The organism is Acetobacter malorum, from assembly GCF_002153605.1.
Taxonomy (GTDB): domain Bacteria; phylum Pseudomonadota; class Alphaproteobacteria; order Acetobacterales; family Acetobacteraceae; genus Acetobacter; species Acetobacter malorum_A.
The window spans coordinates 57,672-115,342 of the sequence record NZ_JOPG01000007.1 but is presented as its reverse complement, the minus strand read 5'-3'; the positions used below and the strand labels follow the sequence as shown (position 1 = coordinate 115,342).

Annotated in this window: 51 protein-coding genes and 2 tRNA genes (2 of these 53 cut by a window edge); 28 read left to right on the top strand and 25 right to left on the bottom strand. The window is 56.2% G+C overall.

All coding sequences use genetic code 11. From position 1 onward, the window contains the following. Positions 1 to 1,369 carry the 3' portion of a sensor histidine kinase gene (locus HK23_RS03650; RefSeq protein ID WP_086652903.1) on the top strand. Its footprint begins 116 nt before the window's first position, so only the last 1,369 of its 1,485 coding nucleotides appear in the window; its start codon lies beyond the left edge, outside the window; its stop codon occupies positions 1,367 to 1,369. Positions 1,370 to 1,380: 11 nt separating this feature from the next. Here HK23_RS03650 and serS read toward each other — a convergent pair whose 3' ends face one another. The 8 genes from serS to HK23_RS03610 form a co-directional block, all read right to left on the bottom strand. Beyond that, the gene (serS, locus tag HK23_RS03645) at positions 1,381 to 2,649 is read right to left on the bottom strand and encodes a serine--tRNA ligase (RefSeq protein ID WP_086652902.1); all 1,269 of its coding nucleotides are present in this window, start codon (positions 2,647 to 2,649) and stop codon (positions 1,381 to 1,383) included. A gap of 3 nt (positions 2,650 to 2,652) precedes the next feature. Continuing rightward, positions 2,653 to 3,480 (bottom strand): twin-arginine translocase subunit TatC, encoded by an 828-nt coding sequence (tatC, locus tag HK23_RS03640; RefSeq protein ID WP_063907237.1) that lies wholly within the window; start codon positions 3,478 to 3,480, stop codon positions 2,653 to 2,655. Continuing rightward, positions 3,477 to 4,154, bottom strand: coding sequence for a Sec-independent protein translocase protein TatB (tatB, locus tag HK23_RS03635; RefSeq protein WP_086652901.1), 678 nt, complete (start codon positions 4,152 to 4,154; stop codon positions 3,477 to 3,479). Before tatB ends, tatC begins: the two co-directional genes overlap by 4 nt. Before the next feature lie 92 nt (positions 4,155 to 4,246). Then, on the bottom strand, positions 4,247 to 5,194 hold the full coding sequence (gene scpB, locus HK23_RS03630) for an SMC-Scp complex subunit ScpB (protein ID WP_086652900.1): 948 nt from the start codon (positions 5,192 to 5,194) through the stop codon (positions 4,247 to 4,249). Next, the gene (locus tag HK23_RS03625) at positions 5,191 to 6,228 is read right to left on the bottom strand and encodes a segregation and condensation protein A (RefSeq protein WP_086652899.1); all 1,038 of its coding nucleotides are present in this window, start codon (positions 6,226 to 6,228) and stop codon (positions 5,191 to 5,193) included. The genes scpB and HK23_RS03625 overlap by 4 nt, the downstream gene beginning before the upstream one ends. An 11-nt stretch (positions 6,229 to 6,239) precedes the next feature. After that, complete coding sequence (locus HK23_RS03620; protein ID WP_086652898.1) at positions 6,240 to 7,277, bottom strand: SPOR domain-containing protein; 1,038 nt, start codon at positions 7,275 to 7,277, stop codon at positions 6,240 to 6,242. Continuing rightward, positions 7,277 to 9,064 (bottom strand): arginine--tRNA ligase, encoded by a 1,788-nt coding sequence (argS, locus tag HK23_RS03615; protein WP_086652897.1) that lies wholly within the window; start codon positions 9,062 to 9,064, stop codon positions 7,277 to 7,279. Before argS ends, HK23_RS03620 begins: the two co-directional genes overlap by 1 nt. Before the next feature lie 39 nt (positions 9,065 to 9,103). After that, entirely contained in the window at positions 9,104 to 10,273 is a 1,170-nt protein-coding gene (locus HK23_RS03610; protein WP_086652977.1) for a deoxyguanosinetriphosphate triphosphohydrolase, read from the bottom strand. A gap of 170 nt (positions 10,274 to 10,443) precedes the next feature. Between HK23_RS03610 and HK23_RS03605 the strand changes: the two genes are divergently transcribed. The 4 genes from HK23_RS03605 (at position 10,444) to HK23_RS03590 (ending at position 13,594) form a co-directional block, all read left to right on the top strand. Continuing rightward, the gene (locus HK23_RS03605) at positions 10,444 to 10,815 is read left to right on the top strand and encodes a HesB/IscA family protein (RefSeq protein ID WP_063907244.1); all 372 of its coding nucleotides are present in this window, start codon (positions 10,444 to 10,446) and stop codon (positions 10,813 to 10,815) included. Then, positions 10,812 to 11,594 carry an exodeoxyribonuclease III gene (locus HK23_RS03600; RefSeq protein WP_086652896.1) on the top strand — a complete coding sequence of 261 codons (783 nt, stop codon included), beginning with the start codon at positions 10,812 to 10,814 and terminating at the stop codon, positions 11,592 to 11,594. The genes HK23_RS03605 and HK23_RS03600 overlap by 4 nt, the downstream gene beginning before the upstream one ends. Before the next feature lie 59 nt (positions 11,595 to 11,653). Beyond that, entirely contained in the window at positions 11,654 to 13,057 is a 1,404-nt protein-coding gene (locus tag HK23_RS03595) for an amidase (RefSeq protein ID WP_086652895.1), read from the top strand. 183 nt (positions 13,058 to 13,240) lie between these two features. Beyond that, a complete protein-coding gene (locus HK23_RS03590; RefSeq protein WP_086652894.1) occupies positions 13,241 to 13,594 on the top strand; it encodes an energy transducer TonB in 354 nt (117 codons plus the stop codon). A 48-nt stretch (positions 13,595 to 13,642) separates the two neighbouring features. Here HK23_RS03590 and HK23_RS03585 read toward each other — a convergent pair whose 3' ends face one another. Next, a complete protein-coding gene (locus HK23_RS03585; protein WP_086652893.1) occupies positions 13,643 to 14,338 on the bottom strand; it encodes a glutathione S-transferase in 696 nt (231 codons plus the stop codon). Between the two features lie 545 nt (positions 14,339 to 14,883). Here HK23_RS03585 and HK23_RS03580 point away from each other — a divergent pair. From HK23_RS03580 to HK23_RS03550, 7 genes are all read left to right on the top strand, one after another. Continuing rightward, the gene (locus HK23_RS03580) at positions 14,884 to 15,744 is read left to right on the top strand and encodes a LysR family transcriptional regulator (protein WP_063908425.1); all 861 of its coding nucleotides are present in this window, start codon (positions 14,884 to 14,886) and stop codon (positions 15,742 to 15,744) included. Between the two features lie 197 nt (positions 15,745 to 15,941). Beyond that, entirely contained in the window at positions 15,942 to 17,339 is a 1,398-nt protein-coding gene (locus HK23_RS03575) for a carbohydrate porin (protein WP_256940050.1), read from the top strand. Between the two features lie 47 nt (positions 17,340 to 17,386). After that, positions 17,387 to 18,601: an oxalate/formate MFS antiporter gene (gene oxlT / locus HK23_RS03570; RefSeq protein ID WP_086652890.1), complete on the top strand. Its 1,215-nt coding sequence runs from the start codon at positions 17,387 to 17,389 to the stop codon at positions 18,599 to 18,601. Continuing rightward, on the top strand, positions 18,601 to 19,557 hold the full coding sequence (locus HK23_RS03565) for a bile acid:sodium symporter family protein (RefSeq protein WP_179193779.1): 957 nt from the start codon (positions 18,601 to 18,603) through the stop codon (positions 19,555 to 19,557). Before oxlT ends, HK23_RS03565 begins: the two co-directional genes overlap by 1 nt. Continuing rightward, the gene (locus HK23_RS03560) at positions 19,557 to 21,149 is read left to right on the top strand and encodes a gamma-glutamyltransferase family protein (protein ID WP_086652889.1); all 1,593 of its coding nucleotides are present in this window, start codon (positions 19,557 to 19,559) and stop codon (positions 21,147 to 21,149) included. Before HK23_RS03565 ends, HK23_RS03560 begins: the two co-directional genes overlap by 1 nt. 107 nt (positions 21,150 to 21,256) lie before the next feature. Continuing rightward, positions 21,257 to 22,417, top strand: a complete 1,161-nt coding sequence (locus HK23_RS03555) for an OprO/OprP family phosphate-selective porin (protein WP_086652975.1) — start codon at positions 21,257 to 21,259, stop codon at positions 22,415 to 22,417. Positions 22,418 to 23,865: 1,448 nt separating this feature from the next. Then, on the top strand, positions 23,866 to 25,836 hold the full coding sequence (locus HK23_RS03550) for an endonuclease NucS domain-containing protein (RefSeq protein WP_086652888.1): 1,971 nt from the start codon (positions 23,866 to 23,868) through the stop codon (positions 25,834 to 25,836). 166 nt (positions 25,837 to 26,002) lie between these two features. Here the strand turns inward: HK23_RS03550 and HK23_RS03545 are convergent, their stop codons facing one another. The 12 genes from HK23_RS03545 to HK23_RS03490 all read right to left on the bottom strand — a co-directional run bounded on the left by HK23_RS03545 (position 26,003) and on the right by HK23_RS03490 (position 37,393). Next, complete coding sequence (locus HK23_RS03545; RefSeq protein ID WP_086652887.1) at positions 26,003 to 26,821, bottom strand: HNH endonuclease; 819 nt, start codon at positions 26,819 to 26,821, stop codon at positions 26,003 to 26,005. Positions 26,822 to 26,866: 45 nt separating this feature from the next. Then, positions 26,867 to 29,650 (bottom strand): MobF family relaxase, encoded by a 2,784-nt coding sequence (mobF, locus tag HK23_RS03540; protein WP_086652886.1) that lies wholly within the window; start codon positions 29,648 to 29,650, stop codon positions 26,867 to 26,869. Further along, positions 29,650 to 31,545, bottom strand: coding sequence for a type IV secretion system DNA-binding domain-containing protein (locus tag HK23_RS03535; RefSeq protein ID WP_256940049.1), 1,896 nt, complete (start codon positions 31,543 to 31,545; stop codon positions 29,650 to 29,652). The genes mobF and HK23_RS03535 overlap by 1 nt, the downstream gene beginning before the upstream one ends. Next, positions 31,542 to 31,907 carry a hypothetical protein gene (locus tag HK23_RS03530; protein WP_256940048.1) on the bottom strand — a complete coding sequence of 122 codons (366 nt, stop codon included), beginning with the start codon at positions 31,905 to 31,907 and terminating at the stop codon, positions 31,542 to 31,544. Before HK23_RS03530 ends, HK23_RS03535 begins: the two co-directional genes overlap by 4 nt. Before the next feature lie 207 nt (positions 31,908 to 32,114). Next, positions 32,115 to 32,696, bottom strand: coding sequence for a hypothetical protein (locus HK23_RS03525; protein ID WP_086652885.1), 582 nt, complete (start codon positions 32,694 to 32,696; stop codon positions 32,115 to 32,117). Positions 32,697 to 32,803: 107 nt separating this feature from the next. Then, positions 32,804 to 33,010, bottom strand: coding sequence for a helix-turn-helix transcriptional regulator (locus tag HK23_RS03520; protein ID WP_086652972.1), 207 nt, complete (start codon positions 33,008 to 33,010; stop codon positions 32,804 to 32,806). Positions 33,011 to 33,128: 118 nt separating this feature from the next. Then, entirely contained in the window at positions 33,129 to 34,181 is a 1,053-nt protein-coding gene (locus tag HK23_RS14195) for a hypothetical protein (RefSeq protein ID WP_143217468.1), read from the bottom strand. Positions 34,182 to 34,228: 47 nt separating this feature from the next. Next, a complete protein-coding gene (locus tag HK23_RS03510; RefSeq protein ID WP_086652883.1) occupies positions 34,229 to 35,380 on the bottom strand; it encodes a tyrosine-type recombinase/integrase in 1,152 nt (383 codons plus the stop codon). A 136-nt stretch (positions 35,381 to 35,516) separates the two neighbouring features. Beyond that, positions 35,517 to 35,607, bottom strand: a tRNA-Ser gene (locus HK23_RS03505). A 65-nt stretch (positions 35,608 to 35,672) separates the two neighbouring features. Next, on the bottom strand, positions 35,673 to 36,335 hold the full coding sequence (locus HK23_RS03500) for a phosphoribosylanthranilate isomerase (RefSeq protein WP_086652882.1): 663 nt from the start codon (positions 36,333 to 36,335) through the stop codon (positions 35,673 to 35,675). A gap of 1 nt (position 36,336) precedes the next feature. Further along, entirely contained in the window at positions 36,337 to 37,041 is a 705-nt protein-coding gene (gene pyrF, locus HK23_RS03495) for an orotidine-5'-phosphate decarboxylase (RefSeq protein WP_086652881.1), read from the bottom strand. A gap of 1 nt (position 37,042) precedes the next feature. Further along, entirely contained in the window at positions 37,043 to 37,393 is a 351-nt protein-coding gene (locus tag HK23_RS03490; RefSeq protein ID WP_086652880.1) for a lipopolysaccharide assembly protein LapA domain-containing protein, read from the bottom strand. A gap of 248 nt (positions 37,394 to 37,641) precedes the next feature. On the opposite strand from HK23_RS03490, the gene HK23_RS03485 reads away from it, so the two are divergent. The 12 genes from HK23_RS03485 to HK23_RS03430 all read left to right on the top strand — a co-directional run bounded on the left by HK23_RS03485 (position 37,642) and on the right by HK23_RS03430 (position 48,174). Then, positions 37,642 to 38,145: a protein-export chaperone SecB gene (locus tag HK23_RS03485; protein WP_086652879.1), complete on the top strand. Its 504-nt coding sequence runs from the start codon at positions 37,642 to 37,644 to the stop codon at positions 38,143 to 38,145. A gap of 50 nt (positions 38,146 to 38,195) precedes the next feature. Continuing rightward, the gene (locus HK23_RS03480; RefSeq protein ID WP_086652878.1) at positions 38,196 to 38,858 is read left to right on the top strand and encodes a glycosyl transferase; all 663 of its coding nucleotides are present in this window, start codon (positions 38,196 to 38,198) and stop codon (positions 38,856 to 38,858) included. Between the two features lie 93 nt (positions 38,859 to 38,951). Then, entirely contained in the window at positions 38,952 to 40,349 is a 1,398-nt protein-coding gene (locus HK23_RS03475; RefSeq protein WP_086652877.1) for a dipeptidase, read from the top strand. 25 nt (positions 40,350 to 40,374) lie between these two features. Then, positions 40,375 to 41,346 (top strand): 4-hydroxythreonine-4-phosphate dehydrogenase PdxA, encoded by a 972-nt coding sequence (gene pdxA, locus HK23_RS03470; RefSeq protein ID WP_086652876.1) that lies wholly within the window; start codon positions 40,375 to 40,377, stop codon positions 41,344 to 41,346. Further along, positions 41,343 to 42,077: a pyridoxine 5'-phosphate synthase gene (locus tag HK23_RS03465; protein WP_086652875.1), complete on the top strand. Its 735-nt coding sequence runs from the start codon at positions 41,343 to 41,345 to the stop codon at positions 42,075 to 42,077. The genes pdxA and HK23_RS03465 overlap by 4 nt, the downstream gene beginning before the upstream one ends. Positions 42,078 to 42,098: 21 nt before the next feature. Then, a complete protein-coding gene (locus tag HK23_RS03460; protein WP_086652874.1) occupies positions 42,099 to 42,455 on the top strand; it encodes a hypothetical protein in 357 nt (118 codons plus the stop codon). Beyond that, complete coding sequence (locus HK23_RS03455) at positions 42,452 to 43,612, top strand: anhydro-N-acetylmuramic acid kinase (RefSeq protein ID WP_086652873.1); 1,161 nt, start codon at positions 42,452 to 42,454, stop codon at positions 43,610 to 43,612. Before HK23_RS03460 ends, HK23_RS03455 begins: the two co-directional genes overlap by 4 nt. 92 nt (positions 43,613 to 43,704) lie before the next feature. Further along, entirely contained in the window at positions 43,705 to 44,184 is a 480-nt protein-coding gene (locus HK23_RS03450) for a hypothetical protein (RefSeq protein ID WP_256940047.1), read from the top strand. A gap of 239 nt (positions 44,185 to 44,423) precedes the next feature. Continuing rightward, positions 44,424 to 44,603: a DUF3311 domain-containing protein gene (locus HK23_RS03445; RefSeq protein ID WP_086652872.1), complete on the top strand. Its 180-nt coding sequence runs from the start codon at positions 44,424 to 44,426 to the stop codon at positions 44,601 to 44,603. After that, a complete protein-coding gene (locus tag HK23_RS03440) occupies positions 44,600 to 46,096 on the top strand; it encodes a sodium:solute symporter family protein (RefSeq protein WP_086652871.1) in 1,497 nt (498 codons plus the stop codon). The genes HK23_RS03445 and HK23_RS03440 overlap by 4 nt, the downstream gene beginning before the upstream one ends. Before the next feature lie 158 nt (positions 46,097 to 46,254). Continuing rightward, positions 46,255 to 46,908, top strand: a complete 654-nt coding sequence (alkB, locus tag HK23_RS03435; protein WP_086652970.1) for a DNA oxidative demethylase AlkB — start codon at positions 46,255 to 46,257, stop codon at positions 46,906 to 46,908. 90 nt (positions 46,909 to 46,998) lie between these two features. Next, entirely contained in the window at positions 46,999 to 48,174 is a 1,176-nt protein-coding gene (locus tag HK23_RS03430; RefSeq protein WP_086652870.1) for a serine hydrolase domain-containing protein, read from the top strand. Positions 48,175 to 48,190: 16 nt separating this feature from the next. Here HK23_RS03430 and HK23_RS03425 read toward each other — a convergent pair whose 3' ends face one another. The 3 genes from HK23_RS03425 to HK23_RS03415 form a co-directional block, all read right to left on the bottom strand. Further along, the gene (locus HK23_RS03425; RefSeq protein WP_256940045.1) at positions 48,191 to 48,838 is read right to left on the bottom strand and encodes a YceI family protein; all 648 of its coding nucleotides are present in this window, start codon (positions 48,836 to 48,838) and stop codon (positions 48,191 to 48,193) included. Positions 48,839 to 48,986: 148 nt separating this feature from the next. After that, complete coding sequence (locus HK23_RS03420) at positions 48,987 to 49,394, bottom strand: helix-turn-helix domain-containing protein (protein ID WP_082881871.1); 408 nt, start codon at positions 49,392 to 49,394, stop codon at positions 48,987 to 48,989. 349 nt (positions 49,395 to 49,743) lie between these two features. Further along, the gene (locus tag HK23_RS03415; RefSeq protein ID WP_373270304.1) at positions 49,744 to 52,092 is read right to left on the bottom strand and encodes a TonB-dependent receptor; all 2,349 of its coding nucleotides are present in this window, start codon (positions 52,090 to 52,092) and stop codon (positions 49,744 to 49,746) included. Between the two features lie 201 nt (positions 52,093 to 52,293). Here HK23_RS03415 and HK23_RS03410 point away from each other — a divergent pair. The 3 genes from HK23_RS03410 (at position 52,294) to HK23_RS03405 (ending at position 53,079) form a co-directional block, all read left to right on the top strand. Continuing rightward, a tRNA-Glu gene (locus HK23_RS03410) sits at positions 52,294 to 52,369 on the top strand. Between the two features lie 82 nt (positions 52,370 to 52,451). Beyond that, positions 52,452 to 52,628, top strand: a complete 177-nt coding sequence (locus HK23_RS14490) for a hypothetical protein (RefSeq protein ID WP_179193778.1) — start codon at positions 52,452 to 52,454, stop codon at positions 52,626 to 52,628. Positions 52,629 to 52,860: 232 nt separating this feature from the next. Next, positions 52,861 to 53,079, top strand: a complete 219-nt coding sequence (locus HK23_RS03405) for a hypothetical protein (RefSeq protein WP_086652868.1) — start codon at positions 52,861 to 52,863, stop codon at positions 53,077 to 53,079. 115 nt (positions 53,080 to 53,194) lie between these two features. Here the strand turns inward: HK23_RS03405 and HK23_RS03400 are convergent, their stop codons facing one another. After that, positions 53,195 to 55,906: a Hint domain-containing protein gene (locus HK23_RS03400; protein WP_086652867.1), complete on the bottom strand. Its 2,712-nt coding sequence runs from the start codon at positions 55,904 to 55,906 to the stop codon at positions 53,195 to 53,197. Positions 55,907 to 56,623: 717 nt separating this feature from the next. Here HK23_RS03400 and HK23_RS03390 point away from each other — a divergent pair. Then, a protein-coding gene (locus HK23_RS03390) for a sugar porter family MFS transporter (protein ID WP_086652865.1) crosses the window boundary here: on the top strand, positions 56,624 to 57,671 show its 5' portion. Its footprint extends 347 nt past the window's final position; only the first 1,048 of its 1,395 coding nucleotides appear in the window; its start codon is at positions 56,624 to 56,626; its stop codon lies off the right edge, out of view.

Here is a 57,671-nt window from a genome sequence, read left to right as displayed (position 1 = left end):
TTTTACAAAATACGAGATCACAGAACGGCTGGATGACTCCTTGCAGGAAGTCGGAGAACGGCTGCAATTTGCCGTGCTGGCCCTGAACCAGCAGGGGCCGGGACATGATGTCGCGCATCTGTCCGATATCAAACCCACATCTCTGGCTTATCAGATTACCGATGCCGCAGGCCATGTTCTGCTGCGCTCTTCCAACGCCCCCGCTGTCCGTTTTACCGTGCCGCTGGCCAGCGGGTTTTACATGCTGCCGCAATTTCGGGTTTATGTGGCACCCGCCGCACAAGCGGACCGGTTTATTCTGGTAGGTGAGCCCCGTCTGCACCGCACGCAGGCCACAAACAAAGCTATCCTGATTGCCGTGCTCCCCATTATCGGCTCGGTGCCCTGCATCTGGCTCCTGGTGATCTGGATTGTACGCCGGGGGCTGCGGCCGCTGGTCCGCCTGCAGGATGAAATCCGGGAACGCGGCAGCGGCAATCTCAAGCCTGTGCCGGAACTGGCCCTGCCTGTGGAACTCTCCACCATTCAGGTTGCCGTTAATTCTCTGCTGGAGCGTTTGCAAAAAGCACTCTCTGCAGAACGTGCTTTTGCCGCCAATGCGGCGCATGAACTCCGCAATCCTATAGCCGCCCTGCTGGCACAGGCTCAGATGCTCCGTGCTGCCTCCCTGCAAAAAACTGCTGGGAGTTCCGCGGCAAAACCAGAAAGCCCCTCTGCTCAGCCCCCGGCAGACACCACACAGCGGCTGGACGCGCTGATCAGCCAGATCCATCGCCTGAGCCGGACTGTTGAAAAACTGCTGCAACTGTCACGCGCCGTCGCAGGGACGGCCTTGCGGCGAGATCGGTTTGACCTGCTGCCCGTGCTGCATGTGGTGGCGGATGAACTGGACCGGCCCGACCATGCCTGCCCACGCATTGTGATTGAAACGGACGACCTGGCACATCTGGATGTTCTGGGAGATCTGGATGCAGCGGGCATCCTGTTCCGCAATCTTCTGGAAAATGCGTTACGCCACAGCCCGCAAAAGTCCACCGTGCAGGTGCATGTCACCGCCAGTTCCGCCATTCCGGCATGCTGCGTAACAGACGCGCCGGCTGCCACGGGGCAGGCTCCGACCATTGAACACAGCGCCTGTGTCACGATTAAAAATAGCTGCCCGCCCCTTGCCCCGGAGCTGCTCAACCGCCTGACAGATCCATTTGTACGCGGCAATGCCAGCACGGAAGGCAGCGGGCTGGGGCTGGCCATTGCACGAACTATCGCCCGGCAAATGGCCATCCGGATGGACTTATTCTCCCCTATCCCCGGCCAGAAAGACGGGTTTATGGTGCAACTGACGTTTCAGAAAGCCCCTCCCCGCGGCTGAGGAAAAGGCCGTTAGCCGATCCGTTCGAGACCGCCCATGTAGGGCCGCAGAACTTCCGGCACCGTGATGGAGCCATCTTCATTCTGGCCGTTTTCCATCACCGCAATCAGCGTACGGCCTACGGCCAGACCGGAGCCGTTCAGCGTATGCACAAACACCGGAGAGCCACCCCCCTGCGGGCGGAAGCGGGCATTCATGCGGCGGGCCTGAAAGTCCCGTGTGTTGGAGCAGGAAGAAATTTCACGCCATGCGGCCTGCCCCGGCAGCCAGGCTTCCAGATCAAACGTCTTGGCGGCCCCGAACCCGGTATCACCCGCACACAGCAGAACCCGACGATAGGGCACTTCCAGCTTTTCCAGAATTTTTTCAGCACAGCGCGTCATGCGCTCATGCTCTGCTTCACTCTCTTCCGGCGTGGTGACGGACACCATTTCCACTTTTTCAAACTGATGCTGGCGCAGCATGCCGCGCACATCCCGCCCGGCAGACCCGGCTTCACTACGGAAGCACTGGCTCAGCGCCGTCATACGGCGGGGCAGCGTGTGGGCATCCAGAATGTCCCCGGCAACAGAAGCCGTCAGCGGGACTTCTGCCGTGGGGATCAGCCAGCGGCCATCTTCCGTGCGGAAGGACTGATCGGCAAATTTAGGCAGCTTGTCCGTGCCGTACATGGCGGCGTCATTCACAAGCACCGGCACCTGCGTTTCTTCGTAGCCGTTCTCATCCGTGTGCTGGTCCAGCATGAACTGGCCGAGTGCGCGAGCCATACGGGCCAGCGCACCACGCAGCACCACAAACCGCGCACCGGAGAGTTTGGAAGCCGTGCCAAAATCCATCAGGCCCAGCGCTTCCCCCAGTTCAAAATGCTGGCGGGCCGTAAAGCTGAACTCACGCGGCGTGCCCCAGACATGCTGGACCACATTAGCCGTTTCATCCGGGCCTTCAGGCACGGAGGCATCAAGACGGTTGGGCAGGCTGGCCAGAATTTCGGCCGTCTGGCCTTCCAGATCAGCCACGCGCCGTTCCAGGATTTCCATCTCGGCGCGGATCTCAATGCCCTCGGCCTCCAGCACGCTGCTGTCTTCCCCGGTGCGTTTCAGAGCGCCAATTTCACGCGCCAGCGCCTTCCGACGGGCCTGTTTTTCCTGCAGAGCGGTTTGTGCCTGACGCCGTTCTTCATCCCATGAGACAAGCTTCTGCGCGACAGGGTCGATCCCGCGGCGAGCGAGATCGGCATCAAAAGCGGCAGGGTCTGCGCGCAGCGCGCGGATATCATGCATGGATCAGGAAGCCTCTTCCTCTGGAGTGGTCTCTTCAGACAGCGGGTCCAGCTTGGTCTTGGGTTCAACAAGCCGGGCTGCCAGAATGGAAATTTCGTAAAGAAGGACAAGCGGCACCGCCAGCCCTATCTGGGTAATGACATCCGGCGGCATCAGAATGGCGGCGATTACAAACGCCCCCACAATGGCATACCGACGGAAGCGTTTGAGCATATCGGCAGTAACAATCCCCACCCGTGCCAGCAACGTCAGCACCACCGGCAGTTCAAACGCCACCCCAAACGCCATAATCAGCTTCATGACCAGCGAGAGATATTCAGACACCTTGGCCTGAAGCTCAATCTGCACGCCGCCGGAACTGCCCGGTGTCTGGAAGGACAGGAAAAACCGCCAGGCGATGGGGAAAATGAAGTAATATGCCAGCGCAGCCCCCAGCAGGAACAGGATGGGCGTTGCAATCAGAAAAGGCGCAAAGGCCCGCTTTTCTGACCGGTACAAACCGGGGGCAATAAAAATCCACGCCTGAATGGCAATAATGGGGAAGGACAAAAACGCCGCCCCGAAAAATGCCACGCGGATATAGGTAAAAAAGGCCTCATACAGCGCCGTATAGATCAGATGCGGCTGCTCACCCTGCTGCCGCATGATCTCGCCCAGAGGACGCGCCAGAAAGAGATAGATGTCACCCGCAAAATGGTAACACAGCGCAAAACACACCAGAAAGGCCGCACCGGACCATAAAAGCCGGCGACGCAGTTCAAGCAGATGGTCAATCAGCGGCATGGGCTGATCGTGAATGGGATCATCCTGCAGGGGTTCGTTCTCCTTCATAGCCCGCGCCCGGCCTCCATGCCGTCAGCCGCCTGCGCAGGATGTTCGCCACCCGTCGCGCCCGGCACGGCTGGCCCCGGAGCAACCCGGCGCTGCCCGTGCATCAGCCGCACCGGGGGCAGAATGGCAGGCGGGAAGAGCCTAGCGCGTTCCTTGACGATCCGCCTTACATGATTGGGCGGCAGTTCCGCCGGGGCATCCACCACTTCATCTTCAACCAGCGGATTGAGGTCATCCAGCGCATTCCCACTGACGGCAGAAGGCGGCAGGCTAGGTAGGCCAACGCTGCGCTCTTCCAGCATGGCGGTGGAACCCTCTGTCGTGCCGGCAACAGCCGTCGGACGCGGTGGCGTATCCAGTCCGCGCGGGCCGACGGGGCGAACACCGGGCGGTTCATCAAAAGATCGCGCCAGCGTGCCATCCCCATCAATGGCTTTCATGATGCGGCCACGCACGTTCAGGTTGCGCAGATCCCGCACATGGTCGCGCACTTCCGTCAGATCCGCCTCGCGCACCATTTCATCCACGTGCGACTGAAACTCGCCCGCCAGCTTGCGTGCTTTTTTGACAAACCCGGCTAACCCCCGGATGGCCACAGGCAGATCCTTCGGGCCAATGACGACCAGCGCCACCGCCCCTATCAGCGCAATTTCCGACCAGGCAAAATCAAACATCCGCAGGACCACCCATCAGCATAAAGTGGGAGCTGGACAACAGACCTCCCCATCCATGCGTCTCTCTTGCACGCGCAGACGCCGCAGATCTATCACGACCGCCCCGGCTCGGAAACAGTTCCTGCTCCGGCATCTGCTTCCGGCTCAGCGGATACGTCATCAGGCTGAGCTTCCGCGTCCGGTTCCAGTTCAGCCTGAGGAAGGACGATCTCTCCTTCAGCCGGGGTTAGATCAGGGTCCGTTTCAACCCGATCACTCTCTGTACTGCCACCGGGGAGAACAGACTCATCCGCACTTACCGAATGCTTTTCAGTCGCGTCCTGCTCTGAAGAGGTATGCTCAGCGGCATCCTGCGCGGGCTTTCTGCCGGAGGTCAGCGTATCCGGCACATCCACCAGAAGTTCTTCCCGGCGGGGCAGGTCAGACAAAGCACGCAGGCCGAAATGCCGCAGGAAATCAGGCGTTGTGCCCCACAGCACCGGGCGGCCCGGCACTTCCTTGCGTCCACGCGGAGCAATCAGGGACGCCTCAATCAACGTATCCAGCACGTTCTGCCCGAGGCTAACGCCGCGAATTTCTTCAATTTCCACGCGGGTGCAAGGCTGGTGATAGGCAATAATCGCCAGCGTCTCCATGACCGCACGCGGCAGGCGACGCGGTTTTTCAAGCACGCGAGTCAGAGCAGGAGCCAAATCTGGAGCGGTGCGGAACTGCCAACCACCTGCCACTTCCACCGGCATGACACCCCGTCCCTCATACCGTGCGACCAGCGCCACCATCACCGCTGCAACAAACGCCCCCAGATCTTCAACACCCTCTGGCACCAGCTGCCGTAACTCCAGCAATTCCGCCAGACGCCGGAGACTGACCGGCTCGGTGCCTGCAAAAATCAGCGCTTCCGCCAAACGCACGGCGTCATCTGGCACAGTAAGCGCTGCCTCTCTCTCTTGCAGGTCTACCCCAGACAGAGCGGCTATAATCTCCGGGGTATCAACTACCCCTTGTGAGGCTTGCGGGATCGTCTCAGATTCTTCGCTCATGGGGTCTCCCTGCCTGTGCGCCGCGTCCTGCTTCCGGCCTTGTCATCATGCGCGGCGGACGTAGCACTTCCCTGCACGGCCTCACCGTCCTTTGGCTGCGAGCTGGCCGCTACGTCGCCCTCTGAATGAACGGCCTCTTCGTCCGGCAAAACGTCCTGTTCCTCATGCGGGCGCAGGAGAATTTTGCCGAAGGTTTCATCCTGCCGCAGTTCCAGCCGACCGCTTTTTGCCAGCTCCAATCCGGCAATCAGAGTGCCGGCCACAGCGGCTCGTCGCTGGCGCATGGCTTCTTCCCCCACGCCTTCTTCAGGCAACTGCTCCGGCAAAAAGGCGTCCAGACTGTTCCAGCCCGGCGGGGTTTTGCCCAGCAGGCGCGTCAGGCGGGAAAGCGCATCCTGCACCGTCCAGAACCGGATGGTGCGCGGCGCATAAATCCGCTTGCGGGCGGTACGCCGCATGGCCGCCATATAGGCCCGCATGAGTTGCGGCATATCCAGCGCCAGACCGGAGCGGTCAATTTCAATCAGGGTTTCACTCTCACCGCGGGCAAACACATCGCGCCCCAGCCGAGGCCGGGCATCCAGCCAGCGGGCCAGTTCCGTCATGCAGGCCAGCTCAATCAGCCGTTCCTGCAAAAGCTCGGCGGCGTCTTCTCCCTCTGCCGCCAACTCATCTTCCGCTGGTAACAGCAGGCGGGATTTCAGCCAGGCCAGCCATGCGGCCATAACCAGCCAGTCCGCCGCCAGCTCCAGCCGGACTTTGCGGGCGGATTCCACAACGGCCAGATACTGTTCCACCAGTTGCAGGATGGAAATGCGGGACAGATCAACCTTTTGCGCCCGCGCCAGATCAAGCAGCAGATCAAGCGGACCTTCAAACCCATCCAGACACAGCAAGGGTACACGCGGCACCCTGCCCTCCGCGTTCGCATCCGCGGTGGCCGGAACAGACGCACCGGAAGCCTCTGCCGGTTCAGGCAGAGGTTCCGATGTTTCCAGCTCTGGCACGCTGGCAGGCGGCTGCGCGGCATCCATGGTGTTTGCCCTTAATGGACCTGTGTGCAGCCCAGCCCGCGTTCCCGCACGGCGCTACAAAAACTGCGTGTTTCCGCAACGGAGGCAAATCCGCCAACCCGCAAACGATAGAACACGGCGTTATCCCGCTGCACTTTCTCAATAACCGGTGTGCGGTCTGCAAACAGGGTCGGATAGCGCGTTTTCAAACGGCTCCATTCCTGCTGTGCCTGTGCTTCATTCTGGAGCGCTGCCAGCTGCACACGGAACTTCCCACCTGTACCAGCACTCGCCACCGGGGGTGCTGCGTCCGTTTTACGGGCGGGTTCAGCATCTTCCGCAGGCGCAGCCTTTTTCGGTGCGGGTTTGGGAGTCACCTTGCCGGGCACGGAAGCCGCGGGCGTTCCGGCCGGTGCGGTGGCAGCGGCATCGCCGGAAGCGGAATCATCCGCAACGCCAGTGCCGGATTCAGGCAGACTTTCCGGCTGCTGAGGAGCCTCGGTTTGCGCAGAGGAACCCGCCGTTGCAGGAGCAGAAGCGTCACCTTCCGGCGCAGCCCCTTCCGCCCCGGCGGGCGGTGCTTTAGCCTGATCGGCAGATGCAACATCACCGGGGACGGAACCTTCCGTGGCTGCCGTTTTGGCTGCCTGCTGGCCATATTGTGCGGCCAGCGCCCCCGGATTAGGCTTTTCCGGCGCGGGTACCGGATGCGCCTGCCCATCATCAGCCTCGGGCGCGCTCAGCCCGTCCAACTGCATCCCGCCCGGATCAACCGGCTTGGTCTTCATGGCAACCGGCGGCGGGCCGAGAACGGGCACACCGCTCTGATGGTGGCCCATCAGCGCCCAGCCACCAATGCCCAACACCAGCAGGCCACCCAGCCCGGCAGCCCCGTAAACCAGTCTGCGGGTTCCGGTATCGCTGCTCAAAAACTGAGAAATCACGCCACTCCCTACGCCGCCCGCAGGGGCAGCCGGGCGGCGCGGCGGCGGCGCATCATAATCCGTGCTCATGCGTTCCCGCGCACGGTTGATCCGCTCGTCAAAAGACCCTTTGTCGTCTTCACTCATTAACGCATCTCCTCCACAGGCTCCACGCCCATGACAGCCAGCCCGGACCGAATCACGGTTGCGGTTGCCGCAACCAGTGCCAGCCGCGCCCGGGTGGCATCAGGCGCATCGGGCTGGAGAAAGCGCAGAGACGCATCATCCCGCCCCCGGTTCCACAGCGCGTGGAAATCACCCGCCAGATCCGCCAGATAGAAGGCCACGCGATGCGGCTCCCGCGCAAGGGCAGCAGCTTCAACCAGACGTGGCCATTCTGCCATACGGCGTACCAGCGCCATTTCTGCATCGGAATTCAGGCAATCCAGCGGCACCGTCGCCAATGCATCCGGCGTTACAGCACCATAGCTGCCTTCTTCCTGCGCGGCCCGCAGCACGGAGCGGCAGCGGGCGTGAGCGTACTGCACGTAAAAGACCGGGTTATCACGCTTCTGCGCCACAACCAGATCCAGATCGAACTCCATCTGCGCATCGCTTTTGCGGGTCAGCATGGTGAAGCGCACGGCATCCTTGCCCACTTCATCAATCAGGTCGCGCAACGTGACAAACGTGCCTGCCCGCTTGGACATCTTCACCGGCTGGCCATCACGCAGGATATGCACAATCTGGCACAGCACCACTTCCAGCGGCACGGTGTCGTTCGTCACAGCGCGCACAGCGGCCTTCATGCGTTTGACGTAACCGCCATGATCCGCACCCCACACATCCACCATAACCTGCGCACCACGGGCGACTTTGTCCGCATGGTAGCCAATGTCATTAGCGAAGTAGGTATTGGTGCCGTCCGATTTGCGCATCGGACGATCCACGTCATCGCCAAACTGCGTGGAACGGAACAGGAGCTGTTCGCGCTCTTCCCAGTCATCCGGCAGCTTGCCTTTGGGGGGCTCCAGCACGCCCTCATACAGCAGACCCTGCTTTTCCAGCTTGTCGATGGCGGCATCTGTCACACCATCACGCAGCACTTGCGCTTCGGACGTAAAGACATTCTGGTGCACACCCAGCGCCGCCAGATCGTCTTTGATCGCCAGCAGCATCTGCGCCACGGCAAAGTCCCGCACCGTGTCCAGCCATGTCAGTTCCGGGGCCGGATTTGCGCCGGGTTCCGCCAGATTGTCCCCATACTGAGCGACCAGTGCTTCACCCACCGGGATCAGATATTCGCCACGATATTGCAGGCCGGTCGGGGTCAGGGCGTCAAACGCCTCTTCCGTCACGGTGGTGCCCAGCGCCTGCAGGTAGCGCCAGTAAACGGCCCAAGCCAGCGCCTTAACCTGCGCGCCGGCATCGTTGATGTAGAATTCTTTGGTGACGTCAAAGCCTGCCTTGGCCATCAGGTTGGCCAGCGCATCCCCCACCACGGCGCCACGGCAATGGCCCACATGCATCGGGCCGGTGGGGTTGGCGGAGACATATTCCACATTCACCCGCACACCCGCGCCAGACTGCGACTCGCCATAGGCTTCCCCTGCCTTCAACACGGAAGGCAGGGTGGCGCGCAGCACGTCCGGAGTAAGCGTGATGTTTACAAAGCCCGGTCCGGCAGCGGCCACACGGGCAACGCCTTCAACTTTCTCCAGTGCAGCGACGAGGTCCGTTGCAATGTCGGCAGGCTTGCGGCGGGCCGGTTTGGCCAGCAACAGGGCCGCATTGGTTGCCATATCCCCATGCGAGGGGTCACGCGCCGGGGTGACTTCCACACGGGCCAGCGTTTCTTCCGACACATCAGGCAGCATCGCCCGTACGGCGGCCAGAACGTGGTGACGATAACGCTGGAACAAACAGTCTGACATTACACTCAAGATCCCAAAGAAAGCGGTAGAACCGCGTTTTCAGCCTGCTATGGACAGATCAGTCAACCGGCGATGTTCTTCCATCGCGTAGCGATCCGTCATGGAGGCGACATAATCGGCCACTGTACGCCGCAATCCGGCCTCGTCTCCCGCCAGAGCGGGCTCACGCCAGCCATCGGGCAGCAACTTGGGCGACTCCACCAGAATGGTAAACAGTTCGGACGTCACATGCTTGGCCTTGTAGGTCATGCGGTTGACGCGCCAGTGGCGGTAAAGCTTTGCAAACAGGAACTTCCTGATGCTCTTGTTGGCCTCTGCCATCTCCGGGCTGAAGGCCACGACGGGTTCCGATGCCGCCCGAATCTCTTCCACACTCTGCGGGGCCAGATCGGCCAGCCGCCTGCGTGTGCAAACCAGTACATCGGTTGTCAAAGCATGGATCACACGCCGGACCATCTCATGCCGGATGCGCTGCTTTATGTGCGGTGTGTCCTTTGGCAAATCGGCCGCCAGCTTGCGGGCATCGCGCAGGGCCTCGCCCACCAGAGGCACATCCACCAGATCATCCAGTGAGAGCAGGCCGGATTTCACGCCGTCATCCAGATCATGTCCGTGATAGGCAATATCATCCGCGAGCGCTGCCACCTGCGCCTCTGCCGAGGCATACGTCCCCAGATCCAGTGGCCACTGCGCATCAATCTCCCGCAAACGTGCCGAGGGGTTCCGCACCGGGCCATTATGTTTGGCCAGCCCTTCCAGCGTTTCCCATGTCAGGTTCAGGCCATCAAACGCCAGATAGCGCCGCTCCAGCAGCGTCACCTGCCGCAAAGCCTGCGTATTATGGTCAAACCCACCCCAGGGCTGCATCTGGGCGGCAAGGGCTTCTTCCCCCGCATGGCCAAACGGCGTGTGCCCCAGATCATGCGCCAGAGCTACGGCTTCCGTCAGATCCTCATCCAGCCGCAGATACCGCGCCATGGAGCGCGCCACCTGTGCAACTTCCAGAGAATGGGTCAGCCGGGTGCGAAAAAAATCGCCTTCATGATTGATGAAGACCTGCGTTTTATATTGCAGGCGACGGAAACCGGAGGAATGCACCACGCGGTCCCGGTCCCGCTGCCAGGGGGAACGGGTGAGTGATTCCTCTTCCGCATGCAAGCGGCGCCCCCGCTCCGGTGCCATGTGCACGGCGTAGGGTGCGAGAGACATCTGTGCGGCAGCCTGTAATCCCATAAGTCTTCCGGTCCTGCTTGCTCTGGTGTGGGCGGTTTTACCCCCGCGTCCACAGAACAGGCACACTAGGCCATTGCGTGAAAATTGACCATGCACGCCCTCACAGCCCCTTCAAACCAGAGCCTGCGCACGCTATCTACAAAGGCATGACCCAGCCCCAGCCCTTTTCCGTCTCCGATGCCGCAGCCGCGCGCATTGCCCGCGTGATAGCCTCGCGCACCGCTTCTGCCTCCGCAGAGGGGAAAGCCCCGCCCGCCGCCTTGCGTGTGGCAGTGGAAGCCGGGGGCTGTAATGGCTTCCAGTATCAGTTCAAACTGATTGGCCCGGACGATATCGCCCCGGATGACATCAGACTGGACAAAGGCGAGGCTCTGGTGGTGGTGGACCCCGTCAGCCTTGACCTGCTGGCTGGTGCTCAGCTGGACTTTGCAGACAAACTGATGGGCGCGCACTTCACGGTCATCAACCCGAATGCAGCGTCCTCCTGCGGGTGCGGCACGAGTTTTTCCGTCGCATGAAAATCGCAAGCTGGAACGTCAATTCTGTCCGTCAGCGACAAGACCTGATTCTGGACTGGCTGAAACGCCACGAACCAGACGTGCTGATGATGCAGGAAATCAAATGTGAAACAGCGCAGTTTCCGGCCGAAATTTTTCGGGACGCCGGGTATGAATGCGCTGTTGTGGGCCAGAAATCCTATAACGGCGTAGCAACACTGGTGCGGGGTAAGTTTGAAACCACGACCGACCACCTGCCGGGCTTTGAAAACCCCGCTGCCCGCTATGTGGAAGTGCGCACCCAAGGCGTGACACTGGGCAACCTCTACCTGCCCAACGGCAACTCTGGCGGAGAAGAGGGCTATGCAACCAAGCTGGCGTTTTTCGATGCCCTCGCCCACCGCGCTCAAGGCTTCCTGAACGCTGAAACCGATTTCGTGCTGGCCGGGGATTATAACGTCTGCCCCACCACAGAAGATTGCGCTCCCGGTGCACTGGGACCGGACGATGCCCTTGTTCGGCCGGAAAGCCGTGCCGCATGGCGCAGACTGGTCTGGCTGGGGCTGACCGATGCTCTGCGCGCTGTCCACCCCACCGGCACCGCATACACATTCTGGGATTATCAGGCCGGAGCATGGCAGCGCGACTGCGGCCTGCGTATTGACCACGCCCTGCTCTCCCCCCGGGTTGCGGAACGGTTAATTGACGCCCAGCCCGATAAAGAAGAGCGTGCCATGGAACGTCCGTCTGACCATGTGCCGCTCATTGTAACGCTGAAAGACCCGGCTCCCGCAGCCTGATTGCCTATCCAGGATTAAGTCGCCCGCCTGACACGGGACACAAGACGGAGTTTGTCTGTATGAGCACTGCCCCTCAGTCCCTTCTCTCTATGGCAGAAGCTCTGGCAGGTGGCAGGCTCCGCAGTCGGGATCTGGTGGAACAGGCGCTGGACCGCATTGCGAACCCTCAGGGTGAGGGAGCGCGCACATTTGTGGCTGTGCATGCTGAGGCCGCCCGCGCCGCTGCGGATGAAAGTGACCGCCGGCGCAAACAGGGGCGCACCCTTCCCGCTCTTTCGGGCCTGCCTGTCTCAGTCAAAGATCTGTTTGATGAAGCCGGGTCTGTTACCAAAGCAGGCTCTCGTGTTCTGGAACATGCCACCCCAGCCACACAGGATGCTCCGGCTCTTGCCAACCTGCGCAAAGCCGGACTGATTTCTGTGGGTCGCACCAGCATGACCGAGTTTGCGTTCTCGGGCGTGGGCATCAATCCGCACACCGGCACACCGGCCAACCCGTGGGACAGAGCAAACCGTCGTATTCCGGGCGGCTCGTCCTCCGGGGCAGCCATTTCTGTCACAGATGGCATGGCGGCCGTCGGCATTGGCAGTGACACAGGCGGTTCCTGCCGTATCCCCGCCGCCCTGATCGGGCTTGTCGGTTACAAACCCACCGCTTCCCGCATTTCGACAGCAGGCACGGTTCCGCTGTCTTTTACTCTGGATTCCGTTGGTAGTCTGGGGCGCACTGTGTCCTGCTGCTGGGCAGCGGATCGTGCCTTATCCGGGCAGAGCATCATCCCGACCGAAGCCCCTGCGGCAGACACCGTCAGCGCTCCGCGTCTGGGGGTGCTGCGCAACTACGTGACCGCCGGCATGGATCATACTGTGGCCCGCACCTATGAGCAGGCCCTCCAAAAGCTTGAGCAGGCGGGCGCCGTCCTGGCAGACGTGACCTTCCCGGAACTGGGCACGCTGCCGGAAATTAACGGGCTGGGCGGCTTTCCTGCGCCGGAATCCCTCACATGGCATGCAAAACTGATTGAAAACCACGCAGACCTTTATGATCCGTTTGTTTTAAAGCGGATTTTGCGTGGCAAAGAACAGACTGCCGTCGACTACATCACACTCAGGCTTCGTCGCAATGCCTTGATAGCCAAAGCGGCTGACGCACTGGATTCGTATGACGCCATCCTGATGCCCACCGTGCCCGTTATTGCCCCGCGCATTGATGACCTGCACGATGACGCCGTATACGCCACCACGAACCTCCTGCTCCTGCGCAACCCGACAATCACCAATTTTCTGGACCGCTGCGCCATCAGCCTGCCCTGCCATGAGGAAGGCTCCGCCCCGGTTGGCGTCATGGCAATGGGTGCGCATATGGGAGATGACCGCCTGTTTGCAATCGCAGCATGGATGGAGGAGGCTCTCTCAACAAAGAGCATCAACAGTTCCCGTAGAAAGGCAAAAGCCAACTCATGAGATGGTTCAGGTCACGCTTCATCTGTCACATTCTTGGACATCAGTGGTCCCCGTGGGTGCTCCAGCGTTCATGGGACGGGAAGCACGATTTTTTCCATCGCCACTGCACACGGCGGGGCTGCCTGACGACCGAGAAAAAAGTGCCCTGATACATCTGTCTTCCTAATTCCGCAGGAGGCGAATTTGAAAAAAGTTATAACAGCGACACTCACACTCCTTCTGACTGCTTACGCAACGCAGGCTCATACTCCAGCCCTTGCGGACGATCTGGACCCGTCTCAGCCCACCCAGAATGCACCGGCTGATTCCGAACAGAGAGAAAAGAACAACGCGGAAGCCACTGTTGTGATGAAGGCCGACATCGACAAAGCGGGTCACAACGTAAAGTGTCGGATTGTTTCAAGCGAAAAGCCGGAACTGGACGACATCTCACTGGATTATTGCCGCAATGAAAAACATCGGCCTGTAACCAAAAACGGTGTTCCTGTGATTGTGCATGACCACCCGGTTATCGTTAAATATCATGTAGATAACTGACTAAGGGAAACACCCCGCGCACAAACTGCATGCGACGAGTGTCTCCACTCAGGATGAGGAACTGTTGTCCGCGTTGGCGTAAGCATATGCTCCACCGCGATGCAGGGCGCGCTGATAGGCCGGGCGGTTATGAATACGGCTTAGGAATGCTTTCACATGCGCCCGACTGTCCGTTGCTCCGGCACGGGCGGCGGCGGCTTCAAGTGGGAAGCTCATCTGGATATCCGCAGCGGTAAAACTGTTTCCCGCAAACCATTCACTTTCGGACAAACTGCGTTCCCAATAATCCATATGCAGTTTGACCTGCGGATTAATGAATTGTGCCTGTGCCCCTTTTGCAATCAGGAAAGCAAACGGACGGAAAAACAAAGGGGCTTTTTCCGGCAGCATTCCAAATATCAGCTTGAGCAAAAGCGGCGGCATCGCCGAACCTTCTGCGTAATGCAGCCAGTAGATGAAGCGGATATAGTCGGGCGTATCACGCGCAGGCGCCAACCGCCCCTGACCGTATTTATCAACAAGGTATTCGATAATCGCCCCGCTTTCGGCCAGCGTCACGTTCCCTTCCGTATCCGTGATGATCGGAGCTTTACCCAAAGGATGAATGGCCTTCAGAGAGGGCGGAGCCATCATGGTTTTAGGGTCACGTTTATAAAACTTGATGTCATACGGAAGTTCCAGTTCCTCCAGCAACCAGAGGACCCGCTGTGACCGTGAATTATCCAGATGATGTACGGTAATCATGATACGCGCTCCTTCCTGTTGGTATGAAACCCCGACTAACTACTCACTCTTCTTTCCGAAATAGGGTGTGGAGTAACATCGGTCGTCATTTCAGACAGTGTCTAAAGGAACGATCATGGCTTTGGTTCCGTGCCCCACGTGCTGCGTGCGCATATATCTCACCTAAGCCATCCTCATTGACGGGATATCTGTCGACCTTAGCGACAATCCCGACAGATCAGACTTCCTGCGTACGCGACATCACTCCACGAGCTTCGGTGCGCCAAGAAGACCGTGCGGCATTGCAGTGACTATTTTCGTTAACAGGCCAGCCACCCAACCCTTACTCACCAGGCTTCAGGCTTGTATACAAATAATAAATTCTCATTCCATAGATAGAATTTGATCAAAGCAATATTAAATCTCCGCTTTTGCGTCATAACAGCAAAATCACATTAAGTATTTTTTACACCATTCCCATTTCTTCATCGCATCGTTTTCCTTGACGATTTCATATCTATATCGCATCAATCGGATATAGCGATTCCGTTTGGATGTTTATCTATATGCTCGATAAATCTAATCTAGATCTGCAACATCTTCGTTCTTTTCTGGCAGTTGCAGAGACGCTTCACTTTACATCCGCGGCTCATCGTCGGGGCGTGAGTCAATCGACCATAAGCCTTCACATCCACCGCCTGGAAGAAGCGCTGGGCATCTCCCTTCTCTCGCGTTCAACCAAAGTGGTCGAACTCACCAGTTCGGGTCATGCGCTTATCCGTCTGGCACAAGACGCCCTGCAATCTCATGACAGAATTTTCCAACTTTCAGAAAAACTCGAAACACAGACACAAATAAGACTTGGCTTAACGGAAGATCTTATTCTTTCAGACCTCCCGTTACTGCTTAGAAATTTCAGAAAACAGAATAACAAAACTCAGGTCAGTCTCATCACAGGATTAAGCCACCAATTACGCGACCGGCTTGCCACTGGGGATATTGACCTGATGTTTGGAATGCAGGCCCCTCATGAAACACATGGTACCTTGCTCTGGCAGGAATCTCTGAGATGGTACATGCATCCTGAAGAAATCCTCAATAAAGAAAAATCCATACCCCTTGTGGTCTTTCCAGAAGGGAGTGTGACCCGACGCATAGCGCTCGAAACCCTTAATCGACACAAAATCCGTTGGCATATTGCATTTTGTAGCGACAGCCTCAGTGCTCTGCTTGGAGCCGTCAAAGCAGGTTATGGCTGCACGTTGCAACCCGGCTTCCTCCAGCGGAGCGCCCTTGCTTCTCCCATCGTTATGCCAGACTTACCAGAATCACTGCCTGTTGGTTTTGTCGCACTGAACAACAAACAAGAGTTCAGTTCCCTTGAAAACATGCTGATCCAGGCAACGAAGGATGCCTTTCCCCGCTGAGATCAGCACATAAAAACAGGCCCGCTATGATCTTGCTCAAGAAAATCCCCAGCCCGCTTTGTTTTGGCTTGTTCCTTTTTGGCGCGGCTCTTCAAATGGCAACCGCTTTTTCTCCTGCTCTTGCTGAAAGTGACGCCAAAAAAGCCCCGAATATCGTGGTACACGGGAAAAATTCAGATTACGGACAGGCACGCAGCATGACGGATCCTTCCGTGCCAGCGTACGTACCATCCATTAATACCCCGGGTGGCGTTCCATCTGCTCCGACTGCCAATAGCGCACACTCAATCGAGCCTCAGCCCTACCTCTTTTCCATGCACACTCAGCCGGTAATGTCTGCCGGAAAATATCTCTCCAAAAATGGTGTTTATATTACTGGCTGGAATGTTTCAGAATATTCCGGTGTGCCTGCCGGGGGCATAAAGCACGGTTCATTCTTCAATAACTTTGCGGGTATTGGGCTGGATCTGGATATGCAGCGCATTGCGCATATCCCGGGTGCAAAAATCCATTTTTTGGCAGATGACGTTGCCGGTCAGGGCCGTGCAGGGGGTGCCACAGGTTCCAGTTGGGGTTTCGTTTCCTACTACGGAAATCATAATGGTTTTCAGGTTAGAGAATTTACGTGGGATCAGGCACTTTTTAATAATCGACTCTTCATTCTGGCGGGCCGGTCTATGCCCAAAGGCGGTGAGTTTGACGGCTCTGAACTCTACTGCATGTTCCCGTCTTTCCTCTGTTCTGTGCCAACCACCCTTACAGTCAACGGCTCTATGCCGTCCTTTGTCACATCCTCATGGGGTGCTCGTTTCCTCTATAAACCCACAGAAAAAACTTACATCAAGACAGGGATCTGGGAAGCTGAACCCTGGCTGAAAGCCAGTAACCATAATAGCTGGCCGGGGCCGGACTGGGGGTTTGATAAAGCTGAGGGCGAATATATTCCAACGGAAGCTGGCTACCGCACAAACTTCACCAATGATCTTTATCCCCGCGCTTACGATCTGGGCTTTGTTTACGATACCGCCAGCTATTCTGACCCCCTCTACAATAACCATGGCCAGTCTCGTCCTCTGTATGGAGGCACAGCCATGAACCGTCGTGGCCGCACGCAGCTTTACCTTCAGGCGCAGCAGATGATCTGGAAACCTGATGCACATGGAACCCGTGGCCTGATCCTGTTTGGCGCAGCGAACCTCATGACTTCAGGGAACGCCGCTATCAAAGATGGTTTTGTCGCAGGGCTGTTTGACTGGGGGCCATTCGCCAGCCGCCCACGTGATTATTTTGGTCTGGTTGGTCAAAGCTTCATCTGGGACCACAGATTTGTTGACGGTATGAACGACACACTGACCGCGCATGGTCATCATGCCAGGTGGGCAAAACAAGAAACCATGGTGGAAGTAAACTATGGTCTGAATATTGCACCGGGCGTTATGTTCACACCCTATTTTGAATATATCTGGAACCCAGACCAGTTGGGACGCAAGACCATTCTGCCCAACCTGAACACCGCAGTACAGGCTGGTGTCATGCTCAACATCCAGTTCAGCCCGGCTTTTGGCCTCCCCACCCTGCATCGTACACGTAACTAGCCCGTAATGACTACGCTCAGCAGCAATTCCCACAAAGGATACAGAAGATGATCGCAGCAAAATGGCGGCAGATGATAGCCGGTCTGGTCTGCATGGGAGCCATTTCCTCCCCGCAATATGTATGGACCCTGTTTACACCAGTTCTGAAAACAGATTTCAGCGCCAGCGCAGCGGCCCTGCAGGTTACCTTTTCCCTGCTGATTGTGCTGCAAACCCTGTTCTCGCCTATCCAGGGCTGGATTGCGCGCCATGTTCTGCCGCGTAATCTGATTATTGCGGGCATTGTTCTGACCGGCTTCAGCTGGATTGCCTCGGCGCAGGTCCATTCCCTCACCATGCTCTACCTGACGTATGGCGGACTAGGCGGCATTGGCACGGGCATTGTCTATGTCGGCGTCGTTTCCCTCCTCATGCAGTGGTTTCCTAAAAACAGGGGGATGGCAGCCGGAGCTGCTGCAGCGGGCTATGGCATGGGGGCCATGCTCACAACATTTCCCATCTCTCACCTGCTGGCTGCGTCTGACTGGCGGAATACCATGACGGTGTTTGGCATCATCATGGCCATAGTCGGTGTTATCGCGGCCTGCTTCCTGAAAACACCAGAAAGCACGGCCAACGCGCGCACATCTTCTGAAAATACGGGATATCTGACGCCCTATGTCGTAAAAACTCCTCTCTTCTGGCTGATGTTTTTTATGATGGCGACCATGGCGACATCAGGCCTGATGGTCACCTCTCAGCTCGCTCAGATTGCTACAGATTTTGGCGTAGCACACCTGACTATTCTGGGAATGGCAGCGCTCCCACTGGCCATGACGCTGGACCGTATTGCCAATGGCGTCACCCGCCCATTGTTTGGCTGGGTTTCCGACCATCTGGGGCGTGAGCAGACCATGGCATTCGCGTTCTCTCTTGAAGCACTTGCCCTCACATGCTGGCTCGCTCTGGCCAATCACCCTGTCGCTTTTGTGCTGCTTTCCGGCATCGTTTTTCTGGGATGGGGTGAAATTTTCTCGCTTTTCCCTGCGACACTCACGGACACATTCGGCACACGTGATGCCTCCCGCAATTATGGACTGCTTTATATGGCACAGGGTGTCGGGGCGGTCTTTGGCGGCCCACTCGCTGCGTGGCTGCATCAGGCCAGTGGCAACTGGCACCCGGTCTTCGCTCTGGCCATTGGCGGCGATCTGCTGACCGCTGTTCTGGCTCTTGCCGTTCTGCGCCCCATGCGCCGCCGCTTTATGCAGAAATCGTCCTGATGCGTAAGATCGACCCATTTCTGACAGCCCTGATTTGCGCCGTCCTCCTGGCAACAGTTCTTCCGTGCAAAGGAAACGCCACTCTCATTCTGGAATATGTGACTGATGCCTGCATCATGGTCATGTTCTTCATGCAGGGTCTCAAGCTTGAACGGCGCGCCATTCTGGAAAACATGCGGAACTGGAAATTGCAGGGGCTGGTGCTGGCCTGCACCTTCCTGCTTTTTCCCCTTCTAGGGGTCGCGCTCCATGCTCTGGCTCCCGGCCTGCTGGACAGCCATACATGGCTGGGCGTGCTGTTTCTGTGCTGCCTCCCCTCCACCGTTCAGTCTTCTATTGCCCTGACGTCCCTCGCCAATGGGAATGTCGCGGCCTCTATCTGTGCAGCGACCCTTTCCAACATTGCCGGTATCTTCATTACACCAGTTCTGGTTTCAGTGGTTCTGCATACGCAGGGCGTATGGTCTGCTCAGGCCATAACAGATATTGCTGTGCAGCTTCTGCTACCCTTTGTTGCGGGCCAGCTTCTTCAGCCTGTTTTGCACAAATGGGCACATCGCAACAAAAAGATCATTTCCATAACAGACCGCTCTTCTATCTTGCTCGTCGTATATACAGCGTTCAGCCATGCTGTTGTGGAGGGCATCTGGTCCAAACTGGACTTGCATAGCATCGCCTCTCTGGCAGCCATAGATCTCGGGCTGTTGCTGCTTGTATTGCTCATCACGCTTCTTTTAGGAAAAGTTTTTGGTTTTTCGTCCCGGGATGAAATCTCTCTCATTCTCTGCGGGTCAAAAAAATCACTTGCCTCGGGTGTGCCTATGGCAAACGTGCTTTTCCCTGCATCCATCGCAGGTTTCATTATCCTGCCACTGATTCTGTATCATCAGATTCAGCTTTTTCTCTGCACGCTTATCGCCCGCCATTATCACACCAAACATGCTTCGGACATCTAATGCTGCATACATTTCATGCTACGCGCGGAATGGTGACTTCGCCGCATCATCTCGCCAGTCAGGCCGGGCTTGATATTCTGAAAAAAGGCGGGACAGCACTGGAGGCCGTGGTTGCCACCGCGGCCACTCTTTCCGCTGTTTATCCGCATATGACAGGACTTGGGGGGGATGCCTTCTGGCTTATTTCTTATCCAGATGGCCGCACCTGCGTTATTGATGCCTGCGGCGCTGCGGCAGCCAGAGCCAACCTCGCTCTTTATCAGGAAGCCGGTCACACTGAAATTCCATGGCGCGGAGGCCTTGCCGCCAACAGTATGGCAGGCACCGTTTCAGGCTGGCAGGAAGCCCTGCGCCAGAGTGCGTCCATAAGACCCGGTCTTTCTCTATCGGAACTGCTAAAAGATGCCATTTACTACGCTGAGGCAGGGTATGCTGTTTCAGACAGTGAAGCGGCTCTTCTCCGTGAAAAGAAAGTCGAACTGGCGCAAAATCAGAATTTCATGTCAGCTTATGCTGGAAGAGACGCATTGGTGCGCCGGGGAGAAATCCGGCGTAATCAAGCATTAGCGCGGACTTTGAAGCATCTGGCTGCCGATGGGCTGGACAGTTTTTATACCGGTCGCACCGCGCAAGCGCTCGTTCATGACCTCCAGCAGGCAGGAAGCCCCCTTAGCTCTGAAGATTTTGCAAACCACAAAACGACGCTTACTGCGCCGTTGCATACCCACATTCAAGGGGCAAAACTCTACAATACGCCTCCCCCCACACAAGGCGTTGCTTCACTTGCCATTCTCAAACTGTTTGACCAGCTTCATGCACCCGAAGCGGAAAGTTTTGCCCATATTCATGGACTGGTGGAAGCCACCAAAAAGGCTTTTCTCTTCCGCAATGTGCATGTCGGTGATCCTGCCTTCATGACTGCTTGTGCCCAGAGCTTCCTGAATGACACAGCGCAGATTAAAAGCCTTGCAGGCAGTATCGATATGACACGCGCCATGCCCTGGCCAGCCCCTTCCCAGCAAGGGGACACCACATGGATGGGGGCCATTGATTCAAATGGCGTTGCTGTCAGCATGATACAAAGCCTGTATTTTGAATTTGGCTCTGGCGTATTCCTGCCAGAAACGGGGATAATCTGGCAAAATCGCGGCTCGTCTTTCCGTCTGGCAGAAGAGGGCTGGAATACACTCAAACCCGGACGTAAACCATTCCATACCCTTAACCCGGCAATGGCACGCTTTGATGATGGCCGGACCATGGTTTACGGCACCATGGGAGGAGAAGGACAACCACAGACACAGGCGGCTATTTTTACACGGTATGCCCACTATGGTATTCCACTCCAGCAGGCTGTAACCGCACCGCGGTGGCTGCTCGGCCGCACGTGGGGGGCTGAAAGCGTTTCTCTTAAAATGGAAAGTAACTTTTCTGCGTTCCTCATCCAGCATCTCAAGGAAGCAGGACATGATGTGGAACTCGTCTCGCCTTTCTCCTCCATGATGGGACATGCCGGAGCGCTCGTCCGTCACAGCAACGGTATGATAGAAGGCGCCGCTGACCCCAGAAGCGATGGCTGTGTTGCTGCATTTTGATTATATTTTCTGAAAATTTTCGTCCATTTTGCAAAACGTCACCACGCAGGAGGATTACTTTGCGGCAATACGCTTTGCGCTTCTCCTGCGCCTGTCTGGGTGTATCATTGATACACACGCCAGCAGCGTTTGCCGGTACGATCCCGACTTTCACGTTCAACGGCATCACCATCAAGCCCTATGCGACTGACCAGCTGGATATAGGCGGGTTCCCCCAGACCAGTCAGCCCGCACCGGGCGTTGGAGCACGAGGCGGGCGCATTCGGAATGGCGCGCGCGTTACTATTCATAATCAGGTTGAACTCGGCGGCATCTGGGATTTCGGGCCGGCCCCCGGTGGGCAGATGCGTCTTTTTGAAGGTCAGATCAGCTATATTGGGCTGAAACCCTTCGTGTTCACAGCGGGCATTTTCAAACCGAGTTTTGGGCTTGAATCTATGCAGGCTCAAGGCGACACAGCTTTTATCGAACGCTCCAGCATTTCCACCATTACCCGCAACATTGCCGCAGGCATTGAGCGACAGGCTGTTCAGATAGAAGCCCACGGCAAACGATACCATCTGGCACTCTCCGGCACAGCGGGAACAGCCGGTCCGGGAGAAAATGGCAACCAGCGTGCCCTTGTTTTCCGGCTGGTCGGTGTGCCTATCCGTACGAAGGATTTATTCTTCCATGTCGGATTTTCAGGAGAATGGGCCTTTAAAGTTGCACATGGTCATGGACAGGAGCCCTCCGCTACCTTTTCAGACTATCCGGAAATGAATGTTGGCCTGACCTCCAAATATCTGAATACAGGTAAAGTAGACCTGAGAAGCGTTGGCGCTTTTGGACTGGAAGCTGCGGCAGCCTGGAAACGCCTGCTTTTCCAGGGAGAGGCTTATGAAATTGTCGCCAATAAAGCGATAGAAAACACCACCCAAAAGTTACACTTTTCCGGCTGGTATGCTCAGGCCAGTTATACGCTGGTCGGAAAGCCCCGGAGCTGGAAATCCAGAACGGCAGCTTTTTCTTCTCCAACCTGTGCAAAAAATCAGAATTACCTTTGCAATGGTATAGGCCTTATCGAGGCCTCAGCACGCTATTCAGAAGCTAATCTGAGATCCGCCTCGGTCGATGGAGGGCAGCAGAAAGCCTGGTCAGCCAACCTGAACTGGTGGCCAATGGACATTTTAAAAATTGCTCTCCAGTATGAATATGGCACGATCAAAGGTGGTCGTATTCCAGAAAACTTTCATGCTGTTCTCTCTATGGTTCAAATAAAATTCTAAACATAACTCTCGGATCATCGCATGAATTGTATTCATGTTTCTTATAACGTGATGTGAGCAACCAAACAGCAATTTGCCCCTTGAGACGTATCGCCAGTTAATACCAAAAATTAACAAAATGAGTTGCATAGTTAAGAGGAAAATTGATTTCAGCTTGTCGTAGCTACGCTACAATGCCTCTAAACTGGTGCGGCCTGACAAACACCATTCAATTTAATTCTATTTTTGAGTAATTTTTTGCTTATTACATAAGTTTTCCCTTGTAGGAATGACCGATATCATCTGCCGCTGACTGTCATGTTTGGCACGATAACCAGAAAAATGGTTGAAAAGCAGCTTTGTCCATCACCCGTGAAGCTTTGCTGAGGACCCTGTCTGCCCAGTTCCAATGCTCCAGCAAGGGGCCAAGAGGCGTTGCTGTGTCTGCCAGCATCTCCATATAGGTGATCAGGTATAAAGGCCCCTTGGCAGCCGACAGACTCTGCGCCACGTTTTCAGCCTGCCCTGTGGCGACGTTCCTCAGATGATCCTAATCTGTGGTTGGAAGCTCTTCCAACACCTGATCATTCGCATCTCTGGTGATGACCGGCACTCTGCTGGCCTTCTCAATCTCTTCCTTGGCGGACAAGGTATCGGCATCGGCCCGCTCAACCACTGACTGAGCCTTCCAGTCACCTTCAAAAGCGGGTTTACCAATGGCGGCCAGTTCTCATTCACCTGAGAGCGGAGGGCATCCAGTGCCGGACCACGCCGCCTGATAGCTTCCTGCCTGTCATGAGTCTGAAGGGACTTCAGGAACCCCTGCCGGATGCCTGACTCCGTTCCATAGGCCAGCCACACATCCTGCCATCAGTCACGGGGAATGGAGAACTGAGCGGACCACAGGCCACTTGGCAGCACGTTTCAATCCAAACACTTCAGCGTCCTTCTTGGGTATGAGAAGGACTACCGCTGAGGCACTACCGACACGGCAGGTTATGCTACCGATGGAAGTTTATAAATTGTTGTTTTCATTGGGAATTTTATTTCTGGCGGAGAGAGAGTCCCCCATTAAAATAATACAAAATATTGATATTAAATCATTTTATAAAAATATATAAACTTTATCCCACATAAAATACCCCATTGAGAAACCCTTATAGAGCTCCATACGGTATGCCTACTAACCCCGATCATGGTTATTTGCAGGATCTTGAAAACCGCTATGCGCAAAAGAGACACGGACGTAAATGCAACCATTTGCGACCTAAGCCTGCAACCCGGGCTACCATAAAGTTCCGCAAGTGAGATTAGGGCAAATGCATTGAGTGCGGTCCGCTCATGGCAGGAGTTGATCTATTCAGACAGGCGAAGAAAACTCCTTATTCAGGAAGATGCCCTTAAATACATATTGTATCATCTTCCGATGTCATTACACGTTGTAATGCCAAATTGATTGGAAAGACCCCATGCTAGAGGCACCCCTTCGCGATTTGCTTGCAGATCAGATTTCAGTTCTCGACGCTGATTTAGAAGTTGTGAAGATAGAGAAATATCTGCCCAACAACATCGGGACACGCAGCTTTATCGATATTTTGGCGAAGGATAAGCGCGGTCGGTGGGTTTTGATCGAACTAAAAAGAAGCGATGCTGCTTCACGGGAAGCTATCCATGAAATCCACAAATACGTTGAAGCGGTAAAGAGTCATCTTGGGGCCCGCGATGATGAAGTCCGCGCCATCATTGTTTCCACTAACTGGAAGGAACTCCTAGTCCCTTTCTCGCGCTTTTCTCATGATACCGCCATCTCGGTTGCCGGCGTAAAGCTGCTGGTCGATGAGTCCGTCAGGACGCTCAGTGCTGAGCCGATTGAACCTCTTCCGATGAATGCCGGCCGTGTTTTATCACCGTGGCATGAGATCAGCCTGTACCTCAGCGAGAGCCGTCTAGCCGAAGGCATTGCCAGCTATGATGCCAGCTGTAAGGCAAAAGGCATCACCGACTATGTCATGGTGCAGCTTAGGGCTTCTGCCGATTTCCATGAGCACGCAGTCTATGCGACTGCTTACAATCTTAACATGATGCAGGGAAAAGCAGGAGGCGTCTCCCAGGAGGATATGGACGCAGTAGCCGCAAAAATGGAACGGCTTGATCACATGATTTATTTTGTTCCCCAGCTACAGTCGGCAGAGAACTATCTCCGTATTATTGCAGCTGACCCTGATACATATGAGGAAGCAAAAGAGTTTCCCGCGAGTTTGGAGGGCGACCAACTCCTATGCACCCTGCAGGAATACGCCTTGTGTGCGACACCTCACGTTGACCGGGACTTTCAAGAGATCGGGTACCCAGCGAAGTTCAAAAACAAGATCCTTGAGACCGAAGGGTGGACGATCGAATGCGTACATCGACGGGGATCATTTGCACGAAACACACTGCTGTCTGACGACATTATTCTCGGGGAGATTTCCGGTGAAGCCGGCACGTCTGGTCAGCGGTTAAAGCGGTCGATATTACTGTCCGACCGGGCCCAGATGGCGCAAATTATGAAGGATGTCGATGAATGCCTCCCGAACAATCCGGTTTGGGCAGGCCTAATCCGTGCACAGCTCAATGAAGCGAAAAATGACTTCCCAAGAGGCATAATAAATGTCTCTATTTTTGCGCCGTCGACGGGAATGCTGACATTATTTTTCGCTACTACAAAAGATGACGGTGTCCTATATGTGCCTTCTTACGGATTAGCTGTGGAAGATAATGGTACACCCACGCGCATCTATATTGGCGAATTGACCTCTGTAGACCCTGTGCCACGGGCTCCGGCCACTTACTTGAACATAATGAACAGTTATTATCAGGGGGATATTGGTAATTTCTTAATGGCGATGACGTGGGGTGGCTACGAGGCACGGGACATTGATATACTTGAAGACCTGGGCCTCATTTACAGTAGCCTTCGCTGTGACATTGTAGGAGAGAACCGAAAATTTTTCCGTGCCAAGCACGGTAGATGGAAGGCCGCTGAGGCAACTACCCTTTTTGCACAATTCGGCGCATACCTAGAGCGGAACAAGGATCTTTTGCGCACAATCTATTTCAAGCTCAATCCCAGAATTGGCCCTATTTGTGATAGCAGCTCGACCGATCTGCTTCTGGCTGAAGAGGTTGATGAAGAGTGCGTCAGCAAGCACAGATATTACGGAGGAGGCCTGGACAAATGCGATCTATGCCTCATACCTCTGGCAGAGGAGACTTTCATCTCGGATGGCCGGGTAAAAGAACATACCGCTTGGGCGAACATGTGCGCCGACTGCACAGTCTATCATGGCGCCGGCATTGGCTGGGGAAGCGGACAACTTTACAGGCGGGAGCCGGACGGGCGCTTCTTGATGGTGGCGGGAGGCTCACCCAACGAACACGGGGATCAGGATGATGACTGAATTAAGCAGCCGCAGTGGCACTCGCTCGCAATGAGACGTTTTCTTTTGGAGGCGCCTCAATAAAAGCCAATACCTTACTGACGACTTATTGCGGCTGACCCGTTTTCTTTCGACCTATCAGAATAACGGTCATTCTAACGGCCATCCCATAGCTAACAAAAAACTTTCATTTTTCCAGTTCTTTCACGCGCGCAAGCAACTCATTATTTAAAATCACTTGGTCCACTCCAAAATGGGCCTGTCGGTGACAATTTGGGCACAGCGCAGCGACTGAAGCGGGGTGATCTGGGCCACCGTCACTCAGTTTGTGAATGTGATGCGCTTCAAGATAAGGCTGCCCAGTGCCAGTCAAAAACGGAGCCGGGCTTCTGCAAGCTTCGCACGCCCCTGCGGCGCGGGCCAGAACGTAATCTCGCACTGCTTTGCTGCGAGCTCTCACGTTCGCCAACGCGATACGCGGGCTAGCCTCATTGGAAGCGAGCGCCGCTTTCAATGCTCGTTCTCTTAGTTCCGCTAAAGGAAGATCAACGGGGGCATCCGTCGCAAGATCTTCCCCCTCGATGGAAAGCCCGCTCTGAGGCACCAACGTAAAGACAATCGCCTGCCGCGGTTGGCCGTCCATATCGGGCTGTTGCTCAATCTCCCATCCGCCGCAGACATAGAGGCCTTCAAACCGGACCGGGCCACCTTTCTTGGTTTGCTGAAACAACAGAAGATCTTTGCCGTTCTGCACATGGTCGCGGATGGCTCGGTTTCCCGAAATCATCCGCATATCGCCAAGCTGGCCTTGCCCCGTATATCGGAAGCTCCCATCTGTTTCGAAAACGTCTTGGTAACCGACATGGCCCGCGCCGTGTCCGGTGAAAATGAAGATCCCAGGCGCGTCAGCGGGCGTTGAAATGCCGCCCTGTTGCTGACCGCCAAAACGCGCATGAATGTCATTGCGACGATGATAGGATCGATGGAGTTCAAACGGCCAAAGCATGACTCAATTGGTTACATAAGATTGCAGCGGGCACAATGGCGTGCCTCACAGAGCAAGACTGGCGCCCTGTGCCTTTTCTCGCGCCTTGTGTTTCCCGTCCTGCATATCGGCTCCCCGTTCCTTAACCGCGCGAGCCGACATGCCTGCACGTTCCTGGAGCCCAACTTGCATCTTCGAGCGGTCATTCGTGTAGAGCACGCTCTCAGCCTTGGCCCGTGAGAGCGCTACATAGAAGCTCTTCTGCTCCAAAAGATGGGTGGCCGAGCTCTCCGCATTGGCAAACACCCGATCCGCCGTTCGTCCTTGAGCTGCAAAAGCGGTGGACACATAAGCATGAGAGAGATGCCGGTCTCGTGCACTCTCCAGTCGGATTGTCTCAATCCGGTTGCTTTGGAGTTTGACGCGGGCAAGGCCTCGGTCTGAGTCGATTGCGATCACGTCCCCAAGCTGCCCATTCATGCGCTTTGCCGCTTTGTCGTTCCGCGTAAACTGCACCCGATCGCCCACGCGCAGTTCTAAGGATTCCTCACGATAGACCTGAGCCTGTGCCGCTCCCCATTGTCGAAGATGCCAAGCCAGCTCTCGCCCGCGCTCATCTTGAAGCGTGAGCACATTTCTCGCCTCATCCGCCTGGATGACCCGATAGGCGCCATGCCGAGACACGCCTTTATCAGCGTAATCCTTCGCAAAGCGCACGATATCACCGAGCTCATAACTCTCCGCCCGCTTGGCCTCCGCTTTGGTCAGATCCTTGGAGACAAGCTTCGTCGCCTTGAGAGCCTCTACGCCGAGCTGACCGTGCTCTATCAGTTTTTCTCGAATGTCCTGGGTCAGAGCATCCCGTCCTTCGCGCGATGGCTCGAGCACCAACGTCTTCTGCCGTTCCTCCGGGCTAAGAGCTGCATAATCCTCGGCAATCTGCGCAAACCGGGCTTCGCGACCGGCAATCTCCACCACACGCCCGCCGCCACGATCCAGGGCCTCCAAAGCCTTCTTGGCGTTCCCCGCTAAGCTGGCCTCTACGGCCGCTTTTGTGTGCTCATTGGTCTGGCGCAAGATCGTCGTCAGCTTGGCGGTTGCCATGCCCGCTTCTTGGAGTTGCTCAAAAGCGGCTCCAGCCTCAATGGAGCCAAGCTGTTTGATATCACCTACCAAAAGCACCCGAGCCCGATGGCTCTGCGCTGTGCTCAAGAGCTTCGCCATGTCCGTTGCGGAGACAAGCGACGCCTCATCGACAATCCAGAGCTGAGGCTGGGAGGTCGGGCGGCCAGGGGCCAGAAAATGACGCGCCAAAGTATCGGCTCGACTGTCCAGCGCATCCCCCAATACCTGCGCCGCTGAGGCGGTCGGGGCCAGAGCCGTGACGCGATACCCTTGCCCTTCTGCGCTTTTCGCCACCGTTGCCAAAACCGTTGAGGTCTTAGCGGTTCCTGCGTAGCCTTGGAGCCCAACGATCTGATTGCCGCTTGTAAGGATCTGCGCGGTCGCGGCACGCTGCTCCTCATTCCAGGCGTGCCCTGTGAGGGCTGAGCGCTGCTCGGCCTGAGCCACGGCTTTGCCAGCCTCAAAGGGGGAGAGGATGGGCTCGGCTTTCTGCCGTCCGTCCTCTTCAAGCCGCAAGAGCGTCATCTCATGGGCGATATTGGTCGCGGTCGTCATGCCGTCAAAGGCGGCCCCCCGATAATCGAGATAGGTCCGCATCTCTAGCTCACCTATTGTCTCGGCCCGAGTGATCGCCTCAGCAATCTCGGCCTGGCTGACTGCACCAAGCGCAAAGCGTCCTGCCGCCTCATGCAGCGCTGTCGTGGCGAAGACAGAATTGCGCTCGCCCAGCATCGCCGCCCCTTGAGCAACAGCCTGATCCGCCAAGAGCTCCCGGCCAAACGCGTTGGAACTCTCTTGATCGGCTTGCGCCGCCAGGCGCCCCTGAGCCTCTGCCACAAGCTGGCGGCGCTTTTCCTCCGTCAGTCCGGCTGAGTCTGCGACCTCTCTCCAAACCTGAACGAGTTCAGCCTGGGGCACAGCCTCTTTGGCTTGCCGGGTATCCAGCGCGATCGTCTGCTTTTCGGCTGCACTCGCCTGAGCGCGCGACTTCCCACGCTCCGCCAGTTGTGCCTCGATCGCCTGCGCCCTTTGGCTAAATGCTTCCAAGCTCTCAGGCGAAAGCCCCGCAATCTCAAAGCTCGAATCTTTGCCTTTGGTGATCTCGTAGCCTAGCTCTGTCACCTCATGCGCCAAATCTTGGCGATAAAGCGCCCCCAACTGCTTTTGGAGTTGATACAGAGCGCGGGGCTCCAAGCTCCGCCAGTGGCCGTCTTGGTCCTGCGTCATGTTCAAAATAACGTTGTGGCTGTGGAGTTGCGGATCGAGCGCGCGGCTCGTCCCGTGTCGGAAACTTGCAATCACAAGGTTTTGCGTCACCTCACGGCGAACCTCGCCATCTTCCCGGATGCGGGTTGCCGCCAGGTGCTGCTCAGCCAGGGCAAGTGTGCGCTGGACTGCCGCCTCATGTGCTTCGATGAGACGACGATCGCCTGCCACTTCCGCCATGATCGATACGGACTTCGGCGCACTAAAGGTGAGATCCCAGCCGGGGCGATGGCTCCATTCTTCATCACGTGACGTGCCCAGACGCTGATCCTCGGAAATCTGTCCGTGGAGGAGGCGTGTGAACGCCTCCATATCAACCTCGCCACATAGACCCAGCTCAGCCGCACCTTTTCCGCGCCAAGCGGACGGCGCATGGCCATCCTCAGAATAATAGTCATCGGCTTCATAATAGGCGCTGGCTTGCGCCGCATTGGTCAGCCCGGAGACGGTCGCCACCATTAGACAGGCCCCTGATCACGCGCGAGTTTGGGTGGAATGGCCGATGTCGGTTTTGGCACCGTCTTAGGTGGGGTTTCCTCAATTGCGGCTTCATCACGCACAGCATTCTGTCTGTCTTGTTTGCCCCAGAATGTTTTGGCTGGGTCGATTGCTTCAAAAGCTGCGGCTTTTGGAGCGCCACGGGCTGCAATGTGGTCTGTGCTGAGGGTGATTTGCGCCACTGGAAGCCCATCAGGGAGGAGCAGATAACCGCGCCCTGGTGGCAGGCGGAACTGGCTCTCCATCACAGCAGGCCGGACCTCACGCCGAGAGCTCACGGTGATCTGGGGCTTCCGTGTCTTGGTGTCCATCACGCCGGAGACGGTTTGGATCTCCACCTCAACCTTGCCGATCGTGGCAGAGGCGCGCTCGCGGCTGTCTGTGTCGGAGAGCTGAAGAAACAGCTTCGTGTTGCAGTTGCCTAAAATAGCCTGGGCATCTTGCTCACCGTAACGGCTGCGCATCTGTCCGATGGTCTGAAAGGTCAGAATGACCGCCGCCCCGAACTGTCGGCCTTGGGGTAGCAGCCGCGTCATATTGTCAACGCGGGGAAGATCGGGGAACTCGTCGAGTACAAACCACAGACGCCGCGTGTTTGAGGGTGGCAATGCGAGCGTCGCCGAGGCCGCACATTCGAGCCAAAGCGCCATGAGCGGTTTGACGGCTTCAAAGTAGTCTTCCTTGCGCGGCACAAAAACCCACGGGGCGCGTGTTCCGCCTTTGTGCTTATCCAGTCCACGGAAGAATGCGGCAAAAGAGAAGCTTTTGGTGCCCGGTTCCGGCTCGGCCCGCAGGAACATCAACAGATTGACGGCCTTGGCGAGCATAAAGAGCACGCTGGCTGTGGCGCGTTCTGCATCCTGGGCAAAGGTGCGTGCTGAGGAGGTATGCGCCAGCCAGCGGCCGAGCTCCTCGCTCGTCATATATTGCAGCGCTTCGATCAGCGCGGTCGGTGTTCCGCGTTGTTCTTCCCAAAGCTGGCGCAATATATTAGCGACCAGGATGCGCGCCGTCTCTAACCAGACATCTCGATCTCGGTCTCCAGTTTCGTTGATCAGGTAGCGCGCCAACCGTGCTGCATCCGCTGGATGCTGGATCTCGTCAAAGAGATTCCAATAAACCCCGCGGGCATCAAAGGGGCTGAGGATGATGTCGCCCCGCACGGGGTTGTAATACTGAGCGACAAACGTGCCGGAGATGTCATAGACGATCGCAGGCTCGCCACGGGCTTCGATGCCATCGAGCATCTGACGCATGGCTGTGGTCTTGCCAGAACCTGTCGAGCCATCCAGTTCAAAATGGCGAGTTTCAAAGCCGCGCGGGATCGGCACTGATCCGATGAAGAGTGGCGCTGGGTCATCGGGGTTGGTCGTGGCCTTGGCGAGCGTTTGGGCTGAGACCAATTCTGTCCCGCTGATATAGCGATCCGCCAACTCAGAAGCGGCTTTGCGCTGTCGTTTGTCTTTGGTGAGCCAAAGACCCGCAATTGCGGCGCCACAACCCAAGATCAGGCCGATTACGACGCGCTCCATTAGGCCAACCATGCGCACCCGGAGCCAAGGCTCGCTCAGAACCTCTTGCGCGCCGGTGTCGTAGGTTTTGCCCTCAATAATGACGCGCATCGGAACGTCTCTGCCCGTCATCGCCATGACGGGGCGTTGTGCCTCTGCGTAGAGAAAGGAGCTTGCCAGGCGCAGTGTCTCGCGTTGTGTCGTGGCAAGACCGGCCAGCAGGCCAGTTACGAGGGCCACAAACAGGATGATGAGCAGAACCTGGCGAGCTCGGGCGCCGCTCTCGGAGCGTCGAAGGGCGCGCAAAGCCTGGGCATGAGCGCGTTGGTCGAGATCATTGCTCATGAGGCATCTCCGGCATGAGAAAGCTGGCGCTGAAAAGCGGCCGTGATGTCGTCCGTCAGTTGGGTGTCATCGACACGGGCCGGTGCTGCGGTGCGGGCATAGACATAGGCAGCACACGCGACATAGAGCGTGCGTTCTGTCAGGCGCTCGACATGGGCAACACGGACGCTGAGGGCTCCAAGCTCTCTCGCGATCTCGTTGAAGAGTGGGGTTTGGTCGCGCTCTTCGATCACGCTCGCGAGTCCGCTACGCACGCAGAGCTGTAAGAGCGCATAAGGGGTCAGCTCGCGAGCCGCCGCATGCTTGCGCAGAGCCTGATCGAGCGCCCTTGGCAGGCGCAGAGTGTGCTGGACCGTGCTCATGGCCGCACTTTCCCGTGTAGGCAATCCGCACTCTCGGAAAATCTATGCGCGCCAAGGTGCCCAACAAAATCGCCGGATGTGTAGGCGGATCGCACTCGGGAAAACCGGCCATTCAAAGCCGCAGGCCAGTGCGTGGGGTGTGTTCTTCTTTTTGTGGCCCGAGACGAAGTCTCGGGTCGGTCGATCGGGAGAAAGACAGGCTGTCGTTTAGACATGCTGACCTCCCTTGGATGAGGAGGTCGAACGGCGCTGCTTCTGTGTTTTGGGCAGCGTAGGCCGTGTCTCTAATGAGTCTGGATGAAACACTGGCGCCGTGTCGTCAAGAAGCGCGTCGAGATCTACTGTTGAACCCGGCGGATGGCGAGGCTCGGGGGTAAGCTCGCGCTCTTGATACTCCGCGACCCAATCGACGATCGTGTTTTCGATGGCCTGCCGAATCTGTTGGTCCAGATCGTGGGCGTCTTCTGGCGGCAGGCGAACATCGAAGCCGGGTGTCTCAATGATCGCCCCTGTTGGGCGGTAGACTTTGCCGTGCTCCAGCAACGGGCCAGCGATGACACAGGTCGATGTGGAGCCGAGATAGTAGGCTAGAGAGGGCACGTCATAGCGAAACCAATGAGACGTGGCGCAGCGGTAACTCTCGCCGATTTTGTCTTCGGTGATGAGCTTCTCGATGATCGGGCCAACCCCCCGCAGGATACGGGCGGGCGCTTTAACCGAGAGGGTCTGGTCAGAAGCGGGCGATAGCCAGGACTGAAGGCGTGCAAAAGCACTCAGGAACACGGGCATGCGAGATCCTTTTCGCGTTCGAGGACGCAAAGTCATGGGAAGGGTGAGAATGTTCGAGAGGTCTGAGGGGGCGCGGCGCTTGGTGATGCAGGCGCCGCCTCAGGCCGCTAGCGGTAGGATTGGGTCGGGAGGCTCTTGAGCCAGTGCTCGATCTCGCTAGAGCGCCATCGGACGCGCCCTCCGCCGACCATAATCGGCATCGGGATTTGGGAGCGCTTCATCAGGCGATAAATGCTCGACCGGCTGCGATAGCCCGTCATACGGAGCACATCATCAATCGTGAGAAGAAGGTTTAGGTTCGTGTGTTGTGTCATCATGATCCGTTCCAAGTGATGGGGAACGGATCAAACCTAAATCGTGCGACTCACCATGCGTGAGCTTTTACCCAAGAAGATAGAAAGCCATACGGCGTAAAACGTAAGGCATTGGAATTTATATATTCTTATGCACAAAACCATTGCGGATCGTCGCAAGAGCACGATCGCGTATCTTGTCGTAAGAATGGTTTTTTCCATTCCCTATAATCTTTTTGATCGTTTCCAAAGGCTTTGGATCACGACTGTCTGTCGTCCAAATCGTTTTGATCGTCCCTTGCTGTTTTGAACTTTCGAGGACACTGAGAACGTATTCAGCCAACTCGTCCAGGGTGTCTTTCGCCTTTTCATTCGGAAGATTCATAATGCTGCGGAGGACAATTTTGAGCTGCTCAGCCGCTTCGCCGATTTTATGGGTCTCCCCAATATAGGCTTCAATGAAGGCCTCGTGCTGATCTTTTGGAACCTCCGCAAACCAGCGCCCGGTTCGCTTTGTTATGATAGCCACAGCTTTTTTGTGGCACACAGCTTTTTCGACCAATGTCTTCGATGTGTTGTTCTGGTTTTTTACGTCACAAGGCGGCTCAAGCTTATCTGTCGGCCAAGGTAAAGAGCCCGAAACGCGTCGGACCCAAACATCGCCATGGTACGCCGTCCGCCAGTAACAATTAATCCACCGGCGGCGCTCATTAAAGTCTGCACCAGAGAACAACAAAATCCACCAGCGGTTCTGAAAAACATAGTTTGGAATGAGACCCTGCGACGTTTTTGCTTCCCATTCACCTGATCGCAATGCTGCGATTAAGGGGCGCAACTCGGGAAAAGAACTTTCATCCGGTAGGGTGAGAAACGGAACGCGAAAGCGAGTAAAATGAATTCGATCGCACGCGTAAATTGAAAGAAAGAACGCACAAGCTGAAATTATAAAAATAAACAATATATTTTGATGAGATGTTCTGTGAAATATCTCATTGAGAACAAATGCTAGCGTAGATGCCAAAAGAAATATCGCTGAGAAAATTGAAACTAGATATCGAGCGAAGAAAATATAAGCCATCTGGACAATAGATGACTTGGAATATCCTAATATTCGCCTTTTTCCGTCCGATGGAAGATCAGGGTTTACAAAATACCCCCCAACGGTGAAGGCATTTTCCCACGGTGTGATCATGACCCATTCCGCTCATTTCAGTTGAAAACCAGATCAACCTAAATGATTTATGATTTCGATTGCGAGCAAAACTGCGCCCAAGCCTGCATCATCACGCGCCGTTTATCGAGCAGATTGCCGCGGCGATAAGCAGCTTCGACCTTATTCCCGATTGCATGAGCCAAGGCCATTTCGGCGATATCGCCATCAAAGGTGGTTTCTTCTGCAACCCAGTCGCGGAAAGACGACCGAAAACCATGTGGAACGGCTTCGATCTTGGCGTCGCGACAGATTTTAGTCAGCGTCATGTCCGACAGCGGCTTCGCTCCTCGCTGCCCTGGAAAGACCAGAGGACTCCGCGCCTCCCTATAGGTCGCAGCTTTCTGCAACAGCGCGAGTGCTGAGGATGAGAGAGGGATGACATGCTCCCGGCCTGCCTTCATACGCTCAGCCGGGATCGTCCAGAGAGCATGCTCGAAGTCAATTTCATCCCAGGTTGCGCCCCGGATCTCGCCAGAGCGCGTTGCCGTGAGGATTAAGAGGGACAGGGCTAAGCGACCAATCGAATCTCCTTCTTGGAGATAAGACAGAAATTGCGGCACCTCCGCGTAGGGAAGTGCTGCATGATGAACGGGCTTGGATTTGATTCGCGGGAGAGATTTGTCCATTGCTGCGAGCGGCAACGGTAAGGTTCGGTAGCCTTTGCCAATAGCCCAATCCACGACGCTGCCAATGCGCTGACGGACCCGGCGCGCTGTTTCGGGCTTCTCAAGCCAGATAGGAGCGACAACATCGCGAGCATGATGCCCGTCGAGCTCTGAGATGGAGAGGTCACCAATGATGGGAAAGGCATAACGCTCTAACGTAGACAACCACTGAGCGCGGTGCTTCTGATTTTTCCAGTTCGCCTTGTTCTCGGCAAAGACCAGAGAGACGGCTTCACGAAATGTAGGGATGCCTGCCTCTTTGCGACGCTCTGAGACGGGGTCAAGTCCAACCTCGACCTGCATTCGTGTTTTGACGGCGCGCTCCCGAGCAAGAGCCAAGGGTACCTTCTTGACGCTGCCTAAACCGATATCTCGTCGGTTGCCGTTCTTCTGAACCCTGCAAACCCAGGATTTGCTCCCCGAGGGGGTCACGACAAGATAGAGCCCATCGCCATCTCCGTAGCGTCCAGGCTCTTTGGTGACTTTCACAGAGGTCGCTGATAACCGGCCCATCTATTCCCACACTCCATACCACGCGTGATGTGGGATAGAGTGCAATTTGATGAGTCGTGATGCAACACGAATTGAGAGGATATCCGCAGAAATCCGCCATTTGTGATACGCGTTGAAACTACATTGTAAGGGTGATTGGCGGAGAGAGAGGGATTCGAACCCTCGGTACGCTATTAACGTACACACGCTTTCCAAGCGTGCGCCTTAAGCCACTCGGCCATCTCTCCGGCGCGGGAGTGGTAATAGCAACTCTGACGGATCAGGCAAGAGGGAAAACGAGCGTTTTTGCCTGTCAGGCAGAAAAAGTGACCGAGCGGGCATTCTGGATGAAGCGGGCAATGGCATCCGGGCTTTTGATACCCGGAGCACTTTCCACCCCGGATGACACATCCACGGCCGGAGCGCCGGTTATCGCAACAGCCTCCGCCACATTGTCCGGGTTCAGGCCACCCGCCAGCATCCACGGGAAAGGCGGCGTCCAGCCCTGCATCAGACCCCAATCCAGCTTCTGGGCATTCCCTCCGGGGCGCGTAGCGCTGGCGGGAGGCTTGGGCTCAATCAGCAACCTCTCTACCCCAATAGGGCAGCGCGCAGGCAAATCAGCCCGTGCGGACACCGGTTGAGACAGCCAGACAGGCAACCCGAAGCGCGCATGCACCTCAGTGGCCCGCTCAAAAGAGGCGTAGATCTGTAAAATATCCAGAGAGACTTCATCCAGCACACGGGCAATGGTCTCATCATCTGGATGCACAAACAGCCCAACCCGCGCCGGCCCCCCGGCATGCCGGGCAGAAAGCGCATGGGCCTGAGCGGGTGTCACGCAGCGTGGGGAGCGGTTAAAAAAAACGAACCCCACCCAATCAGCACCATGCGTGACGCAGGCATCAAACCCGGCCTCTTCCGTCAGCCCGCAAATTTTAACGCCACGAGCAGCGGAGGCCGGATGATGCACCATGTTACGCAGCCAGTTCTGCCGCAATGGCAGCAGCCGCGGCAGCCGGGTCAGCAGCCTGCGTGATGGGACGACCGACCACAATCCAGTCAGCCCCGGCCTGACTGGCCTGGCCAGGTGTCATAACCCTCTTCTGGTCCCCAGCCTGACTGCCAGCGGGCCGGATTCCCGGCGTGACCAGTAAGGGGGCATCCCCCAGCGTATCCCGCAGGGGAGCAAGCTCATGCGCAGAACAAACCAGTCCATCAATTCCCGCCTGCATAGCCAGCTTACCCAGCCGCAGCACCTGCGCCCGTGCGCCGTCCATCACGCCGGTTTCCGCCAGAGCGTGATCATCCAGACTGGTCAGCACCGTGACAGCCAGCAGTGCGGGGCGTGCATCAGCGGGAAAAGCTTCATCACACGCTTTGCGCGCGGCTTCCATCATAGCCAGACCGCCAGAGGCATGGAGCGTCAGCATTTTAGGGCGCAGGCTGGACAGGGATTTAACGGCTGCCGCAACCGTATTCGGAATATCGTGCAGTTTGAGGTCCAGAAACAGCGGGGTTGTGCCCGCCACATCGGCCACAGCCTGAAACCCTGCCGCGTAGGCAAATTCCAGCCCCAGCTTCACCGCTCCGGCAGACGGCCCCACGGCCTGTGCCCATGCCTGCGCGGTCGCGGCGTTTTGTGTATCGAGTGCCGCAATCAGGCCAGTCTTACGCTTCATGTCAGATACGATCTTCCTGAAGAGGAGAAGGAGAGGCATGACCAGCCACCTGCGGTGCGGGAGCGACACTCTGCTGGGCAACGACGGAGGCTGCCTGCACCTGTGCGAGCTGCGCTTCCAGCTCCTTAATCCGCTGTTCCGCCTTGCGGGCACGGCGGCGTTGCACCAGCTCGGCTGCCCACAGGCAGAACGCGCCCATGATGAAGGCCGTTGCCGCGACGATCAGGGCCAGCACACCAGCTGAACATTTCCAGCTATAGGTGAGCAGCCACATATCCAGCGGGTCCTGATTACTGGCGCTGAAGATGACAAGAGCCAGCAGGAAAGGGATAACAACAGTGAGTCTGATCATGGGGTTTCTCGTAGCCTTCCAGTGTACGGAGAGCAAGGAAGCAGATGAAAGAAAGACGTAAAAGGTGACTACATCGCTATACCCCAAATTTTTGTTAAGGTTTGTATTTTAATACTGCTCCCACGGAGCAATAAACCGACTATCCCCCTCGCGCATCAGGTACTAATCTGTTACTCCTTCCGGACTTTGCCGCATTTCTTCCTTATCCAGCATAGATTGAAATTTGACGACAGGAGCCTTTGCACACCATGGCCGACCACAACGATTTTATGACAGATTCCATTGGCGGTGCCGCAAGCTCCTCCGCAAAACCGGGCGTTTTGATGGGGATTCAATACGTCAAAGCCGTCACATTTCAGGTTATTGGTGCCCCGACCGTTTATGCACTGGCTCAGGAACGGCCGCAGATTGCTATTATGGTTGATGTCCGCGCCAACCAGATTGGCGAAAACATGCCGAATTTTGAGGTCGAGCTGGTCATGCACTGCCAGGGCCAGACGGCTCCCGGCCCGAATGGGGAAGACCCGGTGCGTCTGTTTGAAACCAAAATGACCTATGCCGGGATTTTCACACTCAACCACTCCACGGCAGAAACATTTGAGCCCCTCCTGCTAATTGAAGCCCCCCGCATGCTGTTCCCTGGTGCGCGGAACCTACTGGTAACACTCAGCCGTGAAGCAGGTTTCCTGCCGATTGTGGTCCAGCAGATCGACTTTGCAGAACTCTGGCGCAACCGCCGCGCTCAGGGCTGATCAATCCCGGCGCCCTGTTCTTCTTGTTCGTTTGAAGAAAGCCTGATGCGATGACGTCACTCCAGTTCCCTCCCCTCTGGAAAGCCTTTGACCCGGAGTGGTACCGACAGGAATATAAAACTGTTCTGGGAGACGTCCTCTCGCTTCCCGATGCGGACCTTAAGGCGTGGTATGAGGATCAGGGGGCATTTTCCGGCCATTCTCCCAACCGCTATTTTGATGAAGAATGGTATCGGCGGAACTGCTCGGAAGCACTGGCTGAGATTGCCGCTAATCGCTGCCGGTCCGGCTTTGAACATTACTGCCGCAGCGGGTTCAAAACACAGTCCCCCCACTACCTGTTCTCGGAGCGGTATTATACGTCCAGCTCCCCGGACATCAGCCTGCCCAACCTCGAGAAAAACGGGTTTGCCAATGGCTATGACCATTTTCTACGGTCCGGGGATAAAGAGCATCGGTCCGGGCATCTGTTTTTCAACCCGGACATCTACATCCGCAACAGGCCGGAAAACCCGGAACTGGCGCACCTCTCCCCGTTTATCCATCTGCTGCACGCAGACAAAAGCATGCCGGATACGGTGCAGCTTTCCAGCCAGTTTGACCCGGCATGGTATCGCATCACGCACCCTGAAGCAGTGCAGGCCGTGGAATACGGTTATACGCCCAACCTGCTGTATCAATTCCTGGCTGATTTCACCCCTGACGGTTTCTGACCTTTCCTCTGCCTCCAAATCGTGTGATTGCATGAGCACCACAGGCCGCTGAGCCTGACGTGTTTGAGGCCCTACGACGCAGAGGATAAAAAAATGACAGAACAGGCCGCTCTTGATCTGGCAGACAAAGGGCTGGATGACAGCCTGAAACGTCTTTTTGACCTGCTGCGTATTCCCAGCATTTCCACCCAGCCCGACCATGCCCCCGACTGCCGCAAGGCAGCGGAATGGCTGGTGACGGAACTGAGTGAGATTGGTTTTGACGCCAGCACGCGTGAAACCCCAGGTCACCCGATGGTCGTCGCCCATGCCAAGGGGCCGGAAGGCTCCCCGCATGTGCTGTTCTATGGCCACTATGACGTGCAGCCGGTTGACCCGCTGAACCTGTGGACTTCCGCTCCGTTTGAACCGGTTCTGGTCAAAGGACCGACGGGTGACATGGAAATCACGGCCCGGGGTGCTGCGGATGACAAGGGGCAGGTGATGACCTTTGTGGAAGCCTGCCGCGCCCTGCGTGCTGCCGACGGCACGCTGCCGCTGAGCGTCACCATGCTGATTGAAGGCGAGGAAGAATCTGGCGGCGTGAATCTGCTGCCGTTTCTGGAAGCCAACCGGGATGAGCTGAAAGCGGATGTCGCGCTGATTTGCGACACCGGCATGCTGGGCCGTGGCATGCCCGCCATCACCACCATGCTGCGCGGCATGGTGGGCGAGGAAGTCACCATTACCTGCGCGAATCGTGACCTGCATTCTGGCATGTATGGCAACGCAGCCCGCAACCCCATCCAGCTTCTGTGCGACATCCTGTCGGACCTGCGTGATGGCGCAACGGGCCGCGTCACGCTTCAGGGCTTTTATGAAGGTGTGCCGGTTATTCCGGAGGAAACTCGTGCCCTGTGGCGCAAGATCGGCCCCACGAATGAAGAAGGTCTGGCCCCCGTTGGCCTGAGCCTGCCGGCTGGCGAGATTGGCTATACAGCCCTTGAACAGACATGGTCCCGCCCGAGCTGCGAGATTAACGGCATCAGCGGCGGGTATGAGGAAAAGGGCTTCAAGACCGTTCTGCCTTCCAAAGCCATGGCGAAAGTCTCCTTCCGTCTGGTTGGCACACAGGACCCGGACGCTATTCGTGCTGCCTTCCGCGCGCATGTTGAAACCCGCCTGCCCGCAGACTGTAAAGCAGCGTTCACGGCGCATGGTGGCTCCCGCGCCAGCATTGTCTCGGCCGACATGCCGTTCCTGCCTCCGGCTCTGAAGGCACTGGAAGAAGAGTGGCAGCATCCCGCAGCCGTCATCGGCTGTGGCGGCTCCATCCCTGTGGTCACTGAAGTGCAGGAAGCGCTGGGCATGGACTCCCTGCTGATTGGCTTCGGGCTGGAAGATGACCGCGTCCATTCCCCCAATGAGAAGTATGACCTGACATGCTTCCACAAAGGCATGCGCTCATGGATCCGGGTGCTTTACGCTCTGGCTGCCCGGAAAACCCACTGACACAACCAATGAGGGACTGACCACCATGCTGGTGCTGACACAAGGTGACCCGGCAGGCATAGGCCCGGAAATTACCGTGAAGGCCTGGCAGGCGCTGCGGGAAAGCGGACCGGCCTTCGTGTTTCTGGGAGACCCGGCTCTTCTGGAAACAGAGGCCCCCGTGCGTGTGCTTGGCAACATTGCCGAGGCACGCACGGTGTTTCGGGATGCCATTCCGGTTTTACCGTTGTCTCTGGCTGTGCCCGTTACCCCCGGCACGCCGGACAGCCGAAACGCGGGCAGCGTGATCGACAGCATTACGCAGGCCGTGCGCCTTGTGCAGGCTGGCGAGGCCTCTGCGGTGGTCACCAACCCCATCAGCAAAGATGTGGTGAAGCAGGCCGGGTTCACGCACCCCGGCCACACGGGCTATCTGGCCGAACTGTGCGGCGTGCCCGGGCAGGATGTGATGATGCTGGCTGGCCCGTCTCTTAAGGTTGTGCCCGTGACCGTCCATGTGGCGTTGCGCAAAGCGATTGAGCAACTGACGCCTGAACTCATTATCCGCACCGCCCGCACCACGGTGCAGGGATTAAAACGCGATTTTGGCCTGACCAGCCCGCGCGTGGCAGTCGCGGGCCTCAACCCGCATGCGGGTGAAGGCGGCCTAATGGGACGGGAAGAGCTGGACTGCATCATTCCGGCCATCCGCACCCTGCAGGCTGAGGGCATGACCATTTTCGGCCCTCTGCCGCCGGACACGATGTTCACACCGGATGCACGAGCCCGATATGATGTGGCCTTGTGCATGTATCATGATCAGGGGCTTATCCCGCTCAAGACACTGGATATGGCGGAGGGTGTGAATATCACGCTGGGTCTACCCATTATTCGCACATCTCCTGACCACGGCACAGCTTTTGATATTGCAGGGACCGGACAGGCTGACCCGAGCAGCCTGCTGGCCGCACTGAGGCTGGCAGCAGAACTGGCCGACAACCGAAGGAAGGCATCATGACGACGACATCCCGCCCCGCCATTCGGCTTGGAGTGAATATTGACCACGTCGCCACCGTGCGGAATGCCCGTGGCGGTGCGCACCCGGATCCGGTTGCCGCTGCCCTGCTGGCTGTGCAGGCCGGAGCGGATGGCATTACCGCGCATTTGCGGGAAGACCGTCGCCATATTCGGGATACCGACCTCCAGCGCCTGCGCACGGAAATCAAAGCGCCGCTGAATATGGAAATGGCCGCCACGGATGAGATGGTCACCCTTGCCTGCAAACTCCTGCCCCATGCCTGCTGCATTGTGCCGGAACGACGGGAAGAGCTGACCACGGAAGGCGGTCTGGATGTGGCGGGGCAACTCCCCGCTTTGAAACCCCGCGTGCAGGCTCTGACGGAAAAAGGCATTCGCGTTTCTCTGTTTATCGACCCGGACCCCGACCAGATTGAGGCCGCTGCCGCCGCAGGCGCACAGGTGGTGGAACTGCATACCGGGGCCTATGCCGAAGGCCGGGTTGGCGAGCTGGACCGTTTGCGCGCCGCAGCAACACAGGCGGCAGCAGCCGGGCTGGAAGTGCATGCAGGTCATGGCCTGACTTATGAAAATGTTGGTCTTGTTGCAGCTCTTCCCGAAATCATGGAACTGAATATCGGACATTTCCTGATCGGGCAGGCAATTTTTGACGGACTGCCAACCGTAATCCAAACCATGAAACGCCATATCCACGCCGCCTCGGCGCGCTGAGCAGAGCAAGCAGGACAGATTATGGAACAAACACCGGGCACGCCCAAAGCACTGATGGCAGCTGTCATCGGGATGGGCATTCTGATTGTGGTGGGCACCGTTGGACTGGTGGGCGTCATTATCCACCGGATGGGGTCTCATACGCCCTCCGCCAGCCCAACTCTTTCTGCCCCGGCTGTTCCCTTGCAGGATGCTCCTGCTCATCCGGTTCTGCCCGCGGGCACACATCTGATCAGCATGGCCCGTGTGCGGGATGACCTTCTGGCCCTGCATGTCTCCACCAATGGCGAGGAGCGTATTTTGCTCTGGCAGGTCAGCACGGGCCGGATCTTGCCGGGCATTGACAGTGCGGTACCTTCTGCTGGCGGCACACCATGACCGGGATTAACGCACCGGCAGACCCTACCCCACAGGTGCAGGACGGCGGAACGTTCTCCCCGCTGACAGCCATCGGTCTGATGAGTGGTACCTCTCTGGACGGCGTGGATGCCGCGCTTATCACAACTGATGGCGTCAGGGTTTTTCATCACGGGCCGTCTCTGACTGTCCCTTATGATGCGCCCCTTCGCGCCAGACTCCGCGACATTCTGGACCGCGCAGCCAGCCTATCGCCAGACGATGCGGACCTGCTGGACGCGGAACAGGCACTGACCGACGTGCACACGCAGGCCGTGCAGGCGGTTCGCGCCAAAGCAGGAGATACCCGTGTGGATATCATCGGGCTGCACGGGCAGACCATTCTGCATGCGCCCGGCCGCACATGGCAGATTGGTAATGCCAGCCGCCTTTCCGCTGCGACGGATCTGCCGGTTATTCATGATTTCCGCACCGCTGACGTTCAGGCAGGAGGCGAAGGCGCGCCGCTTGCGCCGCTTTACCATGCCGCCCTGCTGCACGGGCACGCCACGCCCAGCGCCGTGCTCAATATTGGCGGTGTGGCCAACCTCACACTCATGACCCGCTCTGGCGACGTGCTGGCCTGTGACACCGGGCCGGGCAATGCCTTGCTGGATGACTGGATGTTCCGCCACACCGGCCAGCCCTGCGACTTTAATGGCGCCTGTGCTGCTGAGGGAACGATTGATACTGCCTGCCTCTCTGCCCTTGTGGCGCATGATTTCTTCCGCCAGCCCCCGCCAAAATCTCTCGACCGGCTGAGTTTTCATCAGGCGCTGGAACAGATCTCGACACTCAGCGTTGAAGATGGCGCTGCTACCCTTACCGCTTTCACGGCTGCGGCCATTGCTGGCACCCCGCTGCCGGAACAGCCGTTGCACTGGTTTGTGTGCGGCGGTGGACGCCACAACCCGACACTGATGCGCATGCTGGCAGAAAGAGTGCCCGGCACGGTGCAGCCCGTCGAAACTCTGGGGTGGGATGGTGATGCACTGGAGGCCGAGTGTTTCGGGTTTCTGGCCGTGCGCAGTCTGCGCGGCCTGCCCCTCTCTCTGCCAGCAACAACAGGCGTGCCTTACCCCATGCCCGGCGGTCAGCTGACCTGTGGGGGCATCAGCCCCGCAGGCCGCAGGCTGTAACCACATCTCCCCGTTTACCAGAACAGGAGGAGCGATTGATCTTCCTGTTCTGGCAAGGCACCATGCGCCCAGCATGCAAGAAGGACCTGACCATGAAACGTGCCCTTATTCTTTGTCTCAGCCTGCAAGGCCTGTCGCTGCTCCCCTCCGTGGGCGCAGCACACGCGCAGACGGTGGTTGATGGCAGTGACAAGGATGCAAGCCCGTTTGTAAAATCTACCCTGCATATGCTGAGCACACGCTTTGCAGAGGACCATCCAAAGTTCAGAAAGATCACCACTCATAGCTCCGGTGAGAAGCAGATTGTCTGTGGTGAAATCAGTCTGCGGGGCAGCAAGGTACCGGCCGCTGAAAACTTCATGCCTTTTGGTGCTACACAGGGGGAAGAAAACCCGCTGGTGTATGAACCGCATACGATCCCCGCCGCACTAGACTTCCGGGAAGTGAACACATGGATCAATCGCGGTGCCGATCTGGAAGATCTGGAAGAAATGGGCTGCGTGCCGGAAGGCAGCTACCGCCAGTACAGTGACCACCTCAATACTGTGTTACAACACAGAAAAACCAACTAACGCTGCCTTCCAGCAGGTCAGGTCTTTCAGGTTTTTCTCCTGAAAGACCTGACCTGCAAAAAGGTCCGCCTGCCCTTTTGTGTTATGACAAGGCTGGCAAAAATGCCGCTTTCCAGCTGGAAAAACACAATACCGGCATCAATCCCCCCTGACTCCGCAACAAGCAATTGACACCTTTGCCCCTGCGTGCATGACTATCCGGGTCCAAAATAAAAAATAACAAATCCGGTCGTCTTAAAATGAAATTCCTGTCTCTGCTGCTCCTGCTGCCCTTTCTCGGGCTGCTCTGGACGCCCCTGTACGACCGCTATACGCCCGTACTGTTCGGCTTCCCCTTTTTCTACTGGTACCAGCTGGCCTGGGTGCCGGTAACCTCCATTTTTATCTGGATTGTCTGGAAAAAAGGGCGTGACGCATGAGCGGCATCAATCCGTGGGCGCTGGGCGTCTTTATCCTCTTTTTTGCAGCCACCATCATCATCGGCAGTTCCATTCAGTGGCTCCGTGGGCTGTTTGGCGGCGGTAAAAGTGCGACTGTTTCGTCTGACGAGGAATGGTCTCTCGGTGGTCGCCAGTTTGGCGCGTGGGTCACATGGTTTCTGGTCGGGGGCGATTTCTATACCGCCTATACCGTCATTGCTGTGCCGGCACTCGTCTATGCGGCAGGTGGATACGGCTTTTTTGCGTTGCCTTACACCATCATCGTCTATCCGTTTATTTTTCTGGTTATGCCGCGCCTGTGGAAGCTCGCACATGCCGGGGGCCATGCCACCGCGGCGGACCTTGTACGCGCCCGCTTTAACAGCCGTCCGCTGGAAATTGTTGTTGCCATCACCGGGCTGGTCGCGGTCATGCCCTATATCGCCCTGCAGCTGATCGGCATCCGTACAGTGATTGAGGCTCTGGGTCTGCCGGGCGATATCCCGCTGATCATCGCCTTTGTCTCACTGGCTGCCTATACATGGCTGGGCGGGCTGCATGCCCCGGCGCTGACGGCATTTATCAAGGACATCATGATCTACATCGCCGTTCTGGTGGCGGTTACGGTCATTCCGCTGCACATGGGCGGCTATGCGGCACTGTTTGCCGGAGCAGACACCAGTCAGCCGGTTCTGCATGCCGGGCAGGGTCTGCCTTATGCCACGCTGGCGCTCTCCTCAGCTCTGGCCGCTTTCTTGTACCCGCATACGCTCACCGGCATTCTGGCGGCAAAATCTGCGGACACCATTCGCCAGAATGCCGTGTTCCTGCCCATCTACACCGTGGTGCTGGGGCTGATCGCCATGCTGGGGCTGATGGCACATACTGCTGGTATCAAAACGGACAATACCACCATGGTTGTGCCGCTGCTGTTCCAGCAGATCTTTCCGGCATGGTTTAGTGGCTTCTGCTTTGCAGCCATTGCCGTCGGTGCACTGGTTCCGGCGGCTGTCATGGCCATTGGGGCCGCCAACCTTGTGACCAACAACCTGCTGCCCCCGCAGAAAGACCCGGTGCGCACCAGCCGCATCACGGCTCTGGCCGTCAAAATCGGTGCTCTGTTGTGCGTGCTGTTCCTGAACGCCAAATTCGCCATTGATTTCCAGCTGCTAGGCGGGGTGATTATCCTCCAGACCTTCCCGGCCCTTATCCTTGGTCTGCTGCGTATCCGCTTCTCCGCCGTTGCCATGCTGGCGGGCTGGGCTGTTGGTGGCCTCTTCGGGCTCGGTCTGTGCTGGATGGACGGGCTGAAGCCCATCCATATGGTCACATTTGGCCCGCTCTCCGGCATGGTCTCAACAGGGCTGTTGTCTCTGGTGGTCAATCTGGTGGTGGTGGGGCTGGTCACACTGATCAAACCCGCTGTCGAAATCCCGGATGCGTCCGTAACGGGTCAAACGGTTAGAACACAGGACCGCACGCCCATTTCCTGACCAACGAGGACAAGCACGCAGCCGGAGCGCGTGCTTTTGTAGAATAATTATCATTGCTCCGGCGGCTCTGGTTCGGCACCCTTCTGGTCTCATTCTGCCAGAAGGGTTTCCCCATGCCAGACACTACGCCACCCCAGCCCGAGATGGGCTTTGGCCAGATGGATCTGGGGCTGACAGACACCCGGCCAAAGCGCGTTACCCTCAGTCCGGGCGCCACTCTTCTGCGGGGTTTTGCACTGGATCAGGCAGAAGACCTGTGGCGTGCTCTTACCCCGGTCCTGCACGCAGCCCCCCTCCGCCGCATGCTGACCCCCGGAGGGCGGCAAATGTCTGTCGCCATGTCAAGTTGCGGCACATGGGGCTGGATTACCGATCAGTCAGGCTACCGCTATACGCGCACAGACCCGACCACGAAGACCCTCTGGCCCACCATGCCGCCCCAGCTCTTTCAGCTAGCCTGCCGGAGTGCTGCTGCGGCCGGTTTTGAAGGCTTTCAGCCTAATGCGTGCCTGATTAACCGCTATGAGGCAGGCACGCGGATGACCGCGCATCAGGACAAGGATGAAGGCGATATCACGCAGCCGATTGTCTCAGTCTCGCTCGGCCTGCCTATCCTGTTTTTATGGGGTGGCCTGCAACGCACAACGCGTGCGCATCCCATTTTACTGGAACATGGAGATGTGCTGGTGTGGGGCGGCAAGGCCCGCCTGCATTATCACGGTGTCAAACCGCTGGAACCGGGCCAGCACCCGTTGACTGGCCCCACCCGCTTTAACCTGACATTCCGGTATGTCGCGCAGGCTGCGCCCTGATAGCAGTAGTCTCTCACACTGGCGCATCACGAGGTTTCTCTTTTACACTCCTGCGCCTGACTCCTATCCCCTTTACGCCGGACCCGCCCAATGCCTGCTTCTTTCCGCCTCTCCCGCCGTATGGCCCTGAAATCCGGCACGCTGGCCACAGGGCTAAGCCTGTTCGGAGTGAATGCTGCATGGGCACAAAACATCCCCAACAGCCGCTTTGCCGCGCTCGACCAGATCTTTCAGAAAGCTGTTCAGGAGGGGAAAACGCCAGGTGCCGTCGCTGCTGTCGGACAGGCGGGACAAACGGTCTGGAAAGGTGTGTTTGGAAACCGCGCACTGGTTCCTCATAAAGAACCGATGACGTGGGACACGCTGTTCGATATGGCATCTCTGACCAAAGTTCTGATTACCGCCCCGGCCATTATGCAACTGTATGAGCGTGGCCTTGTGAAACTGGATGAACCGGTCAGCACGTATCTCCCCGCCTTTGCCGCCAACGGCAAACAGGCCATTACCGTCCGGCTATTGCTCACGCATTACTCCGGTCTGGCCCCGGACCTTGATCTTGCCACACCCTGGCATGGCAAGGAGGCTGCCGTTCAGCGCGTGATTGACGCACACCCGATCAATCCCCCCGGCGAGCGGTTTGTTTACAGCGATATCAACTTCATCACGCTCGGGTTGATTGTTGAGAAACTCTCGGGCCTCACTCTGAATGTTTATGCAACTCAAAACATTCTTCAGCCCCTTGGCCTCTCCCGCACCTTCTTTTTGCCAGACAGCGCCCTGCACGACGCCATAGCCCCCACCCAGTATGATGAGCAGAACCAGATGCTCCGGGGCGTGGTGCATGATCCGACGACCCGCCGCATGGATGGCGTTGCCGGACATGCCGGTCTGTTCTCCTGCGCGAATGACATGCTAACCTATGCGCATGCTCTGCTGGCCCGCCGGGCTGGACTGCCCTCAGCCTTCCCGCTTCGCCCGCAGACCCTTGTGCTGATGTCCACCCCGCAGCAACCCGCTGGAAAATCTGATCTGCGCGGATTGGGGTGGGATATCGCCACGCATTACTCCTCGCCCCGCGGGGAGCATTTTCCGGCAAACTCTTTCGGCCACACCGGCTTTACCGGCACATCGCTCTGGCTGGTGCCGGACAAGGAAACATTTGTCCTGATCCTGACCAACCGTGTCCATCCGGACGGCAAAGGCAATGTCATTGCTTTGCGCAAGGATGTTGCGAGCGCCGCCGCCCTTACCCTGCAAGCCCCCTGATGGGTGCTGGCGGTCTTTAATGGACAATTCCTGACGGGTCTTTTTCAAAAACGCCTGTCAGGGAGAGTTTCACATCGTCCCCCACAGCCGTCATGGCATGTCTGATGCCAAACGCGCTGCGCTGGATGGTCCCATCAGCTTCAAACCCGACGATATAATCCTGATCCGTTGGATTTTTTCCTGCGCCGACAAAATGGACACGCAGCGTCACAGGCCGTGTTACGCCATGCAGCGTCAGGCGCCCGGCCACTCTTGCGCGTGACGGACCATCGGACACAATTTGCGTCGAAATAAATGTGGCATCAGGATATTTCCGGGCATCCAGCCAATCATCGCCACGGAGCGTTTCCGCCACGGAGCCAGAGGTCGTCGTCAGGGACTGTACAGGCAACCGTAATGCCACGTGCGATTGTTCAGGATGTGCGGGATCAAGCTGAAGAGACCCTGATACGCCGGAGAACATGCCATAATACCAGCTGACACTCAGGCAGGAGACTGAAAAAACCACCTGCGTGCGCAGATTATCGACATGATAGAGACCACCTTCCACAACAGGGACTTCCGCCACAACCGGGGTAACGTCTGATACCTGCGCTCCTTCAGCACAGTTCAGCGCCAGCATCGCTCCTATCCCCACCAGCGGAAAAAAGGCGGCACGTTTCATTGTGCTCTCCCTGTTTTATCATCCCTCCAATTGGGTGTTTAAATGGGTCAGCGGGCTGAGAGTTCCCTCACGTGTCTGCGTGCAGATCTCCGCCTGCCCCGACACGCGCGGAGAAAGCACGGGAAGACGCCCGCGTCATACGTCTGCTTCAGAGGCCTTCTTCGCTCTTGCGCCACATTCTGACCTGCCGCTCTATCCACTTCTGGGCAGAAACCTTACGTGAGGGGTCAAGCATGCGGTACAACCGCAGGATATCGTATTCATCCGGTGTGACTGTCAGCGCGATATCTTCTTGCACATAGCCTGTGAGGAAAATTTCCGGCTCCACGCCAAACAAAGCGGCAAGTTTGGGAATATGCTTTCTCGCACTGCCTTCCCGGCCCGTCTCCCAGAACGCAATAGCAGGGCGAGACACACCCAGTGCATCAGCAACCTGCTGCTGTGTCAGGCCTGCGGCTTTGCGCAGAATTTTCATTCTCTGCCCGAGGTCTGCCCCGGGAGAGACGATATCCCGTTCTTCAGTATCTTTTACATGGTCCTCAGACTGGCCTGACATACTGGGTATGTTCCGTCTTGATTGTACCATTTCGTGCTCTCCCAAACATCCGATACGGTTTCCGCATACGGATGTGGCTCTTACTCTGCCCTAAGCATGTTTACAATTAACAGGCTGCTATGCCGCATAATACAGCAGACGCCCACACAATCCTGTGCAGAAAACATTGTCATACTGAACAGACAGTTCTCTATCACCCGTTTATGATGGCTAACAGAAATTTTTTATAGATTTTATTACAAAAACCCCCAACCCATAAAAGGATTGAGGGGGAAAATGACTCTATAGAGCGGGTAAAGTCAGAAAATAATTTACGCATTATAGTAAATTATTTTCTGACAACTGCGTTTTAGAAACTTTGAGTAATGCCAGTCAGAATAGTCCGGCGCAGGCCATATTGCGGTGCGCCAACACCAATCCCACTGCCATCCCGCAGCAGATAGGCGCGGTCAAACAGGTTGGTAACATCCAGCCGCACCTGCGTATTACCAAGGAAGGAGTGCCCAAACAGGTTTTTGAACGTCTGCACGGCCGCAAAGTTGAACGTTGCATATTGCGGCACAACAGCCCCGTTCGGCACATCGCCATCAGCCCGAAGACCGCTGCCATAAACCATAGTGGCGGAGACACGCAGCGGATGCCAGCTTTTGTGGAAGAAGCTGTAAGCCGCTCCGGCAGAGGCCGTCCAGCGCTGGTCGTGATCCAGATGAATCCACCGGTGCTGGATATAATTCAGGTCATCCTGCCCGAAGTTGAACTGCGCACTGGTAATATCCTTACCAATAGCGCGAGACCAGGCGAAGTTCCCGTAGAGAGACAGCGGTCCCTTATCATAAGAGGTGCTGACCTCGTAACCGTTCACCTGCCCTTTGCGGTAGTTAAAGCCACTCAGCACAATTGGGGCACCAAACTGACCTTCATCAATCAGGTTGTCGGCCAGCTTGTAATAGGCATCAAAAGATACGCGCCAGCCCGGCAGGATCTGCTGCTGAATGCCCGCATCAAAGTAATGGTCACGCTCTGCCTTAACTGTTGAGTTCTGCGTAACTTCCGCCGCAGAGCTTGTGTTTGCAAATTTATAAAGCGCAGAACTGCTCACCACTTCAAACGGCGGCGGCGTGAAGTAGCGGGAATAGCCTGCATGGATCGTAGCCCCTTTCCAGGGCTTCCAGACAACATTCAGACGCGGGCTGACCTGCTTCTCGCTGGTATATTCACTCACCCCGTCAAAACGCAGACCATAATTGACGGTCAGATTCCGCAGCGGTGTCCATTCATCCTGTGCATACAAACCGTAAACGGTGCCGGTCTTACCACTACCGTCGTAAACTTTTATAGGCGTTGAATCGAAGGTCGGGTTGCCATCCTCATCCACACCATTTGCCCCAAAGACCGTGGAATCTGTCTTTGAGATCGTGCGTTCCACAAAAACCTGAAAACCAAACCGCACAGTGTGATCTTTTGCAGCATGCCAGGTGACGTCATGCTGTGTGCCTGTTGAGAAAATGGAGCGCGCTGCCCGCTGAGCAATACCGTTATAGACAAGGTCGCCCAGTTCATCCGGCGAATAACGCAGGCTGCTATAGCGGGTAAACACCGAGCTTTGCAGACTAAAGGCTCCAATCTCTTTCTGAAGAGCAAGAATAGCGAAATCTGTAATCTGCTTCTGGTGTTCATTCAGGCTGGCGCTGTCAACACTGCCATCCAGCTTCTGCGCCAGATTGCTCCCGGTATAAGACGGTTCTGCAAACTGCGTCTGCTGACCTGGGTTATTCGGCAACTGATATTCCGCGTTGGAAACACCTGCAATAAAGCTGATCCGTGTATTTTCATCCGCTGTGTACCGCAAATGGCCGAGGAAGTGATACTGATTGCTCAGGTCATGCACAGCGTTGAAGGATTTGGTCGTATTTTCAATCCCAACGCGATCATGCACAAAATCTGCCGTCGCAAAGTAATCCCACTTCCCCTGATGCCCGCCATACTGAAGCGACGGGAAGAAGTAATCACGCGCCCCTCCGTAAATTGAGGCATTACCACCGGCATTAGTCGTGCCGTTCTTGGTGGTAATATCTACAACAGCAGCCTGCAAAAATCCGAATTCGCTGGGGAGCGCGCCGGTCGTGAGGGACATGCTATCCGCAAAGCGCGTCATCAGTGCCTGCCCGAACACATTCAGCCCTTCAGGAAGCTGCACCCCATCCAGCCGGAACTGCACTTCATTATGGTCACCACGCACATGGATCTGACCATAACTATCCTGCGTCACACCGGGAGCCTGCAAAAGCACCTGATTCAGTGGCGTGTTATCGCCGCCCGGAATGGTTTCCAGCGCCTTGCGGTCAAAACGATAAACCGTGGCCCCTGTATCAGGCTGAAGCTCTGATCTGGCCCTGTCCAGATGTGCCGTAACCGTCACGCGTTCCGGCCTGTTTGCCAGACCGGGCTGGATGGACACAGTTTCCTGACCGGTGGGCTTGCCCTTCGCTGTATCGTCCTGACGCACCGTGCGCGCAGAGGCCTGTACCGTCTTTTTCTCCTGAGCAGACTTTTTCTCAACCGTTGGCTGAAGTGTTTGCACTGTCTGCGGCGTGCCAGCAGGTAACGTCTGAGCCTGAGCTTTTTCGATACAGAACAGAAATCCTGCTGTCGTGCAGACGGTTGAGCATGCCAGCAGAAAAGAAAGACGAGACACCAGCATAAGAGATTGGCCTTTAAGGGTTTGGAAGTGAGCTAACTCCCGCCTTTTATCTGTTATGATATAACGTATCAACGCAATTTTTAAGGAAACCCTTACCTTCCCCTTCCTCTGTTACCTGCAAAGCACACTCCGCTGTTCTGCTTTTTCTCCGCTTGTGTCCGCTCAGATTTTCTCGTAGTAATCCGCTCACCCCTCTACGTCCCGTTCGTCTAGAGGCCTAGGACATCGCCCTCTCACGGCGACAACACGGGTTCGAATCCCGTACGGGACGCCAATGTTTTCATTGGCTTTTTAGGCAAAACTCTTCCAAAAATATGGGTTTCACACCATCGCGAGGAACGTTGCAGTTTCCTTTCATGGAGGCAGAAAACAACACTCTGGCAAGTGATGTTACGAGCAGGCGCACAGACCCCGCCACTGGCAAGCCTTTACCGCGCATTGTGAGCTATCGTGGCCCTAAGCAATACATGACCCGTAAGGTGGTCGACGGTCGACGGGTGCAGCAGACTTTCTCCCCTACGGCGCAGGCGTGACGCTAGCTGAATGAAACGGCCGCCAAGGCAGAACTTCGCCAGTTCACGGATACGCGCCCTCTCGACAAGATGACGATTGGCACACTTGTTGAATGGTACCGCGACGAGAGCATGACCATCGGAAAGCCGACAGGATCAGGCATATTGCCGCAATCCTCCGTGACGCATCACTCTGGCTTCGATACGATTATCAAAATTCTCAACCGCAAACGTCCGAGATTGCCGGGATCGCATGACCACTGCCAGATATGCAGCAGCCAAGGCTGTCAAACACCTCAATCTCCTTGCTTACATTATCCAGCATGCAATTTCGGAATGGGATGTCGCCATCATAAACGACGTCAATGAGAGGGTGATCGAAACCATCAATAACCCACGTTACCCGTTGGAACTGTTCCTCCGAGTGCTAACTTATATAGCCTTGAAAAAACGTCATGAGACCGGATTATGATGGGTAAACAAGGCTTTTCCAGTTGTCTTCCCAATCTGGGAACTCACATGCTGCGTCTTATCAGCTTATCAGTAAAAAATCCCCATACCTCTACAGGTATGGGGATTTCCTTTATTTATCCAACCAGACTAATCTCTTTTTCATCATGATCTGTCAGTAAATAGGGCCCTGCTGCGCACAGTGTCAGCACAAGAATGCCCATAGGATTTTTGGTTGCCTCTTCCAAGGGCAGCACTGCATTGCCGTTTGTCCAAACGGCTGCATTATTTGCGTCTGTAGCATACCATCCTTCAGGCTTTTCGGTCCGAAGATGCGCTACGATATTCTGCTTTCCGCTGGCGAAAACCAGATTAATCTCTCCAACAGCAACCCCCAGCTCACGACGATCATCCACAAAAGGCCCAATAACATCCACCGGACGGTTTGTGCGTGAAACAATGCGAACCTGTGCTGTGCCAGGCGGCAACATGAAACTGTAGACACCACCGTCTTGGCGTAACGGCCGGACCACTGCACCAGCTTCCGTCACAAGACGAACATCTGGGTCACTGGTTGTTGCAACTGTTTCTTCGCAAACAGGCGCCCCAAAAATCTCCTGAGAACGAAGTTCCAGATTACGGAAAAGGGGTTCAACAAAAGAACGCTCAACACACAAGGGAGCCGCGGCATCGTCTTCCCAGGTGCTGCCAGTATTCCGCAGCGCAACAACAAGACCTTCCTGGCGAAAGGTTTTACGGTTCCCTGTATCCAGATAACTTTCTGTCAGCATCCCATCAGCACAGATCACTGCATGATGATGTGTTTCTACGTGATAATAATCATATGCCGTAATGGAACGGTCATAAAAAATAGAAATACCATTGACCAACATACGGGCAGGAACGAACCGTCCGTCAAAAAATAGGCAATGCTCTGGTGTAATCAGCATATCTTTGAACGGAACGCCATCAGCGACAGCGTCTTTCAGAATACGGACTGGGTAGCCCGCCATATCATCGGATAATCCTGACCGAACCGTCGTCTTCTTGTGGCCAGTCCAGACAACAGTTTGTTCTGCTACAACTCCGTTTGTGTAGCTGAGGATTTTATCGCCAATTTGTATATCCTGAACCGCAACTGTGCCTGACGGTGTGGAAATCAGGCTATCAGCGAGAAAACAAACTTCTGCATTCGCCCCGCCATGCCCGTCATCAACCAACACGAAACCTGTATTTTTAACGCCAGCAATGTTGAGCGTGATGTTCGCTCCGCTCGCCAGTGTAATAACGACCTGATCATCAGATGGGTATGCATAAGATGCACCCGCAGCCGATACACCAGCCAGATCAATGCTGTCAGAATTTCCTGGACCAACACCACTGAACCCAGTGATGACAGTCGTCAGGGTTCCTCCTGAGGCCAGACCGGAAACAGTTAGCCCTGCGTTATCATCTGATTGTAGATCAATTGTACCACCGGCGTTGTTCCAGATTGTCGCCGAGCCACCGTTCTGCACCGTGACCGTACCGGAGATAGCACCTTGGCTTGCAACATTTACAACACCGCCGGAGGAGATAACCGCATTGGTGATAGCGGCGCCGCTGGTCACATTCAGATTGACAGAAGCCGGGACATTCCATGTCCGGTTTTCGCTATATCCGCTTTGTAAGTTTACGGTACCGCCGTTCGATGTGAACGTTGTGGAGTTGGTGACGAATGCATCGTTCGTACCCGTACCTCCACCAGACAGATTCAGCGTTCCGCCATCAACCACAGTGTACCATGTAGACCCACCGGAATCGACATTGATGACACCGCCACTGCCTGCTGTAGTGTAATAAGTCTGACCGCCCGCCTGGACATCAATCACGCCGCCGTTATCAACAACCGTTCCCGAGGCCATACCGCCGGACTGCACCTGCAGGGATGCGCCGGATGCCAGATCACCGCCACTTACCGTGCCGCCTGAGCGTGCAACCGTTGTGCCTTGCAGAATAGCACCGGAAGAAAAGACTACCGTTCCGACAGACCCTGCGTTTCCAGCAACTACATCTTTTGCAGTGCCACCATTCAAAACAGTGGTCACGCCACCACCGACAGTGGCTCCGCCTGAAATCACACCGCCATTTGAAACAACGATTGAGCCGCTATTGGCCAAGTTTCCTGAGCCGTTAGCTCCTTTTTGTATTAATGCTCCACCGCTATCAACAACGACGCTACCACCGGGCTGAATAGTTTGACGCGACGCAACACCCCCGGAAAAAACCGTTTCTGTAGCACCACTGTTAACCGTTATATCAGCTACAGACCCGCCGGATACCGCAAGAGCATTCCCAGACTGCAACGTAGCCGAAGACAACTCGCCGCCAGATTTAACAATAATTGTTGAGGGTCCTGATACAGGGTTTTGACTTTGTAGTACGGCGCCACTTTCAACAACCAAATTACCGCCTGCACTTGTCCACGTAATAGTGCCCGGTCCTTTATACGTTGATATCGTGCCTCCAGAGAGTATATAATTCGCTCCGGTATATCTCTGAGATCCCGCATCAACAATAAGCGTTCCGCCACTTAATAACGTGAGGGTTGCGCTTGAATAACCAATGATGGATCCGTTTTCAAACTCAAGCGATCCGCCAGATGAAACTGTGATATTTTCATCAACAGATCCACCGCTATTAACTACCATCTTCCCGGATGATATAGTGCCAGATCCAGCAAGGTGACCGCCGCTTAAAACGACTACGCCAGACTGTGGTGTTCCATAAAAATTTCCCGGAACTCCCGCGTCATAAACACCACCGTTAACACCGTCAACGTAAAGTATTCCGCCTGAAACGTAACTCATAGATTCCGATTCCCTGTTAAAAATTGATCAAGGAATCCACAGCCCGTTGCATGGGAAACACCCCTGTTACGACTCCTTAAGATAAAACTATTGTTTTTAATTAACACCGGTCAAACAAATAAAAGTTGTCGCCTGTTAACCGTTTGGTTTTTCCAAATTTATCCTCCATTGAGTTTTCAGGCATCTCACGCACCTAAATCTGCCAACAAACACCATTTGAAACACTTCTTGGAATCAAAAAATATAATATACAAAAATATTTTTACGGATAATAGGAAGAAATGACTCATAATTACATATAAAAAGTTTATTTTAACTAGAAAATGAAATAAAAGAGCGACCATCGTCTTAAGGAAAATCATAACACTAAAGAATTGATCCCAGGTTCTTCGATCTCACCAATTGCTTTTGCCGCAGCACCGTATTCCAGAAGCATTTATCAGTGCATTCCTGTGAAAAAATGTACATCCGCGTTTCGGTAAGGTTACATTCTGTATCTATCTGCTTTCGCACCGAGCAAAATTGCAAGTCTCTTTCATATGATCATTTTTCCTTTCGTTGCAGAGCAATATTTTCCAAAGAAAACAAAAACTTCCTTTGAAAGTGAGGGAACCAGAACCCCTGGCTGGATGTTACTGTTTGGGTCTCAAGACCCGATGTGTATTAGGACAAACTGCTTTTCAGGGAACGCAGTCATCGGGCTGCTGCAAGAGGATTATGAAAAAACGTAGTGAGGCAGACAGACTTATCACGAAAATCGTCATAGTCGTCACGATGGGAGCACTGGCCTTCGGGTATGACACAGGTGTTATTGCCGGCGCCCTCCCCTTTATGCAGCTCCCAATCGCTAAGGGCGGTCTGGGCCTCACACCGCTAACAGAAGGTCTGGTAACCTCAGCACTCGTGCTGGGTGCAGCGTTTGGCTCACTGATCTGTGGGATTATGGCAGACCGTTTTGGACGCCGAGACAGTCTGATGGCCCTCTCCATAGTGTTTGTCATCGGCGCGATTGGCACAGCACAGGCGCCGTCCGTTGCCGTTATGATTGTTATGCGTGCCCTTCTGGGCTTTGCTGTTGGCGGTGCTTCAGCTCTTGTGCCTATGTTTATTTCTGAAATGGCACCTCCAGGCCGCAGAGGACGACTGGTCAGCCAAAACGAAATGATGATTGTGACAGGGCAACTAGTCGCCTACACACTCAACGCGGGGCTGGCGCATTTTTCACAATCGCCGTCTATCTGGCGTACTATGCTGATGATTGCCGCAGTCCCTGCCATCCTGCTTGGGGTTGGACTTTTTTTCGTACCTCGCTCTCCGCGCTGGCTGGCTAGTCAGGGCCGCACGGAAGAAGCACAGCGCGTTCTGGAAGTTATTCGCTCTACGGATAGACAAGTCCGACAAGAAATGCGGGCAATCTATACAGCTGTGGATGATGATGCGGAACAGATTGGCTGGCGTCAGGCTTTTGGGGAAATCTGGATCCGCCGTCTGCTGATGCTGGGCGTAGGGCTCGGATTTACGGCCCAATTTACCGGCGTTAATGCGTTCATGTATTTCACCCCCATTATTCTGCGCAATACAGGGCTGGGCACGGAAGCCGCGCTGATTGCAACCATTGGAGATGGTCTGGTTGCCGTAGGGGCAACTTTCGCCGGGATCTGGATGATCGGGAAGTTTCCTCGCAGGGTTACACTTTTAAGCGGCCTATGCGGTGCGATCTTAGCCCATATTGGCCTTGGAGCAACCTTACTGTTCCTAAAGGGTA

Coding starts and splice junctions, on each gene's coding strand:
- HK23_RS14195 (WP_143217468.1), bottom strand. CDS start 34,181: ATGATCACACCGTGGGAAAATGCCTTCACCGTTGGGGGGTATTTTGTA.
- HK23_RS03605 (WP_063907244.1), top strand. CDS start 10,444: ATGACCCAGCCCCAGCCCTTTTCCGTCTCCGATGCCGCAGCCGCGCGC.
- HK23_RS03530 (WP_256940048.1), bottom strand. CDS start 31,907: ATGAGCACGGTCCAGCACACTCTGCGCCTGCCAAGGGCGCTCGATCAG.
- HK23_RS03480 (WP_086652878.1), top strand. CDS start 38,196: ATGACGTCACTCCAGTTCCCTCCCCTCTGGAAAGCCTTTGACCCGGAG.
- HK23_RS03560 (WP_086652889.1), top strand. CDS start 19,557: ATGCTGCATACATTTCATGCTACGCGCGGAATGGTGACTTCGCCGCAT.
- HK23_RS03595 (WP_086652895.1), top strand. CDS start 11,654: ATGAGCACTGCCCCTCAGTCCCTTCTCTCTATGGCAGAAGCTCTGGCA.
- HK23_RS03525 (WP_086652885.1), bottom strand. CDS start 32,696: ATGCCCGTGTTCCTGAGTGCTTTTGCACGCCTTCAGTCCTGGCTATCG.
- HK23_RS03450 (WP_256940047.1), top strand. CDS start 43,705: ATGAAACGTGCCCTTATTCTTTGTCTCAGCCTGCAAGGCCTGTCGCTG.
- scpB (WP_086652900.1), bottom strand. CDS start 5,194: ATGAGCGAAGAATCTGAGACGATCCCGCAAGCCTCACAAGGGGTAGTT.
- HK23_RS03600 (WP_086652896.1), top strand. CDS start 10,812: ATGAAAATCGCAAGCTGGAACGTCAATTCTGTCCGTCAGCGACAAGAC.
- HK23_RS03565 (WP_179193779.1), top strand. CDS start 18,601: ATGCGTAAGATCGACCCATTTCTGACAGCCCTGATTTGCGCCGTCCTC.
- pdxA (WP_086652876.1), top strand. CDS start 40,375: ATGCTGGTGCTGACACAAGGTGACCCGGCAGGCATAGGCCCGGAAATT.
- HK23_RS03400 (WP_086652867.1), bottom strand. CDS start 55,906: ATGAGTTACGTTTCAGGCGGAATACTTTACGTTGACGGTGTTAACGGT.
- HK23_RS03455 (WP_086652873.1), top strand. CDS start 42,452: ATGACCGGGATTAACGCACCGGCAGACCCTACCCCACAGGTGCAGGAC.
- HK23_RS03610 (WP_086652977.1), bottom strand. CDS start 10,273: ATGTCTCTCGCACCCTACGCCGTGCACATGGCACCGGAGCGGGGGCGC.
- pyrF (WP_086652881.1), bottom strand. CDS start 37,041: ATGAAGCGTAAGACTGGCCTGATTGCGGCACTCGATACACAAAACGCC.
- HK23_RS03620 (WP_086652898.1), bottom strand. CDS start 7,277: ATGAGTGAAGACGACAAAGGGTCTTTTGACGAGCGGATCAACCGTGCG.
- HK23_RS03625 (WP_086652899.1), bottom strand. CDS start 6,228: ATGGATGCCGCGCAGCCGCCTGCCAGCGTGCCAGAGCTGGAAACATCG.
- HK23_RS03460 (WP_086652874.1), top strand. CDS start 42,099: ATGGAACAAACACCGGGCACGCCCAAAGCACTGATGGCAGCTGTCATC.
- HK23_RS03510 (WP_086652883.1), bottom strand. CDS start 35,380: ATGGGCCGGTTATCAGCGACCTCTGTGAAAGTCACCAAAGAGCCTGGA.
- HK23_RS14490 (WP_179193778.1), top strand. CDS start 52,452: ATGGAGGCAGAAAACAACACTCTGGCAAGTGATGTTACGAGCAGGCGC.
- HK23_RS03440 (WP_086652871.1), top strand. CDS start 44,600: ATGAGCGGCATCAATCCGTGGGCGCTGGGCGTCTTTATCCTCTTTTTT.
- alkB (WP_086652970.1), top strand. CDS start 46,255: ATGGATCTGGGGCTGACAGACACCCGGCCAAAGCGCGTTACCCTCAGT.
- HK23_RS03430 (WP_086652870.1), top strand. CDS start 46,999: ATGCCTGCTTCTTTCCGCCTCTCCCGCCGTATGGCCCTGAAATCCGGC.
- oxlT (WP_086652890.1), top strand. CDS start 17,387: ATGATCGCAGCAAAATGGCGGCAGATGATAGCCGGTCTGGTCTGCATG.
- serS (WP_086652902.1), bottom strand. CDS start 2,649: ATGCATGATATCCGCGCGCTGCGCGCAGACCCTGCCGCTTTTGATGCC.
- HK23_RS03580 (WP_063908425.1), top strand. CDS start 14,884: ATGCTCGATAAATCTAATCTAGATCTGCAACATCTTCGTTCTTTTCTG.
- HK23_RS03425 (WP_256940045.1), bottom strand. CDS start 48,838: ATGAAACGTGCCGCCTTTTTTCCGCTGGTGGGGATAGGAGCGATGCTG.
- HK23_RS03485 (WP_086652879.1), top strand. CDS start 37,642: ATGGCCGACCACAACGATTTTATGACAGATTCCATTGGCGGTGCCGCA.
- HK23_RS03575 (WP_256940050.1), top strand. CDS start 15,942: ATGACGGATCCTTCCGTGCCAGCGTACGTACCATCCATTAATACCCCG.
- HK23_RS03475 (WP_086652877.1), top strand. CDS start 38,952: ATGACAGAACAGGCCGCTCTTGATCTGGCAGACAAAGGGCTGGATGAC.
- HK23_RS03585 (WP_086652893.1), bottom strand. CDS start 14,338: ATGATTACCGTACATCATCTGGATAATTCACGGTCACAGCGGGTCCTC.
- HK23_RS03405 (WP_086652868.1), top strand. CDS start 52,861: ATGACCACTGCCAGATATGCAGCAGCCAAGGCTGTCAAACACCTCAAT.
- HK23_RS03490 (WP_086652880.1), bottom strand. CDS start 37,393: ATGATCAGACTCACTGTTGTTATCCCTTTCCTGCTGGCTCTTGTCATC.
- HK23_RS03520 (WP_086652972.1), bottom strand. CDS start 33,010: ATGACACAACACACGAACCTAAACCTTCTTCTCACGATTGATGATGTG.
- HK23_RS03535 (WP_256940049.1), bottom strand. CDS start 31,545: ATGAGCAATGATCTCGACCAACGCGCTCATGCCCAGGCTTTGCGCGCC.
- HK23_RS03465 (WP_086652875.1), top strand. CDS start 41,343: ATGACGACGACATCCCGCCCCGCCATTCGGCTTGGAGTGAATATTGAC.
- HK23_RS03500 (WP_086652882.1), bottom strand. CDS start 36,335: ATGGTGCATCATCCGGCCTCCGCTGCTCGTGGCGTTAAAATTTGCGGG.
- HK23_RS03445 (WP_086652872.1), top strand. CDS start 44,424: ATGAAATTCCTGTCTCTGCTGCTCCTGCTGCCCTTTCTCGGGCTGCTC.
- HK23_RS03545 (WP_086652887.1), bottom strand. CDS start 26,821: ATGCTTTGGCCGTTTGAACTCCATCGATCCTATCATCGTCGCAATGAC.
- argS (WP_086652897.1), bottom strand. CDS start 9,064: ATGTCAGACTGTTTGTTCCAGCGTTATCGTCACCACGTTCTGGCCGCC.
- tatB (WP_086652901.1), bottom strand. CDS start 4,154: ATGTTTGATTTTGCCTGGTCGGAAATTGCGCTGATAGGGGCGGTGGCG.
- HK23_RS03550 (WP_086652888.1), top strand. CDS start 23,866: ATGCTAGAGGCACCCCTTCGCGATTTGCTTGCAGATCAGATTTCAGTT.
- HK23_RS03420 (WP_082881871.1), bottom strand. CDS start 49,394: ATGTCAGGCCAGTCTGAGGACCATGTAAAAGATACTGAAGAACGGGAT.
- tatC (WP_063907237.1), bottom strand. CDS start 3,480: ATGAAGGAGAACGAACCCCTGCAGGATGATCCCATTCACGATCAGCCC.
- mobF (WP_086652886.1), bottom strand. CDS start 29,650: ATGGTGGCGACCGTCTCCGGGCTGACCAATGCGGCGCAAGCCAGCGCC.